The sequence below is a fragment of the Brotocaccenecus cirricatena genome (assembly GCF_020687045.1).
In the GTDB taxonomy this organism is placed as follows: domain Bacteria; phylum Bacillota; class Clostridia; order Oscillospirales; family Oscillospiraceae; genus Vescimonas; species Vescimonas cirricatena.
The window spans coordinates 1-53,519 of sequence record NZ_JAJEPW010000021.1; the positions used below are offsets into that span (position 1 = coordinate 1).

Below are 53,519 nucleotides of genomic sequence, written 5' to 3' on the forward strand. Positions count from 1 at the left end.
GGTATGAGTCAGCTCATGGGGCTTGCGCTGACCGAGCATCTTGGTGAGATCACCCTGCGGGTCAACATCCACAAGCAGGACCTTCCTGCCGTCCATAGCCAGCCCCGCACCGATGCAATAGACACTGGTGCTTTTGCCGACGCCGCCCTTTTGGTTGGCGACAGCGATCACTTTGCAATTTGCCATTTGGGATTCCTCCTTTTCGTAAATTTAGCCGCCCGAAAAATTGGACGGCTATGTAATGCGTTTGGGCAAAAAGCCACACAGTTTTGAACGTAAAAACTGTGTGGCTTCTCCTATGTAGTTTTCAGACACGGACCCGTTTGATTTTTGCATCTACCAGAAGCAAGATAACCTCGTCCACGATGTCGGCATAGCGTCCTTGGCGAATCAACTCATTTTTAAGGCGGATGAGACTCCGCAGAATAATCTTCGCCTCGCTCTCTGTATAGTATAATTTGATTTTTCTCATCATCGCTGCATTTTCCTCCCTTCCAGCTTCATTGTATTTTACATGCCATAGTTCTGCAAACGTGCAAATCACCGCCAACGAAGCAATTACGGGCTTGGTCAAAATGTGGATACATTCCGACGCAGATGATAGCAAGAAAAGGTTTCTCATGCATGGTGTCCTTTAATTCTCAAAATAAAAGCATCTCCCATTACAAATAGGAAGTGCTTTATTTGCTAAATTCACTTTTCTTCCGCAGTTCCAAATAAGACCCGCAGATAATCCTGCCGTCCGTCCAAAACGCGGGAAACCTGTATCGCCTCATTCTCAATGCGGTAGAACAGAAAATAATTTCCGCTGAGCAGTGCCCGCAGGTTAGTTTCTTTACCAATTTTGGCCGAGACGGAAAATCCTAAATGCGGATTCTGCTGTAGAAGCCGCAAATCATGTGTGATGTTCTTCGCAATGCGTCGCGCCGCCTGTGGGTTATGCAGCTGCATCGAAATATACGCACTGATCTCTGCCAAATCACTGGCTGCTGCCGGTGTAATTTTCAGTTTATACATCCGTCAGCCCAAGCTGGGACTCCACTTCCTCCAGCGTGAGCCAGCCCCCTTCTTCCGCAGATTTCCAGCCCTTGTCGATCTCCGCCATAAGCTGAGCCGCAGCCTTTGACTTCATGTACTCTGCGTTTTCGGGGGACAGCAGAAATGGAAAGCCGTTGCTGTTCAGCGATTGCTGTAAAAAAATATTAAACGCATCCGTCAAGCTCAGTCCATAGGCAGAAAAAACATCCTCAGCCTCTCGCTTGATCTCCGGGTTAATACGCATCTGAAACATCGCCGTTTTGGGCGCAGAAGCTACATTGATACTTGAACCTTGCATAGCTCAGACCTCCTTTTTCTTTAGTATACCCACAGCAGCAGAAAATGTCAACACATTGTTAGTACAAACCGCCGTATGTGAAGACTACCTTTTGATTGTCTGCGATGTAAATGAGTGATTCCGACCAAATATCCATTTTATCTCATAATTCGTCTCTTATTCGCATTTTGTGTTTCTAAGTAGTGAAAAACACCAATTCTTTGAGGTGAATACACACCGCAAGAGGTGGGCGTCAACCTGAAGGAAGGCTACAACGGCGACCTGACCTCCCGCGAGGCCGGTTCCGTGGGCGGCCAGATGGTCAAGAAGATGATCGAGTCCTACGAGAAGAACCTGTAACCATATACGCATAATAAAACTGACGCTGCTGCCGCAGCGTCAGTTTTATTATGGAGCTCTGAGGGGGGTGGCTGCGGCTTTCTTGGTCAGTCCACAATCGTCCGGGCCATTTCCTCCGGCGTGATGCGGTACACGGCCCCGCCAAGGGGCTCAAGCGCCGCCAGCACAGCGCCGCGCTCATAACGGCAGCCTGGCAGCACGGAGCAAATTGCTTCCGCGTCCAGAGTGGAAAAAAAGTCGCCGTAAACCGAGGCGCTGCGGATGATACCCTTCCGGACCTCGATTTTAAATTGAATTTTTCCCCCTGCAAAGCGGCCGGTGCGCTCAATGTTGAATTGGGGGTCCGCGCCGAAGATACGGTCCCAGCTGTTGAATTTTTCCCGGGCCAGCTCCCGGATGCGGGCGTCGTCCTCCGGCGTGACGGTGTAGACGGCGGTGCTGCCGTTCATGATATGGCGCACCATGGTCTCCTTGAAGGTCTCCGGGTCCATGGGCTGGGGCAGATGGTCGGAGATGTTGGTGACCCGGTCCCGGACGGATTTGATGCTCTTGGAGGTGATCTTGTAGCTGTCCGGCGTGGTGGCCTCCGCCATCTGCCGGATATCCGTGTCAAACAGCAGGGAGCCGTGGTGCACGATGCAGTCTCCCAGCCGGTACTGGGCGTTGCCGGAAAACTTCCGGCCGTCGATGGTCAGGTCGTTGCGGCCGTTGAAGGCGGCGGTGACTCCCATCTCTTCCAGTGCGCCGATCACCGGGGCGATGTATTGGCCGAACTCGATCTCCCCGGCCTCCCGGTGCTGGATGAAGGAAAACTGCCAGCCGCCCAGGTCCGTATAGATGGTGCCGCCGCCGCTCATCCGCCGCACCAGGTGGATGCCGTGGGCGTCGGCATAGGGCTTGTTGATCTCCTCCAGCACGTTCTGGTATTTGCCCACCATCAGCGTGGGCGTGGTGCGCCAGAACAGAAACACCGTGTCCGGCAGGCGCTTTTCCACCGTGAAGTAGTTCTCAAGGCCGAAGTTGTAGTAAACATCCGTGGAGCCGGTCTCAATATAGATCATGCACGTCCTCCAGGGCCTCCCAGGCCTTATAGGAGCTGCGGGCCAGAGGCGCGGAGGCCACATGGCGGAAGCCCTTAGCCAACGCCAGCTCCTTCCACCGGGCGAAATCCTCCGGCGTGGCATACCGGGCCAGGGGGTAATGCTGCGGCGTGGGCTGAAGATACTGGCCGATGGTGAGAATGTCGCAGCCTGTCTCCAGAATGTCGTCCATGAGACGGCTGATCTGCTCCTCCGTCTCCCCCAGCCCCACCATGAAGCCGGTTTTGGTCAGCAGGGTGGGATCCTGCTCCTTGCAGTACCGCAGCACCTCCAGGGACCGCTCATACCGGGCCTGGGGCCGCACGGCGCTTTGCAGCTCCCGCACCGTCTCCACATTGTGGTTCAGCACCTCCGGATGGGCGGCAATCACCGTGTCCAGGGCATCCGTGTTTCCCTTCATATCGGAAATCAGCGCCTCCACGGTGGTGCCGGGACATGCGGCCCGGATGGCCCGGATGCATTTGGCAAACTGCTCCGCCCCGCCGTCCGGCAGGTCGTCCCGGGTGGAACAGGTGAGGACCACATGCCGCAGATTCAGCCGCCGGGCCGCCCGGGCGATGTTCTCGGGCTCCTCCGGGTCCGGCGGCAGGGGCCGTCCGGTGGTGACGTTGCAGAACCGGCAGTTCCGGGTGCAGATGCTTCCCAGGATCATAAACGTGGCGGTGCGCTTCCGGTAGCACTCCCCCAGGTTGGGACAGTTGGCCTCCTTGCACACGGTGTTGAGCTTCAGGTCCCGCATCAGCTCCGCCACTTCATCCACGGCCTCCTGGTTATAGCGGACCTTCAGCCAATCGGGTTTTCTCTCCATGCCGGCCCTCACTCCGTTTCCAGAATGGCCACCGGCGTTTCCACGTCCACCGTGTCGCCCTCCTCGATCAGCTGCTTTTTCAGCACGCCGTCCTGGGTGGCCTCGATCTGGTTGACCACCTTGTCCGTCTCGATTTCGAACAGGGGCTCACCGGCGGAAACGGGCTCGCCCTCCTCCTTCAGCCAGGCGCACAGAACGCCCTTTTCCATCTCCGGCCGCAGCCGGGGCATGACAATATTTTTCTCCATGATAAAAATCTCCCTTTCTCGCAGAATATCCGGCTACATCAGCCAGTCCATCAGTTCATCGGCCCGATCCGGGGCCACCCGGAGACAGACCGAGGAAAAGCGCTCCGGGTCCAGCCGTCCGCCCTCCAGCAGTGCGGCAGCCAGGCCTCCGTCCAGCAGGGGACAGTCCACCGTTACACCGGATACAATGCCGCGTTTGGCCTGGTAGGCCACCCGGATGGGCGCCCCTGCGAACACGCCGGTTTTTTCATAGGCAAAGGCCGGGGTCTTGCCCCAGGTCCACTCCCAGGAACGGTATTTCTCGTCCCGCAGGCGGCAGACCTCCGCCTCCTGTTCCGGCGTCAGCGTCAGGCGCGGGCTGCCGGGGGGCACCATCCGGTCCAGAAGCCGCTCCCGGAACTCCTCAATGGTCATGGGCCGGGCCAGGTGCTCCCGGATATTGGTGACGGTGCAGATGGCGGATTGGGTCCCCTTGCTCTGGAAGCAGTCGTTTTTCCGGTGGGTGGTGATCCGGTCCAGCACGCCGAGGTCGGAGGAAAACAGCAGGGTGCCGTGGTGCAGCAGCCGCCCCTTTGTCATCCGCTGGGCGCTGCCGGAGATCTTTCCGCCGCCGATGGCAATGTCACAGGTCCGGTTTTTCCGGGCCGGAACGCCGATGTCGTTCAGCGCCGCCAGGATAGGTCCCAGGCACTGGTCGTAGTCTATCGCGGCCCCGCCGTCGGAAATGTATGTATAGTTCAGATTCCCAAGGTCGTGGTATACCGTGCCGCCGCCGGTGATGCGCCGGATCACCGGGATCCCCAGCTGCCGCAGACGCTCCACGTGAACCTCCCGGCAGATGTTCTGATAACTGCCCACGATCACGGCGGGGTCGTTCTGCCACAGCAGGAATATCTCACCCTCGCGGAAATGCTCGAACACATACTCCTCAAACGCCTGGTTGTAAAACGGGTCGTGGGAGGAATTCAGCACCGTCAGCATAGCGGCACCTCCTTTCAGCGCTGTGTCGATATGGCATTCTCATTTTATCGGACCCTGTCCCTGATGTCAATAGTGTGAGGGCACTACGTTTTTGCGAAGAAATGGGAGGGGCCGGAGGAATTCCTGTGTATGGGAAGCACCGGAGAATAAAAAACTGACGCCGCGGCAGCAGCGTCAGTTTTGTTATGGGTTCGGTTTATTCGGCTTTGGCTTCCTTTTTCTGGGGCATGGGAAGCTGGGCCAGGACCACCGCCGCGAACATCAGCACGCAGCCCAGATATTCCCGGCCGGTCATCTGCTGGTGCAGGACAACGGCACCGGCGATGACGGCGAACACGCTCTCCAGGCTCAGCAGAATGGTGACCACCGTGGGATTGGAGCCCTTCTGAGCCAGGATCTGCAGGGTGTAGCCCACGCCGCAGGAGAACACGCCCACATACAGCAGGGGCCAGATGCAGTCCAGCAGCACCTGGAGGCTGATGGTGTCGAAAAACAGGGCCAGAATGGTGGACCAGGTGCCGGCAAACAGGAATTGCAGGCAGCTGAGCTTCACACCGTCACAGGTGGCGGTGAAATGGTCGATCACCAGGATATGTACGGAAAAGCATATGGCACATACCAGCACCAGCAGGTCGCCGGGGGCCAGGGAGAAGCTGCCCTTGATACACAGCAGGTACAGAGCGCCCACGGACAGGGCCACGGCGATCCACACCGGCAGGCTGACCCTCCGCCGGAAGAACAGGCCGAACACCGGCACCAGCACCACATACAGAGCGGTGATGAACCCGGCCTTGCCGCCGTCGGTACCGGCCACAAGGCCTGCCTGCTGGAAGTTGGAGGCAATGGCCAGCACTGTGCCGCAGCAGAAGCCGCCCAGCCACAGCTGCCTGCGCTGGGCCTTCTTCTCCGCAGGGGAGATCTGGGGCCGGTCCTTCCTGAAGCCGCTTGAGACGGCCAGAACCACCAGCAGGGACAGCACGGCGATGTAATACCGGGTGCCGTTGAAGGTAAACGCGCCCATGGCGTCGGCGCAGACGTCCTGGGCCACAAAGGCCGTGCCCCAGATAAAGGCCGCCAGAATGGGAAATACCACCTGGCGAAGCTGATTGTTTTTCATACGAATGCTCTCTCTCTTTCTTCTTATGCTTGCGGGCCGTCCTCGCCCCCGGCCGGGGCGTCGACGTGCCAATGAAACTTCTTTTCGGTGCCGGACAGCAGCCGCTGGATGTTGCCCCGGTGGCACCAGATCACAAGAGCCGCCACCGCCGCCGACAGGGCGGTATACAGCCAGTTATGGCCCATCAGAAGGAACACCGACACCGGCATGCTGGCCGTGGCGGCGATGGAGCCCAGGGACACATACCGGGTGGTCAGCCACAGCACCGCAAACAGGCCCCAGGCGATCAGGGCCACCCGCCAGTCCAGCAGCAGCACCAGCACGCCGCCGGAGAGGATGCCCTTGCCGCCCCGCAGGCCGAAGAACACCGGGAACATATGGCCCAGCTCGCAGCCGATGCCTGCGATCAGCAGGCCCAGGGTCCAGTCGCCCACCACCCAGTGCATCAGGTATCCGCCGATGAGACAGGCCAGAACGGTTTTCCCCATGTCGCAGACGATGACGCACAGGGCGTACCGTGCGCCGTAGGTCCGGTAGAAATTGGTCAGGCCCGCGTTGCCGCTGCCGTGCTGGCGTACATCGTCCCGGATGATGAAGTGGGAGGTCATCACCGACCCGTTGAAGCAGCCCAGCAGATACGACACCAGCAGCGTCAGGGCCACAGTAAATACCACAGACAACTCAGCTATCCTCCTCGCCCTTCTGGCGCACGGTCATGATGATGGGGGTGCCCTCTAGGCCGAACACACTGCGGATCTGGTTTTCCAGATACCGGCGATAGGAGAAGTGGAAGAGCTTCTTGTCGTTGCAGAACACCACGAAGTGGGGCGGCCGGATGCCCACCTGGGTCATGTAGTAGATCTTCAGCCGGCGGCCCTTGTCCGTGGGGGGCTGGACCCGGGTCTGGGCATCGGCCAGAACAGAGTTGAGCATACCGGTGGTGATGCGCATGGAGGCCTGCTCCCGGACGTAGTTGATCAGCTCAAACAGGCGGCTGACCCGCTGGCCGGTCATGGCGGAGATGAACACGATGGGGGCGTAGGGCATATAGCTCAGGTCCCGGCGGATGTCCTCCCGCATACGGTCCATGGTCTTGCCGTCCTTTTCCACCAGGTCCCACTTGTTCACCACGATGATGCAGGCCTTTCCGGCCTCGTGGGCCAGGCCCGCCACCTTGGTGTCCTGCTCGGTAACGCCGTCCTGGGCGTCGATCATAATGAGGCACACGTCGCTGCGCTCGATGGCCATGGTGGCCCGCAGGACGCTGTATTTCTCGATGGCGTCGTCCACCTTGGACTTTTTGCGCATACCGGCGGTGTCGATGAAGTTATACTTGCCGGTAGCATTTTCAAAATAGCTGTCGATGGCGTCCCGGGTGGTGCCGGCCACATCGCTGACGATGACCCGCTGCTCCCCCAGGATCCGGTTGGTGAGGCTGGACTTGCCCACGTTGGGCTTGCCGATGATGGCCACCTGGATCACGTCGCTGTCCTCCTCCTCGTCGGTCTCCGGGGGGAAGTATTGCAGGCAGGCGTCCAGCAGGTCGCCGGTGCCGTGGCCGTGGACGGCGGACACGGCGATGGGGTCGCCCAGACCCAGGTTGTAAAACTCATAGAACTCCGGGTCGGCGGGGCCGGTGGAGTCCATCTTGTTCACTGCCAGGACAATGGGCTTCTTGGACCGCTGCAGCATTCCCGCTACCTCCTGGTCGGCGGCGGTCATGCCGGTTTTGATGTCCGTCACCAGGACGATGACCGTGGCGTTGTCGATGGCGATCTGGGCCTGCTGGCGCATGAAGGCCAGGATCTGGTTGTCGGTGTTGGGCTCGATGCCGCCGGTGTCCACCAGGGTGAACTTGCGGCCGTTCCAGTCGGATTCACCGTAAATGCGGTCCCGGGTGACGCCGGGGGTGTCCTCCACAATGGAAAGACGCCGCCCGATGATCTTGTTGAACAGCATGGACTTGCCCACGTTGGGCCGGCCCACGATAGCAATCAGGGGCTTGGACATAGGGGTTTACCTCCTTCTATTTGGATGCGGCGGTCATTCCGCCGCGAACATGGCGTCCACCAGGGCGAAGCCGTCCTCGTCCACCACCTGGACGGGAACGCCCAGCTCCCGGCTCAGACGCTCCACGGTGTAGTCGTCCAGAAACACGGTTTCGCCATGGCGCATCATGTGGATGGGGATCAGCACCCGGTCCCCCAGGTCCCGGCCCCGCAGCTGGGCGGAGATATCCTGCCCGGTAAGCAGGCCCGCCACGTCGATGGTGTGGCCGAAGAAGTCGTTTTCCACGGCGATGACCTGGCCCCGCAGGCCGGGATAGTCCCCCATGGCCCGCTGCACCAGGCCCCGGAGAAACGGGGCCGCCGCCGTGCCGGTGGCAATGGTGAAAGGGGAGAAGCGCGCAGGCACGTCCACCGTGGCCAGTCCCGCCAGGAAATCGTCCTCCAGGGAGCGCATCAGGCCCACGCCGTTTTCCAGCTGACGGTAGCCCTCGTAATACTCTGCCTGGGGCAGGGGACGGCCCGCCCGCAGATACAGCTCGTCGGCGCAGAAGAAGCGCCGGGTGCCGAAGCGGCGGAGGTTCTCCCGGCCGTATTCGTCGGCGATGTCGATGATCTCGGCGGCGGTGGCCGCGTCCACCGGCCGGAGCTTAGCCAGGCCCTGGCGGTATTTGGTGATGCCCACCGGCACCAGAGAGCAGCTGGAAAACTGCATCTCCGTCAGGTCCCGGAGGGTCCGGCGCAGCTGGTCCCCGTCGTTCCAGCCGGGGCACACCACGATCTGCCCGTTCATCACGATTCCCGCCTTGCAGAAGGCCCGGATGTAGTCCAGGGACCGCAGGGCGTTCTTATTCCCCAGCATGGTGCAGTGGAGCTGGGGGTCCGTGGTGTGGACGGAGACGTTGATGGGGCTGATGCGCAGGTCGATGATCCGCTGGGCCTCCCGGTCCGTCAGGTTGGTCAGGGTGATATAGTTGCCCTGCAGAAAGCTCAGCCGGGCGTCGTCGTCCTTGAAATACAGGGTCTTGCGCATACCGGGGGGCATCTGGTCCACGAAGCAGAAGATGCAGTGGTTGGCGCAGGAGCGCATTTCGTCCATCAGAACGGTGTCGAAATTCAGGCCCAGGTCCCGGCCCTCGGGCTTGCGCAGGGACACGGTCCGCACGGCGCCGGAGGGCTCCCGCAGCTCCAGGCGGCAGTCGGTATCGTAGCCGTAAAAGCGATAGTCCAGCACGTCGATGATCTCGTGGCCGTTGATGGTCAGCAGCTGCTCCCCGGCGGCGATTCCGGCCCGCTCCGCCGGGCTGTGCCGGTCCACGGAGGTGATGATGGTGCTCATTTGTTGTTCCTCTTTAGCTCTGGCGGCATAATACCGCAGTTTATCCAAACTATTATACCCAAGTTTTCCCGGTTTTGCAAGACCGATTCCGGTCATTTCTGCCGGGAAAAAATCACCCCTTTTCTTTTGACAAAATATACGCTATAATATGATTTTAGATTGACTTACACCGGGAGGGAATCATATGTCCTCACAGCTGCTTGAGATATTGAACGGCGTGAAAACCATGTCCATTGTGGGCATGTGCAAAAACGCGGGAAAAACCACCATGCTCAACTGGATGCTGCACCATGACCGGCTCCGGGGGACCCTGGGGCTGACGTCCATCGGCCGGGACGGCGAGTCCACCGACGTGGTGACGGGCACGGAGAAGCCCGGCATCTTCGTCCGGGAGGGAACGCTGATCGCCACGGCCCGGGATATGCTGCGGCTGGGCGATGTGACCACGGAGATCCTGGCCACCACCGGCATCCCCACGCCTCTGGGCGAGGTGGTGATCCTCCGGGCCCGCAGCGCCGGAAACGTCCAGCTGGCGGGGCCGTCCATCACCAGCCAGCTGCGGGAGGTGTCCCGGATGTTTTTTGAGCTGGGGGCGGACAAGTCCATCATCGACGGGGCACTGGGCCGGAAATCCCTGGGAGCCCGGGCGGTGGCCGAGGGCGTGGTGCTGTGCACCGGCGCGTCCTATCACATGAGCATGGAAAAGGTGGTGGCGGACACCGCCAACATCTATCGCATCATGAACCTGCCCAAGGCGGAGACTCTGCCGCCGGAGGCGGAGGAGGGCCTGGAAAAGTGCCTGAAGGAGCACGGCGAGGCCCTGGCCCCCGGGGCGCTGACGGACTCCATGGTGGTGCCCCTGCTGCGCAGCGGCGTGCTGCGGGGCGGCCGCCTGGTGGTCAAGGACCCCAGCCGGGTGCTGCTGACGCCGGATACCCTGGATAAGCTCCGGACCCGCCAGGTGCGGCTGGAAACCGCCGAGGCCGCCCGGACCCTGTGCGTCACCATCAACCCCGTGTCCGCCTACGGGTGGAAATTCGACAAGGACGAGTTCATGGCCCGGATGAAGGAGGCCGTGGACGTACCGGTGATCAATGTAAAGGAGGAGCTGGCATGATCGAGATCCGTTTCGAGGAAAGAGAAAAAATCGGCCTGCAGTATATTCTGGAGAGTCTCCATGGGTGCAGCCCCTTTGGCCAGGAGCGCATCCGCCGCCTGCGGTACTATACCCCGGACGAGCGGGAGGAGCTGGAGCAGGAGCTGCGCAACGTGGAGCGGGCCGCCGCCCACGCCGGGGACCTGAAGGACCTGTATGACCAGATCTGCGTGGTGCTGTGCCAGATGAAGGACATCCGGGGCTCCCTGCGCCGGTGCCGGGAGCTGGAGGTGCCGGACCATGTGGAGCTGTTCGAGCTGAAGGGCTATCTCCAGCGGCTGGAGACCCTGCGCCCCCTGTTTGAAAAGCTGCGGGACACGGCGGGCCTGACGGGCCTTGCCTTCCACGATCCGGCGGCGGCCCTGGCCATCCTGGACCCGGAAAACACCCGCAGCCGGGGCTTTTACATTCCCGATGCCGCCACCCCCAGACTCCGGGAGATCCGCTCCGCCAAAAAGCAGGTGGAGGAGCAGCTGTACCGGGCCCAGACCGATGCGGAGAAGGACGACCTGCGGCAGAAGCGGGTACGCATCTGCGCCGAGGAGGACAGCGAGGAGATGAAGGTCCGCCGCTCCATGGGCGCGGCTCTGGCCCCCATGGCCGACGACCTGATGGCCGATGCCGACACCGCCGGACGGCTGGACTTCCTGATCCAGAAGGCCTTGTTTGCCCACCGGTTCGGCGGCGTCCGGCCGGAACTGACCGACACCGCCCTGGAGCTGACGGATATGATCAACCCGGAGCTGTGCGACCTGCTGCAGGAGCAGGGCCGGGCCTTTGTGCCGGTGTCCATCTCCCTGGACCGGGGAGCGGCGGTGATCACCGGCGCCAACATGGGCGGCAAGTCCGTGGCCATGAAAACCGTGGCCCTGAATGTGCTGCTGCTGCAGGCGGGCTTCCTGGTCTGCGCCAAAAGCGCCCGGATGCCCCTGTTCTGGAGCGTGCATATGCTGTTTGACGATCTGCAGTCCATCCAGTCGGGCCTGTCCGGCTTCGGCAGCGAGATCGTCCAGTTCCAGAAGGCCCTGGCGGAGGTGGAGCAGGGCTATTCCCTGTTCCTGCTGGACGAGTTCGCCCGGGGCACCAACCCCGACGAGGGCGCCATCATTGTCCAGGCGGTGACCCGGTATCTCAACGACGTCAACGCCATCTCCCTGCTGACCACCCACTATGACAAGGTGGCCGAGCACGCCCGCATCCACTACCAGATCATCGGCCTGCGGGACGTGGACCCCGAGCAGATCCGCCGGGAGCTGGCCGCCACCAACGAGGACGGCGTGGCCGTTATCGCCCGGCACATGAACTATGGCCTGTACCGGGTGGAGGGCCGGTCCGACTGCCCCCGGGACGCCCTGAACATCTGCCGGATGCTGTCGCTGAAGCCGGAGATTCTGGAGAAAATCGAACAGAGCTATTGATGCCTTCACAGGGGGAAATGTCCGCGCACGGCGGACATTTCCCCCTGTGCGTTCTGTCGCCCCCGGCGTTTATTCAGGAGAAACGGAGTGCGAAATTTTGTCAGATGTGCAAAAAAGTTATTGTGATTTCTGTCACAAATTCTATTGACAAATTCGAGGCCATCGCGATATAATGGGTGCAACAGAAGTTCATACTACAATCAATAGAGGCGCGGGAGACAGGGTACTGCTTCGCAGGGGACAGACATCCGGTATAACCGGAGCAGGAAGGGGCCGCCCGCCGAAAGGACAATGCCGGTCTGTGACCTTGCCCTTGGGGACGTCTGCGTAAGCGGCGTTACTGTCATGTTATCGTGTTTGTAACATGGAGCGCTATTGGTCAATGACCTTGACCGATAGCGCTCTTTTTATGCCCGAAGGAGCGCCGGAGAGAAGGAAGGCCTGTTTGCAGCACGGCTTCTGTTGAAGGCGATCCCAAAAATCTGAAGGAGGAAAATACTTATGGAAAAGATGACTTCTCTGCTGCGTCTGCGTATGAGCGCCAAGGATGCTCATTACGGCGGAAACCTGGTGGACGGCGCACACATGGTGCACCTGTTCGGCGACGTGGCCACCGAGCTGCTGATCAAGTGCGACGGCGACGAGGGCCTGTTCTGTGCCTATGATAACGTGGAGTTCCTGGCTCCCGTGTACGCCGGCGACTACATCGAGGCTTATGGCGAGATCGAGAAGGTCGGCAACACCTCCCGCACCATGAAGTTCGAGGCCCGCAAGGTCATCGTGTCCCGTCCCGACATCAGCGCTTCCGCTGCCGACGTTCTGGAAGAGCCCATCGTGGTCTGCCGCGCCCACGGCACCTGCGTGACTCCCAAGGACTGCCAGCGCAAGAAGATCGAGAAGTAAGGGAGCGGCAGAAATGGAAAAGCTGATCATTACCGCCGCTATCTGCGGCGCCGAGGTCACCAAGGCGCAGAATCCCGCCGTGCCCTACACCGTGGAGGAGATGGTCCGCGAGGCCAAGTCCGCCTACGAGGCCGGCGCCGCCATTCTGCACATCCATGTCCGCGAGGACGACGGCACCCCCACCCAGGACCGCGAGCGCTTCCGGGTGGTCATGGACGCCATCCGCAAGGAGCTGCCCGACGTCATCATGATCCCCTCCACCGGCGGCGCCACCGGTATGTCCCCCGAGGAGCGTCTGCAGCCCACCGAGCTGTTCCCCGAGATGGCCACGCTGGACTGCGGCACCTGCAACTTCGGCGACGAGGTGTTCGACAACACCATGCCCACCATGCGCGCCTTCGGCAAGCGCATGCTGGAAAACAACATCAAGCCCGAGTACGAGTGCTTCGAGCTGGGCCACATCGACACCATCCTTGGCATGGCCAAGAAGGGTGAGGTGCCTGCCCATCCCATGCAGTTCAACTTCGTCCTGGGCGTCCACGGCTGCACCCCCGCCACCGTGGAGAACCTGGCTTTCTTCGCCAGCAAGATCCCTGCCGGTTCCACCTGGACCGTGTCCGGCGTGGGCCGGGCCGCCTGGACCATGGCGGCCGCTGCCATCGCCATGGGCGGCAACGTCCGCGTTGGCTTCGAGGACAACATCTATCTGGGCAAGGGCCAGAAGGCCGCGTCCAACGGCGAGCTGGTGGCCAAGGTGGTCCGCATCGCCAAGGAGCTGGGCCGCGAGATCGCCAACCCCGCCGAGGCCCGCGAGATCCTGAGCCTCAAGCCCCTGCAGTAACCCGACAAACAATTAAGAGAAATATATTAGGAGGATTTTTACAATGGCTGAACTGAAAGGCAACAAGTACGGTACCCATCGCGTTATCGAGCCCAAGGGCGTTCTGACCCAGGCTGCTTGGAAGGTCGACAACGACATGTCCAAGGTCTATTCCAACGAGATCGTCTGCGACGTCACCTCCCTGAACATCGACTCCGCTTCTTTCACCCAGATCTCCGACGCCTGCGGCGGCGACGAGAAGAAGATCGGCGAAATGATCCTGGGCATCGTCGCTGAGCGCGGCAAGCAGCAGAATCCCGTCACCGGTTCCGGCGGTATGTTCAAGGGCGTCGTCGCTCACATCGGCGAGGACCTGAAGAACAAGCCCGGCTTCGACCTGAAGGAAGGCGACAAGATCGTCTCCCTGGTGTCCCTGTCCATGACCCCCCTGAAGATCGAGAAGATCCTGGCTATCCACAAGGATATCGACCGCGTGGACATCGTGGGTAAGGCTATCCTGTTCGAGTCCGCCCTGTATGCCAAGATGCCCGAGGATATGTCCGAGCCTCTGGCCCTGGCCGCCCTGGACGTGGCCGGTGCTCCCGCCCAGGCCCGCAAGCTGCCCAAGGAGGGCGACAGCGTCCTGATCCTGGGCGCCAACGGCAAGTCCGGCGTTCTGTGCGGCTGGGAAGCTATGAAGAAGGTCGGCCCCAACGGCAAGGTCGTGGGCGTGGTCCGCAATCCCAAGCAGGTTCCCGGTCTGCTGGAGCTGGGCGTTTACACCGATGTGATCGTGGCCGACTGCACCAAGCCCGTTGAGGTTATGGAGGCTGCTCTGGCTGCCAACGACGGCAAGGAGTACGATCTGTCCATCTGCTGCGTGAACATTGAGTCCTGCGAGATGTCCGCCATCCTGCCCGTCCACGATGACGGCCTGGTGTACTTCTTCTCCATGGCTACCTCCTTCACCAAGGCTGCCCTGGGCGCCGAGGGTATCGGCAAGGACGTCACCATGATCATCGGCAATGGCTACACCAAGAACCATGCCCAGATCACCCTGGACGTGCTGCGTGAGAACCCCAAGCTGCGCAAGCTGTTCGACGAGAAGTACTGCTAAACGAAGTTACGCGAGTGCAGGGCGGCCGGGTCTCTGGCCTCCCTGCCCTCGCCCTATCCATCTTTTGGAATCCATTTTTATTAAGGAGACTTAAATATGAAGACTCGCAATGGTCTGTTCGCCGATGTCCCCGAAAATCTGTGGAATGACTGGCATTGGCAGGTTGCCAACCGCGCCGAGACGGTTGAGGATCTGAAGAAGTACATGAACCTGACCCCCGACGAGGAGGAGGGTGTCCGCAAGACCCTGGGCAAGCTGCGCATGGCCGTGACCCCCTACTATCTGTCCCTGATCGATCTGGACGATCCCTTTGATCCCATCCGCAAGATGGCCATCCCCCGGGCCGAGGAGCTGGAGTATGCCGACTATGAGGACGCCGATCCCCTGCACGAGGATACCGACTCCCCCACCCCCGGCCTGACCCACCGCTATCCTGACCGGGTGCTGCTGCTGATCACCGACCAGTGCTCCATGTACTGCCGTCACTGCACCCGCCGCCGTTTCGCCGGTCAGAACGACTGCGAAGTGCCCATGGCCCAGATCGACAAGTGCATCGACTATGTGGCCGCTCATCCCGAGGTCCGCGACGTCCTGCTGTCCGGCGGTGACTGTCTGATGGTCTCCGATGAGAACCTGGAGTACATCATCAAGCGCCTGCGGGCCATCCCCCACGTGGAGATCGTCCGTCTGGGCTCCCGCACCCCCGTGGTGTGCCCCCAGCGTATCACCCCGGAGCTGTGCGCCATGCTGCGTAAGTATCATCCCATCTGGCTGAACACCCACTTCAACACCCCCAAGGAGTTCACCGATGAGGCCGCCAAGGCCTGCGCCATGCTGGCTGATGCCGGTATTCCTCTGGGCAACCAGTCCGTGCTGCTGGCCGGCGTCAACGACTGCTCCCACGTGATGATGGAGCTGGTCCATGGCCTGGTGAAGATGCGCGTGCGTCCTTACTACATCTATGCCTGCGATCCCTCCCTGGGCCTGAGCCACTTCCGCACCCCCGTGTCCAAGGGCATCGAGATCATGGAAGCCCTGCGCGGCCACACCTCCGGCTACTGCATCCCCACCTTCGTGGTGGACGCCCCCGGCGGCGGCGGCAAGACCCCCGTTATGCCCAACTACCTGATCTCCGAGACCCCCCGCAAGGTCATCCTGCGCAACTTCGAGGGCGTCATCACCTCCTATACTCAGCCTGAGCACTATGTCCAGAACTGCCACTGCGACGTCTGCACCGGCAAGAAGAAGGCGGAGAAGACCGGCGTGGCCTGGGTCGCTGAGGGCACCAAGCAGCGCTATCTGGAGCCCACCAAGCTGCTGCGCAACGAGCGTCACGTGAAGAAATAAGAGGTAAAACTATGGAAAGCAAACTCGGCTTGAACTTAGAGCTGGTCAACCAGGCCCGCCAGTCCGCTGCCCATGTGGCAGAGGACACCCAGCGGTTCATTGACCAGCACACCACGGTCACCGTGGAGCGCGCGGTTTGCCGCCTGCTGGGCATCGACGGCGTCAACGAGATGGACGTCCCCCTGCCCAACGTGGTGGTGGACCACATGATGGCAACGTCCTTCCTGCCTGTGGGCGCGGCGTGGGCCATCGGCAACGCCATGATCGAAACCGGCAAGGATCCCCAGGCCGTGGCTGAGGCCATCGACAAGGGTGAGCTGGACCTGTCCAAGGTTCCCGCCCACTCCGACGAGGAGATCCGCGCCGCCATCACTCCCGTGGTCAACGCCACCGTGGAGCGCATCAACAAGAACGTTGCCAAGCGCAATTCCTATCTGAAGGAATGGGGCGACAAGGAAGGCCCCTACCTGTATATCATCGTGGCCACCGGCAATATCTATGAGGATATTATCCAGGCCAAGGCCGGCGCCAAGCAGGGCGCCGACATCATCGCCGTCATCCGCACCACCGGCCAGTCCCTGCTGGACTATGTGCCTTACGGCGCCACCACCGAGGGCTTCGGCGGCACCTATGCCACCCAGGAGAACTTCCGCCTGATGCGCGCGGCTCTGGACGAGGTGGGCGAGGAGCAGCACCGCTATATCCGGCTGTGCAACTACTGCTCCGGCCTGTGCATGCCCGAGATCGCCGCCATGGGCGCTCTGGAGCGCCTGGACGTGATGCTCAACGATGCTCTGTACGGCATCCTGTTCCGCGACATCAACATGCAGCGCACCATCGTGGACCAGTACTTCTCCCGCGTGATCAACGGCTATGCCGGCGTCATCATCAACACCGGTGAGGACAACTATCTGACCACCGACGATGCCATCACCGCCGCCCACACCGTTCTGGCCTCCCAGTTCCTGAACGAGGCCTTTGCCAAGGACGCCGGTATGCGCGAGGAGCAGATGGGTCTGGGCCACGCCTTCGAAATGGACCCCGCCGTGGAGAACACCTTCCTCTATGAGCTGGCCCAGGCGCAGATGGCCCGCGAGATCTTCCCCAACGCCCCGCTGAAGTATATGCCCCCCACGAAGTTCATGACCGGCAACATCTTCCGCGGTCACATCCAGGATGCCCTGTTCAACATGGTGACCATCCTCACCAACCAGCGGCTGTGCCTGCTGGGCATGATGACCGAGGCCATCCACACCCCGTTCATGTCCGACCGCGCCCTGTCCATCGAGAATGCGCAGTACATCTTCCGCACCATGAAGGACCTGGGCAGCGAGCTGACCTATAAAGAGAACGGCATCATCCGCAACCGTGCCAACGAGGTGCTGACCAAGGCCACCGATCTGCTGAAGGAGATCGAGAAGCTGGGCCTGTTCACCACCATCGAGAAGGGCATCTTCGCCGACGTGAAGCGTCCCAAGGACGGCGGCAAGGGCCTGGCCGGCGTGGTTGTGAAGGACGACAAATACTTCAATCCCTTTATTGAAGTCATGAAAGGGAAGGTGGCAGCAGAATGAGCAGCGGACTGTATAATACCCACAAGATCGATTTCGATACCACGCTGGACCTGACCCGTCTGAAGCCCTACGGCGACACCATGAACGACGGCAAGGTGCAGACCAGCTTCACTCTGCCCGTCAAGGACGATGAGCGGGGCGAAGAAGCTGCCCGCCAGATCGCCAAGAAGATGGGCCTGGAAGAGCCCAACGTGGCCTATCACGCCGCCCTGGACAAGGAGTTCACCTTCTATGTGGTCTACGGCAGCTGCGTCCACTCCGTGAACTATGAGGACATCCACGTCATCACCGTGGAGTCCGATGTCATGAGCATGGAGGACACCAACGACTATATCCGCGAGCATATCGGCCGGAAGGTCGTTATGGTGGGCGCATCCACCGGCACCGATGCCCACACCGTGGGCATCGACGCCATCATGAACCGCAAGGGCTTCGCCGGTCACTACGGCCTGGAGCGCTACGAGATGATCGAGGCTTACAACCTGGGTTCCCAGGTGCCCAATGAGGAGTTCATCAAGAAGGCCCTGGAGCTGCACGCCGACGTGCTGCTGGTGTCCCAGACGGTGACCCAGAAGGACGTGCACATCCAGAACCTAACCAACCTCATCGAGTTGCTGGAGGCCGAGGGCCTGCGCGACAAGTTCGTTGTCTGCTGCGGCGGTCCCCGTATCACACACGAGCTGGCCAAGGAGCTGGGCTACGACGCTGGCTTCGGCGCCGGCAAGTATGCCGACGACGTGGCTTCCTTCGCCGTGACCGAGATGGTCAAGCGGGGCATGAAGTAAAATAAACCATCACGCCAGACGGTCACTTTTTCCGGTGGCCGTCTGGTCGTGTTGCCAAACAGACAATTCGCCACATATCGGACACTGTCCAAGTTATTTGACGGCGAACCTGTCTGCTTGTGAAAAAATCGACCAATCATCTCTTGTATTTTCCACACAGGAGTGTTATGATTACAGGTGAGAAAATAGAAGGGATTCTATTTTTTGGGAGAACGACAAATAACAAGGAGGAACTGAAATGGCAAAGAAACCTGTTATCACTGCCAAAGAGGCAGCGGCTATGATCCCCAATGGCGCCACCATTATGTGCGGCGGCTTCCTGGCCTGCGGCCAGGCCAGAGCGATCGTCAAGGAGCTGGTGGCTCTGGGCACCAAGGACCTGACCCTGATCGCCAACGATATGGGCCGCGCGGTGGGCCCCAAGGGTGAGGAGTTCTTCGGCATCGCTGAGCTGATCCACAATCATCAGGTCAAGCGCGTCATCGCCACCCACGTCGGCATGACTCCCGAAGTCGGCCAGCAGAACACCGAGGGCACCCTGGAAGTGAACCTGCTGCCCCAGGGCACCCTGGCCGAGTGCGTCCGCGCCGGCGGCGCTGGCCTTGGCGGCGTGCTGACCCCCGTGGGCATCGACACCCTGGTGGAGGAGAGCCCCTTCTGCCTGGGCCGCAAGACCGTCGAGGGCAAGGATTACCTGCTGATGAAGCCCATCCACGCTGACTTCGCCCTGCTGGGCACCTATAAGTGCGACGAGTTCGGCAACTGCTGGTACAAGGGCACCATGCGCAACTTCAACGTTGTCATGGCCACCGCCGCTGACACCGTCATCGCCGAGACCGAGTATCTGGTTCCCGTGGGCGAGATCGAGCCCGAGAACATCCACACCTATGGTATGTGTGTTGACTACATCGTGGAAGGAGAAAGAAAGTAATGGAAAAGAGCGAGATCAAAGGCTTTATCGCCAAGCGCTGCGCCAAAGAGCTGAAGAACGGCGACGTCGTGAACCTGGGCATCGGCCTGCCCACCCTGATCCCCAACTATCTGCCCAAGGACGTGGAGCTGATCATCCACGCTGAGCTGGGTATCGTCTCCGCCGGCAAGTCCCCCAAGGAAGGCGATGACAATTACGATCCTTACCACGTGGTGGATGCCGGTGGTTCTCCCTCCTCCGTGGCTTTCGGCGGCGGCTTCATCGACTCCGCCTCCAACTTCGGCCTGATCCGCGGCGGCCATGTGGACGCCTGCTTCCTGGGCGCTCTGGAGGTCGACGCTGATGGCAACCTGGCCAACTGGATCATCCCCGGCAAGAAGATGCCCGGCATGGGCGGCGCTATGGACCTGTGCGTCGGCGCCCGCAAGTGCATCGTCTGCATGGAGCACACCGCCAAGGGCAACCCCAAGATCTTCGAGAAGTGCCGCCTGCCCCTGACCGCTTCCCACTGCGTCAACAAGATTATCACCGAGATGTGCGTGCTGGAAGTCACCGAGAACGGCCTGGTCATGACCGAGATTAACCCCGAGTTCACCGTCGAGCAGGTGAAGGCCGCCACCGCTGCCCCCATCACTGTCGCCGAGAACCTGAAGTCCATGGTCGACTGATTGATAGAATCCCTGCAAACAGAGGGGCTGCCGGAAGGCAGCCCCTTTTGCCGTTTATTTCAGACTTGTCAAAAAAGCCTTTTTTGACAAGCTGAACCGGACTCCGGCAGGCGCCGGAGTCCGGTTTTTTATACTCCGGCGTACCGGGAAAGGAACTGGCGGGTGCGCTCCATCCGGGGATGGTTGATCACCTGCCGGGGGTCCCCCTGCTCCACGATGACGCCGCCGTCCATGAAGATCAGCCGGTCCGCCACGTCCCGGGCGAAGGCCATCTCGTGGGTCACCACGATCATGGTGGTGCGGCGGTCGGCCAGCTGGCGGATGACCCGCAGCACCTCGCCGGTAAGCTCCGGATCCAGGGCGGAGGTGGGCTCGTCGAAGCACAGCACGTCCGGCTCCATGCACAAAGCCCGGGCGATGGCCACCCGCTGCTTCTGGCCGCCGGAGAGCTGGTGGGGATAGTGGCCCGCCCGGTCGGACAGGCCCATCTGCTCCAGCAGAGCCAGCCCCCGGTCCCGGATGTCCGCCTCCGATTCGCCGGGCAACTTGGCAAGACGCCTGGCCAGGGTCACGTTTTCCAGGGCGGTGTATTGTGGAAACAGGTTGAAATCCTGGAACACCAGACCGAAATGCAGGCGCTTTTCCCGCAACTCCCGCTCCCGCACCGGGGGGCGGGACCCGTCCAGCAGGGTCTGGTCCCGCAGGGAGATCACCCCGGCGTCCGGCCGCTCCAGGAAGTTCAGGCACCGCAGCAGGGTGGTTTTCCCGCTGCCGGAGGAGCCGATGACGGACAGCGTCTCCCCTTCCGGCAGGTCGAAGCTCACATCCCGCAGCACCCGGGTGCTGCCGAAGGATTTTTCCAGGTGCGCAACGCTCAGATAGGACATATGCTCCCCCCTTTCAGCGGAAATAGCTCAGACGGCGCTCCAGATACCGGAACAGCAGCGTCAGAAGCCCCACAAACAGCAGATAGTATACCCCGGTATAGAACAGGGGCCAGGTGATCCCGGCGAACTTCACATAGTCCTCACCGGCCTTGGTCAGCTCCACAATGGCGATGATTCGGGCCAGGGACGTGTCCTTCACCAGGGTGATGATCTCGTTGGACATGGGAGGCAGGATCCGCTTCACCACCTGAAGCAGGGTGATTTTGAAGAAGATCTGGCGGCGGGTGAGGCCCAGCACCTGACCGGCCTCCCGCTGACCCGCCGGGACGGCCTGGATGCCGCCCCGGTAGATCACGGAGAAATAGCAGGCGTAGTTCAGTACAAAGGCCACGGTGCACGCCAGCATCCGGTTGCTGCCCCAGATGTTGTGACCGAACCACAGGCCGGGGCCGTAGAAAATGATGATCAGCTGCAGCACCAGAGGCGTGCCCCGGATCACCCACACCAGGGCGTCGAACAACGCCCGCACCGGGCGGCAGCGGCTCATGGAGCCCAGGGCCACCAGCAGGCCCAGCGGCAGGGAGAACGCCAACGTCAGCCCAAACAGGACGGCGGCCTGGCGCATCCCCTGGAGCAGGGAAAGGGTTACGGTCCAGAACATGGCCTTATGCGGCGGGGACCACGATGACCTGGGCGTTGCGGCAGTAGGCGGGGGTGCAGGTCATGGCGGTCTGCACGCCGTCGGTGAGGGTCATGCCGTTCCACACCACGTCGATGGCCTTGCTGTTGAGCTCATTGACCTTCTGGCCCCACTCAATGATGACGAACTCCACGTCCACCCCCAGGCGCTGGGCCACCAGCCGGGCCAGCTCCGCGTCAAAGCCGGTCCACTGGCCGTTGTCGTCCTTATAGTCCATGGGGGCAAACTCCGTGATGCCCACCACCAGGGTGCCCTTGCCTTGGATATAGGCCACGTCGCCGCCGGCGTCCTCGGTATAGCCGGTCTGGGGCATCTCCGCCAGCAGGTCCTCCCGGATGCCGAAATGCCGGGCCAGGGTCTGGGTGGTGCCGTCCTGATAGGCCTCGGCCAGAACGGAGGTGATGAAGTCGGCCAGGTCAGAGCCCTGGCGGCAGCCGATGCCGTACTCCTCCTGGGTGAGGCTGTCGGTATAGGTCAGGTCGGGATAGCTGGTGTCTGGCCCGATCATGGCCCCGGCCATCAGCAGGTCGATGACGGCGGCGTCGGAGGTACCGGCGGCCACCTCCATCAGGGCGGCGGCCTGATCCTGGACACTGTTGACGGTCCAGCCCTTCTCCTTGGCCACCTCCTCACCGGCGGACCCGGCCTCCACGGCGTAGACCATGGTTTTCTCGTCGGCGTCGGTGTTGGTGTTCTTCGGGCCGCAGGCGGCCATGGCGGCGGTCATAGCCAGCAGCAGGAGCAGGCACAGCCCGCGGCGGATGGTATTTTTCATGATTTCCTCCATTCCCCGGCCCCTATCACCGGGCGATTTAGTATGCTAATACGTTACCACACTACCGAGATAAAGTAAAGATGGGAAAAGCCACAAATTTGTCCGGCGGCGGCTGCGTAATTTGCACGAACGACACAAAATGGCAAAAAGTACGCGCGACACGGACAAATGCCTGCGATTTGGACGGACGGCAGCGGGGCATGCTAAAGGGGAGAGGAGGCGCGCATGGACATTTTTGACGGATTGACCGCCCTGGGCGGACTGTGCCTGTTTCTGTTCGGCATGCAGATCATGGCGGAGGCGCTGCAGCGCCGGGCCGGGGGACGGCTGGAGGGCCTGCTGCGGCGGATGACTCGCAGCCGCTGGGCGGGGTTTTTCACGGGCCTGGCGGTGACGGCGGCGGTGCAGAGCTCATCGGCGGCCATGGTGATGGTGGTGGGCTTCGTGAACTCCGGTATGCTGACCCTCCGCCAGGCGGTGGGGGTCATCATGGGCACCAACGTGGGCACCACGGTGACGCCCTGGCTGCTGAGCCTGGGAGGTCTGGAGGGCGGCGGCGTCCTGGGGCGGCTGCTGCGCCCGGCGGGCTTTGTGCCGCTGCTGAGTCTGTGGGGCATTGCGGCGTATCTGGCCGGAAAGGGCAGCCGCCGGGACACCGGCCAGGCCCTGCTGGGCTTTGCCGTTCTGATGCAGGGCATGGAGATCATGACCGCCGCTGTATCGGGCCTGGCCCGGGCGGAGGGGTTCCGGCAGCTGTTCACGGCCTTCGGCAGCCCCCTGCTGGGGGTGCTGGCCGGGGCGGTGCTGACGGCGGTGATCCAGTCCAGCTCCGCCTCGGTGGGGATATTGCAGGCCCTGGCCGCCAGCGGACAGGTGACGGTGGGGGCCGCCATCCCTATTGTCATGGGCCAGAACATCGGCACCTGCGTGACGGCGATGCTGTCCTCCGTGGGGGCCAGCCGCAGCGCCCGGCGGGCGGCTCTGGTGCATCTGCTGTTCAACCTGGCCGGGGCGGGCATCTGGCTGGGGGTGTTCTGGCTGGTGAAGGCGCTGGCGGCTCCGGCCATTCTGGACCGGGCCGTGACCCTGCCGGGGGTGGCCGTTATCCACACGGCCTTCAACCTGCTGTGTACGGCGGCGCTGTTTCCGGCGGCGGGCCTGCTGGAGCGGGCGGTGCTGCGGCTGTTGCCCGGAGAGGAGACACCCTCCGCGGAGCCGGATCCCCGTCTGCTGGCGGCTCCGGCGGCGGCCCTGGAAAGGTGCCGGGAGCTGACCCTGGAAATGGCGGACCTGGCCCGGGACAACCTGCGCCGGGGGATTCAGGCCCTGACGGAGGTGCACCCCGACTCGGCCCGGGAGCTGCGGCGGCAGGAGGAGCGCATCGACGGCCTGGAGGACGCCCTGGGCACGTTTCTGGTGCGGCTGGGCGGACGGACCCTGACCCGCCGGGACAGCGCCCGGGCGGCGGAGCTGCTGATGCTCATGGGCGACCTGGAGCGGCTGGGGGATCACGCCATGAACCTGCTGGAAAGCGGGGAGGAGCTGCGGGACCGGAAAATTGAGCTGCCGCCGGAGGACCGGCGGCAGCTCCGGGTGCTGACGGAGGCGGTGGAGGAGATCGCGGACCTGGCGTTGGCGGCCTTCCGCCGGGAGGACGCCGCCGCCCTGGGGCAGGTGGAGGCCCTGGAACAGGTCATCGACGGCCTGCGGCAGCGGCTGCGGGCCCGGCGCATCCGGGAAACGCAGCCGGGGGAGGGGGCCATGGAGCTGAGCTTCGTGTGGTCGGACGTGCTGACGGACCTGGAGCGGGCGGCGGACCACTGCTGCAACATCATGGAGTGCGTGGCGGATCTGTCCGCCGGGAACCGGAATCTCCATGCCGCCCAGCTGGCGGTCCGGCAGCGGGATCCGGCCTTCGACAGCCGGGTCCGGGCCTATGAGCAGAAGTATCGAATATAAAAAGCCTGTGTATTCGGTGCAATTGCACCGAATACACAGGCTTTTTTTATCCGTTCAGCAGGGCCAGCTGGTAAAAGGCCACGGCGCTGGCGGCGGCCACGTTCAGGGAATCCACCCCGTGGGACATGGGAATTTTCACGGTATAGTCGCAGGCGGCGATGGTGGAGGAGGCCAGGCCGTCCCCCTCGGTGCCCAGCACCATGGCCAGCTTCGGCTCCGCCAGCAGGCGGGGATCGTTCAGGGCCAGGGAGTCGTCCCGCAGAGCCAGGGCCACGGTTTTGAAGCCCAGCTCATGCAGCAGCTCCGGCCAGCTCTCCCCCTCCGGCAGATATGTCCAGGGCACCAGGAACACGTTGCCCATGCTGACCCGGGCGGCCCGGCGGTACAGGGGGTCGCTGCCGGCGGCGGTCAGCAGCACCGCGTCCACGTTCAGAGCGGCGGCGGACCGGAAAATGGCCCCGATGTTGGTGGGATTCATGATGTTTTCCAGCACGGCAATGCGCCGGGCATTGGCGCAGACCTCCGCCACGGAGGGGAGCCGGGGCCGTCGCATGGCGCACAGCATCCCCCGGGTCAGGTGGAAGCCCGTCAGCTGGGTCAGCACCGGCAGGTCCGCCGTGTATACCGGAATGTCCGCCGGGCAGCGGGCCAGCACCTCCGCGCCTTTTCCCTCGATGTGCTTGCGCTCCATCAGGAAGGACACCGGCGTGCACCCGGCGTCCAGAGCCCGGCCGATGACCAGGGGACTCTCCGCCACGAACAGGGCGTTTTCCGGGTCGGCCCGGTTCACCAGCTGGTTTTCCGTCAGCCGGGCGTAGATATCCAGCTCCGGGGCGGAAAAATCGGTGATTTCGATGATATGGGCCATGTTACTTGGCTTCTCTTGCCCGGCGGGCGGCTTCCTCCCGCTGGCGGCAGATGTCGGCCCAGCTGGGGATCTTCTTCAGCACCTCGTTCAGGTCCGCCAGGGCGGCGGGAATGTCGATGTTCTGGGGACAGACCCGGGCGCACTGGCCGCAGCCCACGCAGGCGGCGGGGCGCTTGTCCTCCGGCAAAGCCTCCACCCGCATGCCGATGTTGAAGTTGGGGGAGAACTTGGCCTCGTTATACAGCTTCAGCAGCATGGGAATGTCCAGGCCCATGGGGCAGCCGTCGCAGCAGTAGCGGCAGGCGGTGCAGGGCACGGCGCCGTACATGCCCTTGGCGATGTCCAGCAGGACCTTCTCCTCCTGGTCCGTCAGGGGGCGGCGTTCTTCGAAGGTGCGGACGTTGTCCTCCATCTGGGCGGGGGTGGTCATGCCGCTGAGGATCATCTGGACCCCCTCCACCCCCTGGAGGAAGCGGAAGGCCCAGGCAGCGGTGGACTCCTCCGGCCGCAGGGCGTGGAGCTCGGACTCCGCCTCCGGCGTCAGGGAGGCCAGGCGGCCGCCCCGGACGGGCTCCATGACCCAGATGGGGATGCTGTATCGGCGCAGCAGCTCGCACTTGGCCTTGGCATCCTGCATGGTCCAGTCCAGATAGTTCAGCTGGATCTGACAGAACTCCATGTCCTTGCCGCAGCGGGACAGGAAGCTCTCCAGCAGCTCCACGCCGCCGTGGGAGGAGAAGCCCAGGTGACGGATGCGGCCGTTCTTCTTCTGCTCCAGAAAATAGTCGATGATGCCCCAGCGGGGATCGGTATACGTCTCGATGGACTTCTCGTACACATTGTGCAGCAGGTAGAAGTCGAAATACTCCACGCCGCACTTCTGGAGCTGCTCCTCAAAGATGGCAGCGGGGTCGTAGCTGTCGCTGATCTGGTGGCCGGGGTATTTGGTGGCCAGATAGAAGCTCTGGCGGTCAAAGTCCTTCAGCACCCGGCCGATGACCCGCTCGGACATGCCGCCGTGGTAGGGATAGGCGGTGTCGAAATAGTTGACGCCGTGGTCCATGGCATAGCGGACCATGTCCGCCGTGGTCTTTTCGTCGATGTCCGCCGGGCCGCCGCCGGGAACCAGCGGCAGACGCATGGTGCCGAAGCCCAGCAGGGACAGCTTCTCTCCGTGAAAATCGGTGTAGATCATGTAAGGTTCCTCCTTGGTTGGGATGTTTCCCCCATTATAGCACGGAGGGAAAGGACCCTGCAAGGCGGATTTTCACCCCGGGGGGCGGTCTTACAGGAAAAATTCCTCCGGCTCCGCCGGGCGCATGATGGACACCTCATAGGCGGTGCGCTCCTGTCCCACGCCGTCCACGGTTTTCGTGTAGCCCCGACTCTGGACCCGGCCCTCCACCGTCAGCCGGGAGCCCACCGGCAGGATGGCCGTCTGCTGGGCGATGGCGCCCCAGGCAATGCAGGGCAGATAGTCCGCCCGGCCGTACCGGCGGTTCACCGCCAGGATCAGGTCGCAAATTTCCCGGCCCAGAGGCGTCCGGCGCAGGGAGGGAGCCTTGCACAGCACGCCGGAGAGCTGAATCTGGTTAAAGGGGGCCGCGCCGCCGGGGACCAGCTCCCGGACGAACACGGAGATCACCAGCCGGGGACCCTGGCCGCTGCGGTTGTTGAAGGAGCGCAGCTGGCCGGTAAGGGTCAGCACGTCCCCGGTATGTACGGGGTGGGCCTCCAGCAGCGGCCGGGGCAAAATCACCGGCAGCCGATCCTCCTGGCCGGAAAGCCGCTCCACCGACAGGGGAAAGCGGTAAAAGCTCTCGCCGTGGTTTATGTGGGACAGCTCCGGCTCCCCGGCGGCCCGCCCGCACAGGCGCACGCGGTTGAAGTTGTTGTCCATAGTCATCCTCCTCGTTTGTTGAAGCTGGTCCAGCTTATGCCGGAGCGGCACAAAATAGACCCTTTTCAAACCGGGAAAAGTATGCGATAATAGCGGGGAAAAGGAGGAATTGCCCATGCGATACAAGGGAAAGGTCTATCGGCCCCCCAGCGAGGCCTACAGCCTCATCATCCAGGTGACCTACGGGTGCAGCCACAACCGCTGCGCCTTCTGCGATATGTATGACGATAAGCGGTTTGCCCTGCGGCCCATGGAGGAGATCCGGGAGGATTTCCGCCTGGCCCGGCAGGTATACCGCCGGGTGGAGCGGGTGTTTCTGGCCGACGGCGACGCCCTGATGCGGAAAACCGATGAGCTGCTGGAAATTCTGACCATGGTGTACAGCCTGTTTCCGGAGTGCCAGCGGGTGACGTGCTACGCCTCGCCCCGGAGTCTCCAGGTCAAGACGGAGGAGGAGCTGCGGCGGCTGCGGGAAAACGGACTGAAAATGGTGTATATGGGCCTGGAATCTGGCTGTGACGCGGTGCTGGAGCGGATGCGCAAGGGCCACACCGCCGCGGCCATTGTGGCGGCGGGGCAGAAGGCCCGGCAGGCGGGCCTGGCCCTGTCGGTGACGGCCATTTCCGGGCTTGGCAGCCGGGAGCTGCTCCGGGACCACGCCGTGGACACCGCCCGGGCCCTCAGTGCCATGAAGCCGGAATATATCGGCCTGCTGACGCTGATGGTGGAGCCGGGAACGCCGCTGGAGCAGTGGGTCCGGGAGGGCAGCTTCCGGGTGCTGGGCCCGGCGGAGATTCTGCAGGAGACGGCCCTGCTGCTGGACCACATCGACAGCGAGGGCAGCGTATTCCGGATGAACCACGCCTCCAACTACCTGACCCTGAAGGGGACCCTGAACCGGGACCTGCCCGCCCTGCGGCAGCAGGTGCAGGAGGGCCTCATGGGTCACGGCCTGCGGCCGGAGAGCTGGCGGGCCCTGTAAAAAACGAACGCACCCCCTGTATCCCACGGGATACAGGGGGTGGGCGTTTATTCTTCTGAAGATTCTTCCGGCACCTCCGGTGCTTCCGGCGCCTCCGCCGGTTCGGCGGTTTCCGGGGCTTCGGCGGGCTCCTCCGCCTGGGCGGCTTCCCGGGCGGCCACGATGTTCACATACAGCTCCTCCGGCTTGTGGGGGTGGAGCCTGATGTTGTAAAACAGCACCGCCAGGGCGGCGATCATCAGCACCAGGCTCAGCACCTGGGACACCCGGATGGGCTGGCCGGCGATGGCCCAGTCGAACAGATACAGGCTGTCGGTGCGCAGACCCTCGATCCAGAAGCGGCCCGCGCCGTACCACAGGAAGTAGAAGCAGGTGTTCTCACCGTCGAACCGCCGGGCCTTGGATACCACAAAAACGATCAGCAGCAGGCCGATAAGGTTCCACAGGCTCTCATACAGGAAGGTGGGGTGGACCTCCACCAGTTCCCCGGCAGTGGTGGTCAGCTGCATGCGCCAGGGCAGGGCGGTCTCCGCGCCGAAGGCCTCCCGGTTCAGGAAGTTGCCCCAGCGGCCGATGGCCTGGCCGATGAGCAGGCCCATGACCACCAGGTCCATCATGGCCCCAAGCTTGATGTGGCGGCTGCGGCAGAGAATGATGGCCACGATCACCACGGCGATGACGCCGCCGTAAATGGCCAGGCCGCCGTCCCAGATGGCGATGGCCTTGGACCAGCTGAAGTGGCCCTCATGGTCCTTGAACTCGCTGAGATAGAACAGAACATAGTATAGCCGGGCCCCCACGATGGCTGAGGGGATGCCCCACAGCAGCCCGTCGATGAGGTCATCCTCCCGGATGCCGTATTTGGTGCGCTGGCGCATGCACCACCACAGGGCCAGCAGCATGCCCAGGGCAATGAGGATGCCATACCAATAGATGCCGTTGCCGATGTCGATGGCCTTGGAACTGATGGTGATGGCCCAGTCGCCAAAAAGCCCCGGGAAGCGGATGGGGCTGTCGGTCATGATCTTCATAATGTCACTCCTTGCTCAGAAAACTCCCTCTATTATACCGCAGAGCGGGGCCGTTGAAAAGCCCTATTTTTCGGAGGAAGGGGAGCAATCAGGCGGTCCGGTATTTCCGCCGAAGCCACCGGGCCAGCAGGAAGCCGCCTGCCGTCAGGGCGGCGCAGAGCAGGAAGTCCGGGATCTGGGACAGGATCAGCGCCTGTCTGTACCGGGAGGAGAGATCGGTGAAGATCGGACTTGTGCTGAGCCCCTCCAGCCACTGGGGATCGACGGATCCGAAGTCCGCGATGCCGCCCAGCCGGAAGCCCGCAGCCAGAGTGGCGGCGATCCGGACCAGGCCCAGGATCCCGATCAGCGACATCAGGTATCCGGAGACGAAGCCGTATGTACGCCAGAAGCGGGCAAAACCGCTTTTCCTCGGCCCGGCGGAGGTGGGAGCAGGGTCCGTCTGTTCATCGTCCAGCAGATAGTCCACCGTGACGCCCAGCAGACGGCCGATGGCCAGGAGCTTATTGGTGTCGGGCAGGGACTCGCCCGTTTCCCTAAATTAAAGATATTGGTTATGTATGAGTGCCTACGCCTACTTGCATAGGTACTCATATTCGTTGTTTTACTCAATTTTGCCGATAAATCGGTAGTAGATGTCAATATCCTGCTCACGCATACCGTCCACGATGGCTGCTTCGTGAATGACGATTTCCTCAATCAGCGTATTCAGAAGCTCCGCTGTCAGTTCGGTGGGATTAGCGTATCATAGTCTGCTACACTAAATTCAATCTCATAAATACATATCCATCTTCAACGGAATCTGAATAGGCAAATCCCAACTTTGTCCAAAACTTCTGCGCAGCTGTATGGCGCTGATTTACAGGAGCTGAAACTCGTCTTGCTTTGTATTCCTTATAAAGGAAATCAATACAGAGTTTGGCAGCAGCAGTTCCATACCCCTTTTTTTGATAGGCATCATCAATAAGAAAATTGATTATTTGATAGTTTTCTTCACCAACATACATTGAAACAAAGCCAATCATTGTTTCATCAGCATAAATTGCAAATGGCTTGGTGTCTTTATAATGAACCCATGCTTCTGCCAGAGAATACGCCACAGAATCCACAAAATTTTCATTTGCAACGCTGGCTTTAAGATTAAGACAGTCTGTGTAGTTATTCTCGTTGATTGTTCGTAGCTCTATCATTTTATCTTTCTCCCAATTTTCATATCCTGTCGCCACTTGGGAGCTTCGCCATCGTCTGCCCAATGCTCATCCATAGAGGCGATCTTACCGTCTTTCAGCTTGATACGACAAACCACATAGCCTGCGTATTTGTCATCCACAAGGGCGGCATACACCGGAAACTTGGCAAAAAGATATTCTTCCATTTCTTCTCGTCCTGCTTTAATGTTCGGCCTGGATGCAATGCCTTTATATGAACGCAGCTCTACACGAAATAGGGCAACCATTTCTGCAAGTGCATCATTTGCTTGTTTTATCTCTAATATCTCCATCATAATTGCCCTCCTTTGGCTGCATACAAAATCTCATAATAATTATAGCATAAATATGTGAAAAAATCTATCATATACATGGAAATCCCGCCCTTCCCGATTGTAGGAGGAAGGGGAGCGGTCAAGCGGTCCGGTATTTCCGCCGGAGCCACCGGGCCAGCAGGAAGCCGCCTGCCGTCAGGGCGGCGCAGAGCAGGAAGTCCGGGATCTGGGACAGGATCAGCGCCTGTCTGTACCGGGAGGAGAGATCGGTGAAGATCGGACTTGTGCTGAGTCCCTCCAGCCACTGGGGATCGACGGATCCGAAGTCCGCGATGCTGCCCAGCCGGAAGCCTGCAGCCAGAGTGGCGGCGATCCGGACCAGGCCCAGGATCCCCACCAGCGACATCAGGTATCCGGAGACGAAGCCGTATGTACGCCAGAAGCGGGCAAAACCGCTTTTCTTCGGCCCGGCGGAGGTGGGAGCAGGGTCCGTCTGTTCATCGTCCAGCAGATAGTCCACCGTGACGCCCAGCAGACGGCCGATGGCCAGGAGCTTGTTGGTGTCGGGCAGGGACTCGCCCGTTTCCCACTTGCTGACGGCCTGACGGGACACGTCCAGCTGCTGGGCCATCTGTTCCTGAGACAGGCCGGCTTTGCGGCGCAGGTCGATGAGCTTTTCACACAGGGTCATAGAGAATGCCTCCTTTGATATTGATGGCGTCAGCATATCGAAAAAGGCCGCAACTGTCCACCAAGTGGGGCTGGAAGTTCCGCAACCGACGGTTGCGGGCCGTTTTTTTCAGCCCCAGAGCTGGCGGGAGAGGTCCTGGGCCAGCTTTTCCACTACGCCGGGGGCGTAGGGCAGAGGCAGTCCGGCGGCGGCCAGGGTCTCGGCGTAGGTCCTGCTGCCGCCGGAGGCACACAGGGCGTGATACCGGGCCCAGCCGTCTGCGGGGTCGGCGTCATAGGCAGCCTTCAGCTGCTGGGCGCAGACGATGGACAGGGCGTAGCTGATGACATACCGGGGGAACATATACAGGGCCATGTTGGTGAACAGGTCGCAGCCGGAGAGCACCTGCTGCCGCCAGGGCTCATTGTTCTGCGCCCGGCCGAAGGACTTCTCAATGCGGTCGAACTCCTCTGCCCACTGGGCCAAAGAGGCGTCTGGATGCTCATACAGCCAGGTCTCAAAGGTGTGGATGGAGCAGAAGGCACACAGCTCCTTGATGAAGTCATAGCGGTGCTCCGTCAGGAACTGTCCGGCGTGGTCGCCGAAAAAGTCCCGGGCGTAGGGCTGGGCCAACAGCTCCATGGTCTTGGAGTGGACCTCCGCCAGGTCCGGACTCAGGCCCGCATAGTCCGCCACCGGCTGGCTGCGGATGGACAGATACCCCTGGAGCCCGTGGCCCAGCTCGTGGGTGTATACGGTGACGTCACCGGCGGTGCCGTCGCAGTTGGCAAAGACAAAGGGCATATCATAGGGCGCGCCCAGCATGTCGCAGAAGCCCATACCGGAAATTTTATTGGGAGAGCCGGTCACGTCCAGCAGGTCGTGGCGGACCATCTCGTCAAAGAAGGCCCCGGCCTCGGGGCTGAGGCTGTGATACATCCGGTGGGCGGCCCGGGGCAGCTCCTCCGCCGCCACCGGCACGGCGTTGCCCTCCGGGAACACCAGGGCCCGGTCATAGGGCATCAGCGTGTCCACCCCCAGGCGCCGGCGCTGCTCCTCCTGCAGCCGCAGGTACAGGGGGGTGATATGGGTCTGCACCTGGCGGCAGAACGCGTCCAGCTCCGCCCGGCCATAGCCCAGGCGCTGCTGGGCCAGGTCACCGTAATCGGCGAAGCTGTCGAAGCCGTTGGCCCGGGCCAGGTCGATGCGGGCATGGACCAGCTGCCGCAGGATGTCCTCCAGCTGTCCGGCGTTTTCCAGCACCGTCTGCTGCTGGGCGTCATAGGCGGCCTTGCGGCGCGCCCGGTCCCGGCTGGCCAGAGCGGCCCGCAGCTGTCCGCCGCTGAGCAGCTCCCCCTGGACCGGGTATTTGGCGGAGGCCGTCAGCTGCTGGTATTGGGCCGTCAGCTGGGAGATGCGGGCCTGCAGGTCCTTGCCCCCGGCGTGAATTTGGTGGTCCAGGGTCAGCAGGCGGCGCAGCTGGGGGCCGAAGGTCTCGTCCACCGCCGGGGCATAGGGGCTTTCGGCAATGGCGGCGGCCAGGGACTGACTGTCCAGGCTGCCCTCCAGCCGGGGCAGGGTCTCCTGCAGCTCCGTCTGGTAAAATTCGTCGGTGACGTCGTGGAAGGCCCGGATGAAGGCCACCGCCTGGCACAGGCCCACCTCCTGCTGGAGGGCGTCCCGCTGGCGGACGATCTCCACCAGCTCCTCCGGGCTTTGGGCCTCCCTGGCCCGGCGGGTCAGGGCGTCGTACCGGGTCTGAAGGGCCTCCACGTCGGGACGGTGATAGGGGATATCGGAAAATTTCCAGTTTTCGTTCATAGAATTGCTCCCATCTTACTCTTTCGGATAGATCACGGACAGGGCCATGCGCTCCGGGCGGATGTTGTCCCGGATGAAGTCCAGCAGATCCTGCTGGGTAATGGAGTCGTACACCTCTGGGAAGCGGAAGGGATCGTATCCCTGGAAGCAGCCCTCGGACACGGTGGAGGCGATGGCCTCGAAGGAGTTCAGGCTCTTGATGGACGCGCCGAAGCTGGCCCGGCGGAGCCGCTGGACATAGGCCGGGTCCACCCCCTCCCGGACCACCCGGCGTGCCTCGTCCAGAACGGCCTGCTGCACGGCCTCGGGATCGTTGCTGTCGCCGCCGCAGAACACATAGGCGGCTCCCGGCAGCAGGTCATAGGCGCTGTCGAAGGTGCCGTTGATCAGCCCCTGGCTGTACAGCCGGGTGAACAGGGGGCTGGACTCGCCCATGAGCACGTCACAGGCCAGATCCCCCAGAATGTCCAGGCGCATGCGGTCCGGCCCCTCCGGCACCGGGGGGCACTTGAAGCCCAGCAGGAAGGTGGGCATGGCCACCTCCATCCGGTCCTCGATGCGGGTCATGTGGGGGGTCAGGTCCTCCTCCCGGCCATAGTCCCGGGGGATCACGGGGCCGCTTTCCCGGGGCAGAATTTCCCGGGCAGCCCGGAGAACCTCCTCCGGGTCCACGTCGCCCACCACCACCAGGCACATATTGGCGGGGGTATAGAAGGCCTTGTGGCAGTCGTACAGGGTCTGGGCGGTGATCTGGCGGATGCTCTCCACGGACCCGGCCACGGACTGGCGGACGGGGCTGTGACGGTACAGGGCCTGCATCATCTGGCGATAGACCTGCCACTCGGGGTTGTCCTCGATCATGCCGATCTCCTGGGCGATGATGCCCTGCTCCTTCTCCACGCTCTCGTCGGTGAAGTAGGGGACGGACACGAAGGACAGCAGAATCCGGAGATTGTCGTAAAAATGCTCGGTGCAGTCGAAATAGTAGGCGGTAACGGCGTTGCTGGTGTAGGCGTTGGGCTCGGCCCCGCCCCGGGCCAGGTCCTGCATGGCGCTGCCGTCGGCGGTGTCGAACATCTTGTGCTCCAGATAGTGGGCGATGCCGGCAGGGGTGTCCAGCCACTGGCCGTCCAGCCGGAAGCGCATATCCATGCCGCCGTAGCGGGTGGTGAAGAAGGCGAATTTCCGGGCATAGCCGGGCTTGGGCACCACGCAGACGGGCAGGCCGTTGGGCAGGGTCTCCCAGATGGCCTTTTCCCCGATGCGGGGGTAGGTAAGGGTTTTCATCAGGCCTCCTCCTTTCCGTGCAGGAAGTATACGGTGTCCAGGGTTACGCTCTGGGCGGCGGCCCGGATGCGCTCCGGCATCACCTGGTCCAGCAGGCGCTGCATGGTCTCCGGGTCCTCGCTCTGGCCGGTGGCGGCCTGACCCAGGCAGTAATTTTCCAGGGCACCCTGGGAATCCGACAGGGAGATCAGGGCGCTGCGCATGGTGCTGCGGGCCCCCTCCAGCTCCCAGGGCTCCCAGTGACCGTCCCGGATCTCCTGCAATTGGTGAAGGATCTCGTCCAGGGCCCGCTGATAGTCGGCGGTCTCGATGCCGGAGGACACCGTGAGGATGCCCTTGGAGCGGACATAGGTGCTGGAGGCGTAGTAGCACAGGGACAGCTTCTCCCGGACGTTCATAAAGAGCTTGGAATTGCTGGTGCCGCCGAACAGCAGATTTGCCAGGATCATGGCGGGCACATCGTCGGTGGCGCAGCGGAAGCCCATGGACAGCTTTCCCTGGGTCACGTCCATGGCCTCGTGGATGATGCGGGGCTCCACCGGGGCGGCCACGGCACGGGGCGGCTCCGGGTCCTGGCCCGCGCCCCGGGGCAGGGCGGCGAAGGCCTCCAGCAGGGCGTCCTCCACCCGGGAGATAGGGGCGCTGCCGCAGTAGAACAGCTCCAGCCGGGAGGCGGCCATCATCTGCTGGCTGTAGGCATGGAGCTTCTGGTTGTTGATGGCGGCGGCGGCAGCCTCGTCGCCCAGACGGCTGACGCCGTAGGGCTCATAGCGGCACATCTCCTGCAGAAGCCGCAGGTCCGCCCAGTCCCGCTTGTCGTTGCGGATGGAGCGGATGCTGTCCAGCAGGTTGGCCCGCTCGCTGTCCACATATTCCGCCAGATACCGGCCGTTGCGGGTGACGGGGTCCAGCAGCAGCTCCCCCAGCAGGGCGGCGGTGGGCTCCAGCAGCTTTTCTCCCTGGGGGGCGAAGCTGTCGTCCATTACCGAGGCCACAAAGCCGATGCACTGGCACTCCGCCCGCTTGCGGATGGTGGGGTTGATCTGTGCGCCGTAGAGCCGGTCCATGGCGGCGGACAGCTGCTCAATGTCCGGGCAGGTCATGGTGCCCCGCTGGAGCACCAGCGGCAGCAGCGCCCCATAGGACGCCGTTTCCCGGCGCAGGGGGGCGATGAACTGGGCGGACAGGCAGCTGGTTTTGAACTTTTTGGCAGGCAGATAGGTGAGATATACCCGGTCCATGATCTCGCGGCGGGTCTTCTCCATATGCGGCACCTCCAGGATACAATAATACATTATTATATCGCAGGCGGCGGGAAATGAAAAGGGCTTTTCCATAAAATAAGGCTCCCGGCCGGTTGGCCGGGAGCCTTGATAAATTTAAGGGGAATCAGGCCACGCGCTTGCCCTTATAGCGGGACTTGACAGCCACGGCAATCAGCCCGCAGCCGCACAGACCGGCCAGGGTGGACCACAGGGCCACGCCCATGTCGCCGGTTTTGGGACTGTTGCTGCCAGCGTTGCCAGTGTTGCCAGAGTTGCCGGTGTTGCCGGTGTTGCCGGTATTGCCGGTATTGCCGGTATTGCCGGAGTCGCCGCCCTGACCGGGCTGACTGGGCTGGCCGGGCTGACCGGGCTGGCCGGGCTGACCGGGCTGGCCGGGCTGACCGGGCTGGCCGCTTCCTCCGGCGTCACCGCCGGAGCCGCTGCCGGTTTGCTGATAGCCGCAGACGGAGCAGACGCCATCCACGAAGGTGTGGGCACCAAAGCCGTCCTTCTGGGCGTTATCCGTAACGGTGCAGCCGTCAGCCAGGCAGTCATGCCAGTGATTCTCGCCGTCGGAGGACCAGGTATCGGACCACTGATGCGTATGCTCCTTCACCAGGGGCTTGTCCTCGGCGCTGTACATGCGCCACAGCTGGGTGCCGTAGTAGGGATTGGCGGTGCCCATATACACGCCGTTCTCGGTGGAGCAGATGGTGCGCAGACCGTGATTGGAGCCGTCGCCGAAGCCGTCCCGGGTGATGGCGTCGAAATTCACGCCGTCCTTGGACACCAGCAGGTCAAAGCCGTTCTCGCTCTGCTGGGCATAGTAGTTGCAGCCGAAGTAGTACACAAAGTTGTGGATCGTGTCGTCATACACAGCCTTGTCCAGGGCGGCAAAGATGGCCTTCACGGCGCTTTTCAGGTCATCCTTCAGGCCCTGGGTGTCGGCGCTGCACATAGCCACGCCGGTGACCTGGGCATACTCCCGGGCGAAGTTGGCACTGTCCAGCTTGATGCCCAGGCCATCGAACACCTTCTGCTTGAAGGCCTCATACTCCTCCAGCATGTTCCGGTAACCGGGCACGGGGTTCTTGTCGGCGGACATGTCCGTGGCAAAGCCTGCCAGCTGCTGGAACAGGGAGGCGGTGTACTTGTTAAACAGGAAGGTATCCAGGAACCAGTTCAGATACTTGTTGTCGTGCTGCTGCAGAACCTCCAGCACGGCGTCCTTCAGCATATCGGCCCGGCCGCTGATGTCGGCATAGTCCATATTGGCCACCTGGCCGTCGGTGATCTGGGTGAACTGATAGGTCAGAGTGGAGGTGTCATAGGTGCCGATGTACAGCTCACCGTTGTGCTCGCCGTAGCGCCAGACATACTGGTTGGAGTTGTTGCCCAGCCCCGCGCCCAGGTTGCCGATGGGGCCGTCGGGGAAATAGGGGTTGTCGTCCTTACCGGCCACCTGCTGGAAGTTGCCGTCGGCGTCCATGCGGTACAGATAGATGGAATGGTCCAGATCGTTGTACAGCAGCTCGAAGTTGCCGGAGGCGGGGACCTCCGCCAGGTCCAGCATGGGATCGTTGTAGGTGCCCAGGTACAGATAGCCGTTGTACACCCACATGTTGCAGCTCATGGAATAATTGATGCCCAGACCGAAGCCGTAGCCGCTGGTGCCGTGGTCGCCGATGACCTGGGTCCAGGTGAAGCTGCCGTCCTCATGCTTGTCGCCGCGATACATGGCGAAGCCCTGCTTGTTGATGTGGCCGTCGATGGACTTGTCGGTGACCACGGTGACGTACATGGAGCCGTTATACTCGATGATGTCCCAGATACCGCCGCCGTTGAGGCCGTCGGTCTTCATAACGGCGGGCAGGCCGTCAAAGTCGTCCTGATCTGCCACACGCCGCCAGGAGCTCAGACCCGCGGTGGGATCGGAGCTGGCCACGATGATGCCGCCGGGGGTACCCTTGCCGTCGTAGTTGTCGGAGGCCAGGCACATATAGATCTCGTCGTCAAACACCAGCAGGCCGTGAACGCCGTTGGACACGCCCTGGGTGTAGTTGATGTTGTGATAGGCGATGGAGCACTCGTTGGTCTCGGGGTCCACCTCGATGAGGGTGGCGGTGGGGTTGCCCATGCCGGCAAAATAGATCTTGCCCTTGAACTCAAAGGCCATGCGATAGCCGGCCAGATAGTTCACGCCCTTGAGATAAGGGGGATAGCCGGGAAGATGTCGGGGTAATCCTTCAGAATGTCCCGCTCCCGGAAGATCACCTGGGCCTCGCCGGTGTAGCGGTTCACAGCCATGATCACGGGGGTCCACTGGGACATGGGGGTTTCATCGAAGGTGTCCGTGCCGAACATGACCTTCACAAAATCCGCCGCGGCCCGGCTGGTGTCCACATTCTGGTCCAGCTTGCCCGCCTTCTTCATGGCGTCCAGGGACGTCTTGACGTTGTTGTGATAGATGTAGTAGGTGGAGTTGTAGCAGGTGCCGATGTAGACATAGTCACCGGCCTCGGCCATGGACCAGGAGTAGCTCTGGCCCCGGTCCTGAAGGTCGCCGGTCAGGATACCGTCCACCTCTCCGGCACCCAGCGTGGGGTGGGAGACCTTGTCGATGGTGTAGCCGCCCTTGGAGTAAACACCCTGCTCCAGGGGCTCGTAGCTGATGGTGTCGTCGTCATTGCGGACGACGGCTGCCAGTGCGCCGTTGACCAGGCTGACCGTCATAACCAGGGCCAGCAGAACAGCGGTGCAGGCTTTGAACGCTTTGTGCATGTTATCCCGCTCCTTTGAAATAATTTGCCTGTCCTCGAACGAAGAACACTTTATCTATAATATGTGCACCGACAGGCACACAGTAATTTAACATAGTTTCCATGCTTTTACAATAGATAAAAACTGAAAATGCAATAATTTTTTCTTATAACAGAAAAAAGAACGGGCGATGACGGCGTTTTTTGCAGAGTTTTCCAATAAAGGCAACGAAATGCGGAAAATTTTGACCAAAGGCGGTTGCCAAAGGGCGGCAAGGGGTGGTAAAATAAATGTATCCTATTCCAACCGGCGGCGGCCACTCCACTTTCTTGGCCCCCTGCCGGAAAAACAAAGGAGGAACCAGGTCCCGCTGAGACTGGCGGTGCGGCAGTGTGGAGACCTGCCGTAAGGCGCTGCGGCTTCGCCGGGCGCGAGACCGTTCCATGCGGAGGCAGAACGGTTACAGTCTGTATATTATGGCAGAGGTCATTCTGAAAAACCTCAAGAAGGTGTACCCCAACGCGGAGAGCAAGAAGACCAAAAAGGGCGAGCCCCAGAAAAAGGGCAATCTGCAGATCACCGACGAGGGCGTGGTGGCGGTGCAGGATTTCAACCTGCACATTGCGGACAAGGAGTTCATCGTGCTGGTGGGCCCCTCCGGCTGCGGCAAGTCCACCACCCTGCGGATGATCGCCGGTCTGGAGGACATCTCCGGCGGCGAGCTGACCATCGGCGGCAAGCTGATGAACGACGTGGAGCCCAAGGACCGGGACATCGCCATGGTGTTCCAGAGCTATGCCCTGTATCCCCACATGACCGTGTATGAAAACATGGCCTTCTCCCTGAAGCTGAAGAAGCTGCCCAAGGACGAGATCGACAAGAAGGTCCGTGAGGCCGCCGAAATTCTGGACATCACCCAGTATCTGGACCGCAAGCCCAAGGCTCTGTCCGGCGGCCAGCGGCAGCGCGTGGCCATTGGCCGGGCCATCGTCCGGGACCCCGCCGTGTTCCTGATGGACGAGCCCCTGTCCAACCTGGACGCCAAGCTCCGCAACCAGATGCGGGCCGAGATCATCAAGCTGCGGGAGCGCATCGACACCACGTTTATCTACGTCACCCATGACCAGACCGAGGCCATGACCCTGGGCGACCGGATCGTCATCATGAAGGACGGCTTCATCCAGCAGATCGGCACCCCCCAGGAGGTGTTCGACCACCCGGCCAACCTGTTTGTGGCGGGCTTCATCGGCATGCCCCAGATGAACTTCTTCGACGCGAAGCTGACCCGGCAGAACGGCAGGTATGCCGTCACCGTAGGCGGCGTCACCGTGGAGCTGTCCGACGAGAAGCAGCAGCGCCTGGCCGAGCACAACGTGGCGGAGCAGGACGTGACCCTGGGCGTGCGCCCGGACCACCTGATGCTCTGCGCCGACGGCATCAAGGGCACCGTGGACGTGTCCGAGATGATGGGCTCCTCCGTGCACCTGCATGTGGCGGCCGAGGGCAAGGATGTGATCGTCATCGTTCCCACCAACGGCGCCGCCGCCCACTTCCCCATGGGCAGCGAGGTCAACATGATCTTCGGCGGCAACGTGGCCCACGTTTTCGACAAGGAGACCGGAAAGAATCTGGAGTGGTAAGTAAATAAGGCTATAGAACAGGCATCCCCCGGCGCAATGCGCCGGGGGATATATTTATACGATGAGCGGATGCTCAGGCCCGGCGCTCCTCGTGGATGAACATGACCAGGAAGCTGACGGTCAGCAGGGCGCAGGACACCCAGATTCCCCGGACGGCGGATGCGCCGGTCAGCAGGGCTCCCAGACCGGCACCCAGGGCGAACAGGCCGATGACGCCGAAATATGTCAGGGCATTGCGCAGGGCCTCCGGCTCATGGGTGTGGAAATAGGCGCACAGGGCCTCTGTGCCGCTGCGCATGTTGCCGATGCACATGGTGCTGGCGTAGGCATGGCCACGGACCTTGCGGAAGGTCTGCAGCTGCATGGCGCAGGAGAAGGACACCAGGGAGTTGGCCACAGTGTTCAGTGACTGGGGCATAAAGCCCACCGCAAACAGCACGGCGATCTCCGCCAGGATAATCAGCTGACGCCAGTGGACCTTTTCCATGTGCTTGAAGCGGCGGTGGATGCATTCCGCCGCGAAAATTCCCGCTATAAAGGACAGAACGGGGATCAGATACCGCAGGCAGTGGTCCCAGGCCCCCTCAAACAGATAGGCGCTGAACAGCACAATGTTGCCGGTCTGGGCGTTGGCAAAAACGCCGCCCCGGCAGAGATAGGTATAGGCGTCCTGAAGGCCGCCGGATACGATGATGAAGGAGGCTGTCAGCATGGATTCGGACATCTGGCCCCGCAGTCGATGGATAAACACAGCTTGCACCAGGCTTTCTGAAAATTGACCGCCCTTCGGCGGCCCACTGATTATACGACAGGGGAGGGGATCCGTCAAGAGTCCGCCGGGGGAGGGGTTTGGAGGGAACGGAGAGGTGAATTTGCGGCCATATGGTGAGAGAACAGGAGGATTTTTTCGGTTTTTCCGCGTAAAATCTATGTAATAATTCGAAATTTTTATCAAATGACAATTTTCAGCAGTTGACAGGTATGGTACAATGGTTTTTATTATGGAATAGAATGTTTTCTCATCCATGCCGCGATCGGTGCGGCGCATACACCAGTAACAGAGAAAGGAAGGTGCCCTGTCTATGAACAAAGACAACCAGCCGAAAAAGACAGAGCAGAGCGCCAAAACAGGGAAAAAGTCCGGAAAGGGCCGCCGTGTGGGGCGGACCATCGGCATCGTCCTTGGTACCATCCTCCTGGTCACCGTGCTGACCTCCGCCATCTTCGTGGGGATCTTCATGACCTACGTCAACACGTCCCTGAAGGGGCATGTGGAGGTGGACATGTCCGAGTACGACCAGAAGGTGTCCACGGAGCTGTACTATCAGGATCCGGATACCAAGGAGCTGGTCATGTACCAGACCCTGTTCGGCGACGAAAACCGCATCTGGGTGGATTTTGATTCCATCCCCAAGAACCTCCGCAATGCCACCATCGCCATCGAGGACAAGCGCTTCGAGAGCCACCACGGCGTGGACTGGCACGGCACTGTCCGGGCCGTGTTCCGTACCCTCACCAACGGCAATACCCAGGGCGGCTCCACCATCACCCAGCAGCTCATCAAGAACGTCACCGGCAACAACGAGAACACCGTCAAGCGCAAGGTGACGGAGGTGTACCGGGCTCTGGCCCTGGAAAAGGACTATTCCAAGGACGAGATTCTGGAGATGTACCTGAACACCATCTACCTGGGCAACCAGTGCTACGGTGTGCAGACCGCCTCCCGGACATACTTCCACAAGGACGTGTCCGAGCTGACCCTGGCTGAGTGCGCGTGTCTCATCAGCATCACCAACAACCCCTCCCAGTATGACCCCCTGCGCAGCGACTGGACCCGGGAGCAGAACCGCAACCGGCAGCTGGACGTGCTGGACGCCATGCTGGCCCAGGAAAAGATCGACCAGGCCACCTATGACGCCGCCAAAGCCGAGGAGGTGGTATTCACCAACGGCTACACCAACCTGGGCAACTATGTGGGGCCCCAGGAGGAGGACGAAAAGCCCGCCGTGGTCAGCACCGCCAACAACTCCTACTTCACCGACGAGGTCATCACCGATGTGGCCGAGAAGTTTGTGGAGGTCTTTGGCCTGACCGACGACCCCGCAGACGCCGACGGCTATGTCCGCACCGCCTTTGAAAAGGCCGTCAGCAAGGTCTATAACGGCGGCTACAAGATCTATACCACCCAGAACCCCAAGATCCAGGATATTGCGGAGTCCGTGTTTGAAAACACCAACTATGCGAACTACACCGACTCCAAGGGCGAGCCGCTCCAGGCGGCCATCACCATTGTGGACCCCTACACCGGGGATGTGGTGGCCATGGTGGGCGGCACCGGCGCCAAGGAGGTGGACCGGGGCTGGAACTGGGCCACGTCGGCCCGGCAGCCGGGTTCTGCCACCAAGCCCGTGTCCGTGTACGCCCCGGCTCTGGATAACGGCACCATCACCGCCGCCTCCGCCATCGACGACTATCCCGTCCGGGACCTGCCCGGCTACGGCGCATGGCCCTCCAACTCCGGCAGCGGCTTCCGGGGCCTGACCTCCTTCTATACCGCCCTGGTCCGCTCTCTGAACACCTGCGCCGTGCGCACGGTGGAGGAGCTGGGCACCTATCAGTCCTACACCTTCATGGTGGAGAAGCTGGGCTTCACCACCCTGACCCAGGCCGACAGCCAGCAGTCCGGCAACATGGGCCTGGGCGGCTATGAATACGGCGTCACCACCGAGGAGATGGCGGCGGCCTACGGCGCCTTCGTCAACGACGGCGTGTACACCCCGCCCCGGACCTTCTATCGGGTGGAGGACTCCCAGGGCAACCTGGTCTGCGAGAACAACAAGGAATCCAACGTGGCCATGAAGGCCACCACCGCCTATATCATCCGCCAGACCCTCAAGAGCGTCATCACCAGCGGCACCGGCGGCGAGGCCCGGTTTTCCGGCATGACCATCGCCGGCAAGACCGGTACCACCGACGAAAACCGCGACCGTTACTTCGCGGGCTTCTCCCCCTATTACAGCGCCGCCGTGTGGACGGGCTATAAGTCCAACGAGCGGTTCTCCGAGTCCCTGGGCAACCCCTCCGCCGTGCTGTGGCGCGAGGTCATGCGCCGCATCCACGACGGCCTGGAGAACAAGGACTTCAACAGCTGCTCCGGCCTGGTCCAGGTCACCGTCTGCCAGGACAGCGGCCTGCTGGCCACCGACGCCTGCACCCACGATCTGCGGGGCAATCGCGTCACCACCGTCACCGTGGCGGCAGACACCGCCCCCACCCAAAGCTGCAACGTCCACAAGATGGTGCGCTACTGCAAGGACGGCAAGCACCTGGCCACGGAATACTGCCCTGCCAGCAGCGTGGTGGAGATTGCCGCCCTGGATTGGAACCGCGAGATCATCAAGAACATCAAGGCCCAGGACGACGAGTACCTGCTCCAGACCCTCACCGGCAAGGAGGAGGGCGAGTTGTGCCCGGTGCACAACAAGAAGCCCTCTATCTTCCCCATCATCCCTGGCGATGACGACGATGACGACGACACCCGCTTCGGCTCCTGGTCGGATTGGTGGGACAAGCTCCTGCCGTAAGCCCAAGATTTTTCCCAAAATCCCCGCCCCAGTAGATGAGGCGGGGATTTTGCAAGGACTTTCACTGAAGTCTCTTTTTACATTTCTAATAAAAAATTAAAAATTAAATTGTAAGCTTTGTGTATTGCTTTTTACAGAAAAAGGCTGTATGATAGGCATGTAAAGCGGAGAGACAAAAAACAAGGATGAATGGTGAATTATATGGCACTGAAGAAGAACCTGGACGTGACGATCCACGAGGCATTTCTGGAGGAGATCCTGCGGGGAAACTGGTTACCGGGCCAGGCCCTGAACCTGGACGAGCTGGCCGAGCGCTACGGCGTCAGCCGGACGCCGGTGCAGCAGGCTCTGAAGCGGATGCATACCCAGGGCATGGTGGTGTTTTCCAGCAAGGGACATTTCTCCGTGCCGGCCTTCAGCGAGAAGGAAGTGTGCGACATCATTGAGATTCGCCTTCTGCTGGAGCGTCAGGCTCTGACGGACATTCAGCGCAAGGCGCTGCCGGTGGACTATCAGACGCTGGACCGTCTGGCCAGGGAGTGCATCCTCTCCAACGAAACGGACGATGTGGTCAGTGCCCGCCGCACGGACCTGGACTTCCACCGGGTGCTGGTGGAGCAGGCCGGGAACCGGTGTCTCAGCGAGGTCTATGACCGGATCCAGGGCCAGTTCATTGTGGCCAACTATCTGCTGGCCAGCCACACCCGGGTGCAGCAGGAGAGTGCCTCCGGCGACCATGAGATGATGCTCGATGCCCTGCGGGCGGGGGATTTCTCCCGGGCCCACGGCATCATTGAGGAGCATATCCAGGGCGCCTGCCAGAAAATCCTGATCAAAATGCACGCATAAACGAAACGATATCCCCAAGCATGAGTTGACGGCGGTCCGGAACAAGCTCCGGACCGCCGCGCCGTTATCCGCTCCACTGCACAATGGGATAACCTTGAGCCATCGGAAAGGGATATCTTTTTTCAGACCATAAAAAATTAAAAATTAAAAATTTTTCTTATCCCTTCCTGAGAAGCAGGTTACATAAAAATCCAACAGATAAAAATGGGAAAGGAAGAATCATCATGAAAGTGAAAGAAACCGCCAAGAAGCCTTATGGTATCTGCCCTGCGTCCATGACCATCTGGAACGCCGACCAGACCTATAACAAGAAGGGCATGGAGAAGTATCTGACCTGGCTGCTGGACAACGGCGCACAGTCCATCTCCATCTGCGGCAGCACCGGCGAGAACGTCGCCATGAACATGGAGGAGCAGCGCGAGATCATCGGCCACGTGGCGTCCTTCCTGAATGGTCAGGTGCCCCTGATCTGCGGTACCGGCCGGTACGACACCCTGAACACCATCAAGATGAGCAAGTATGCCCAGGACTGCGGCGCCGACGGCGTGATGGTGATCCTGCCCTACTACCTCAATCCCCACAAGAAGGCCGTTATGCAGCACTTCCGCGACATCCGCGCCGCGCTGGATATCCGCATGATGATCTATAACAACCCCTGGTTCTTGCCTCTGTGATCATTCTTACGCTGGTGGCCTGCGGCAGCAAGCCCAGCGATAACAACAACAATACGGATTCCACCGCCTTCCCCACCAAAACCATGACCATTGTCTGCCCCTACGGCGCAGGCGGCGGTACGGACCTGGCCCTGCGGATCCTGGCCGAGTGCGGCAAGGACACCTTCGGCCAGACCATCAATGTGGAGAATAAGACCGGCGGCTCCGGCACCGTGGGCCTGACCGAGGCTCTGAACGCCGCCGCTGACGGCTACACCCTGGGCACCTGCTCCGTGGACCTGATCACGCTGCCTCTGCTGGGCCTGGCTCCCGCCGAGACCACCCGCGACGCCTTTGATCCCATCTGCGTCATCAACGGCGAGCCTGCCGCCATCATCATCCGCGCTGACTCCCGCTGGAACACCATCCAGGACTTCCTGGCTGAGGCCAAGGAGAAGCCCGGCACCGTCCAGCTGGCCAACTCCGGCATGGGCAACATCTGGCACCTGGCTGCCATCGGCATCGAGCTGGAAACCGGCGCCAGCTTCAACCACGTCCCCTTTGACGGCGCTGCTTCCGCCCTCACCGCCGTTCTGGGCGGCCATGTGGACGCCGTGACCTGCTCCGCCGCCGAGGCTGCCTCCAACATCGCCAGCGGCGAGCTGAAGGTCCTGGCTGTGGCCAACACCGAGCGCCTGGAGGCCTATCCTGACGTGCCCACCTTCCAGGAGGTCGGCGTGGATCTGACCATCGTGGCTCTGCGCGGCCTGTGCGTCAACAAGGCCCCCCGACGACGTGAAGAAGGCTCTGTGCGACGGCTTTGAGAAGGTCATCAACAGCGATGCCTGCCGCGAGAAGATCGAGGCTGCCAACATGACCTACATGCCCCTGAACGCTCAGGAGACCAACGACATTCTGGACAGCATGTCCGGCAACTTTGAGAAGATCATCAACGCTTATCTGAATTCTGCGAACTGATCGTCTTAACCGACTCAAGTGGGCGGTACGCACAGGGGTGTGTACCGCCCACACTCGAAAGGAGAACTTATGAAAAAGCTGAATATTGTATTCTCCGTGGTTCTGATAGCGGTTGCCGCATTTTTCTTCTTTTACGCCGATACCTTCAAGATGCTGCCGGGTCAGACGGAGATCGGCCCCGGCGCTTTCCCCAAGGCCGTTTGTGTGGGCCTGGCAGTGTGCGGCATCCTTCTGATTATCCAGGAGCTCCGCAAGGACGGCAGTGAAAAGGCGGAGCTGTTCAGCAAGAAGCTGCTGATCGGCATTGCCGCCGCCGTGGCCTATTTTGTTCTGCTGAAAATTCTTGGCTTCGTGCTGGACAGCATCTGGGTCGTGTTTGTGATGATGGCCCTGCTGCTCAACGAGCCGTTCAAAAAGGCGTGGCCGCTGATGCTGGCCGTGTCGATCCTGGCGCCTGTGGTGCTGTATGCCATCTTCGGTATGTTCCTGAAGGTCCCTCTGCCCAACGGAATCCTTTCCGGCCTGTTGGGCTGATATGAGTTAGAACGGAGGTTTATATGGGAGTAATTACAGCGCTGGGTGAGCTGCTGTCTCCTCAGTATCTTCTGATGATGATCGCCGGTACTATGGGCGGCATCATGATCGGCGCAATGCCGGGCCTGACCTCGGTGATGGGCGTGACGCTGCTGCTGCCCTTTACCTATGGCATGGACCCCGCGGCCGGTATTTCCATGCTGCTGGCCATCTCCTTCGGCGCGATTTACGGCGGCTCCATCACCGCCATCCTGATCGGCACACCCGGCACGCCGGCCTCGGCCGCCACCATCCCTCTGCTCCGAATTCCTGAAATTTTATCCCCCCGGGAGGCTTCCGCACCGGGACGGAAGCCGCTACAATAGAGAAAAATGCGGCGCACCATAGCCGCAAACGGAAATCGGAAAAGGAAGCATGGCCATGATTTCGGAATTGGAAAAGAGAGTGCAGCGCTACTGGACCCAGCGGTCCCACGACTTCGGAACCGTCCGGAGAAACGAATTGGAGGACGAGATGGGCCGGAAGTGGTTCCGGGAATTGGAAAAGCACTTACCGGAAAACGGAAAACTAAAAATTCTGGATGTCGGAACGGGGACGGGCTTTTTCGCGGTGCTGCTGGCCCAGGCCGGACACCGGGTGGAGGGGGTGGACCTGACCCCGGCCATGCTGGAGGAGGCCCGGGCCCTGGCGGCCCAGCGGGGGCTGGACATCACGTTCCGGGAGATGGACGCCCAGACCCTGGACTATGAGGACGGATGCTTCGATGCCGTTATCAGCCGGAACCTCACCTGGACGCTGCCGGACCCGGAGCGGGCCTATGGCCAGTGGTTCCGGGTGCTGAAGCCCGGCGGGGTGCTGCTGAACTTTGACGCGGACTACGCCGCCAACGTCCGCAGCCGCAGCACCCAGAACCGCCGGGTGCCGGCGGACAGCCCCTATGGCCATGTGGGCATGACCGACCGGCTGCAGCGGGAAAACGACGAGATCACCCTGACCATGGACGTGGGCCGGGCCCGCCCGGCCGGGGACCGGGAGGTGCTGGAGGGCATCGGCTTTGCGGACTGCCGGGTGGACACCCGGGTGGGGCGGCGGATCCTGGGGCCCCTGGACCTGGAGCACGCGCCCATGTTCGGCATTGCGGCCCGGAAGCCCTGACGGAAAGAGAGGAGCACATTATGCGTACATTTGCTACCTATGAGGAAGAAAATATCCACTACTGGACCCATCGGGCCTCCGGCTACTCCGCCGTCAACCAGGAGGAGCTGGCCACCGATCAGAAGGCCGTGTGGCGGGGCGTGATCGCCGGGAAAATCGCCGGAAACCACCCCGGGAAGCGCCCGGATGAGATCCGGGTGCTGGACGTGGGCACCGGGCCGGGCTTTTTTGCCATCATTCTGGCGGAGCTGGGCTATCAGGTGACGGCGGTGGACTACACGGCCTCCATGCTGGAGGAGGCCCGGCGCAACGCCGGGGCTTTGGCCGGGTGCATCCGCTTCCGGCAGATGAACGCCGAGGAGCTGACCTTTCCGGCGGACTCCTTCGACGTGGTGGTCACCCGGAACGTGACCTGGAACCTCCGGGACCCGGAGCGGGCCTATGGCCAGTGGTCCCGGGTGCTGAAGCCCGGCGGGGTGCTGCTTAACTTCGACGCCAACTGGTACCGCTATCTGTGGGACCGGGGGGCGGAGCAGGCCCATGCCCGGGACCGGGAGAACCTGTGGGCCTCCGACGTCCGGGACGAGACGGCGGGAACGGATGTGTCCGCCATGGAGGCCATCGCCCGGCAGGCGCCGCTGTCGGCCCGTATGCGGCCGGGCTGGGACCTGGGGGTCCTGCGGGGCCTGGGGCTGCAGGCGGCGGCGGACACCGAGATCTGGCGGCAGGTCTGGACCCGGGAGGAGCGGATCAACAACGCTTCCACCCCCATGTTCCTGGTGGAGGCCCGGAAGTGTCCCCTGCCGCAGTAAGGTGACGGCATGAGGCGATACATTCTCAAGCGGCTGCTGCAGCTGATCCCGGTGCTGCTGGGCGTCACGTTTCTGTCCTTCGCCATGATGCGCCTGGCCGGAAGCGATGCCATCACCGAGCTGTACGGCGACAAGGGGGCGGTGTCCCAGGAGATCATCGACGCCAAGCGGGCGGAGCTGGGACTGGACCGGCCGTTTCTGAGCCAGTATTTCTCCTGGCTGGGGGGGCTGCTGACCAGCGACATGGGCACAAGCTATGTGTCCGGCCGGGACGTGTTCGGCACCTTCGTGTCCAAGCTGCCGGCCACCCTGCTGCTGACGGCCCTGTCCGTGGCGGCCACGGTGCTGCTGTCGGTGCCGCTGGGCATCCTGGCCGCCGTGCGCCATGACCGGTTCACGGACTATTTCCTGCGATTCTGCAGCTTCATCGGCAACGCCCTGCCCAATTTCTTCGTGGCTCTGCTGTTGATGCAGGTGTTTTCCATCCGGTGGAGGCTGCTGCCGGTGCTGTCGGAGGGGATTTCCCTGCGCAGCGCCGTTCTGCCCACCCTGACGCTGGCCATCGCCATGTCCGCCAAGTATATGCGCCAGGTCCGGGCCGCCGTGCTGGAGGAGCTGAACCGGGACTACGTCACCGGCGCCCGGGCCCGGGGCGTCCGGGAGGGGGTCATCCTGGGCGGAAGCGTGCTCCGGTGCGCCATGCTGACCATCCTCACCCTGCTGGCCCTGTCCGTAGGGAGTCTGCTGGGGGGCACGGCCATCATCGAGAGCATTTTTCAGTGGGACGGCGTGGGCAAGCTGGCGGTGGAAGCCATCACCATGCGGGATTATCCCATGATCCAGGCCTATGTGGTGTGGATGGCCGTGATCTATGTGGCGGTGAACCTGGTCACGGACCTTTTATACCACGCGCTGGATCCGCGGATCCGACTGGGGGTGAGCCGGGAATGAGACAGCCATCCATCCGGCGCGGCGTCAGGACCCGGCTGGTGATTTTCGGGATCCTGGCCCTGCTGCTGATTCTGTTTTCGGCGTTTTCCGCGTATCTGACCCCCTATGACCCCTATTTGCAGGACCTGAGCCAGGCCAAGGCCCCTCCCTCGGCGGAGCATCTGCTGGGGACGGACCGCTATGGCCGGGATATGCTGTCCCGGGTCATCGTGGGGAGCCGCACCAGCATTTTCTCCACGCTGCTGCTGGTGGCGGCGGTCACCGTGCTCGGCACCGCCGTGGGCCTTTGCGGCGGTTTTTTCGGCGGATGGGCGGATGCGGTGCTCATGCGCGTATCCGATATATTCCTGGCCTTTCCCGGGCTGGTGTTCGCCCTGGCGGTGGCCGGGGCCCTGGGGGGCGGGCTGCACAACGCCATTCTGGCGCTGGCCGCCGTGTCCTGGCCCAAATATGCCCGGCTGGCCCGCAGCCAGACCCTGGCCCGGAGGGAGGCCCCCTGGATGCGGGCGGCGCGGCTCTCCGGCAGCGGCACGGCGGGGCTTCTGCTGCGGCATATGCTGCCCAATATCCTGGGCCCCATTCTGGTGACGGCCGTGCTGGATATCGGCACCATGATGATGGAGCTGGCGGCCCTGAGCTTTCTGGGCCTGGGGGCCAGGCCGCCTATCGCCGAGTGGGGCAGCATGATGAGCGATGCCCGCAGCCTGATGACCACCTCGCCGTGGATCACCTTTTCCCCGGGAATCGCCATTTTCGTGTCGGTGATGATCTTCAATCTGCTGGGGGACGCCGTCCGGGACTATGCGGACCCCAAAAACCGGGGGAGGTGAGGCTATGGAGGCGCTTCTGGAATACCGGCAGACGGACGTGTGCTACGGCGGCGTCCGGGCGGTGCGCGGCGTGAGCTTTACCCTCCATGCCGGGGAAATCCTGGGCGTGGTAGGGGAGAGCGGCTGCGGCAAATCCACCCTGCTCCGGGCCGCCATGGGCCTGCTGGGCCCCGGGGGCCTGGTGACCGGGGGAAAGATCCTCTATCGGGGGGAAAATCTTCCGGACCTGTCCGCCCGGGCCCGGCGGCGGCTGAACGGCCCGGAGCTGGGCATGATCTTCCAGAGCGCGGGCAGCGCCTTCTGCCCGGTCCGCAGGGTGGGAGATCAGCTATACGAAATGATGCGGGCCCACGGCCCGATGGATAAGAGGGCCTTCCGGCAGCAGGCCGGAGCGCTGTTGGACCGGCTGGGCCTGGAGGACGGCCCCCGTATCCTGAATAGCTATCCCTTTGAGCTGTCTGGCGGGATGCAGCAGCGGGTGGGCATTGCGGCGGCCATGCTGCTGCGGCCCCGGGTGCTGCTGGCGGATGAGCCTACCGCTGCCCTGGACGTGTCCGCCCAGAAGCAGGTCCTGGAGGAGCTGCTTCTGGTGCGGGAGAGCTTCGGAACGGCCGTGGTGCTGGTGTCTCACAATCTGGGGCTGGTGGCTGCCATGGCGGACCGGGTGCTGGTGATGCACCGCGGTGAGATCGTGGAAGCCGGAGAGACCCGGCAGGTGCTGCGGCAGCCCCGGGCGGACTATACCCGGCGGCTGCTGGAGGCCGTGCCGAAACTGAGGAGGGCGTGAAATGGAACCGATCCTGTCTGTTCGGGAGCTGACCAAAACCTTTTCCCGCCCGGGGCAGGGGAAGCTGACGGCCGTAAACGGCGTCAGCTTCGACCTGCGGCCCGGGGAGCGCCTGGGGATCATCGGCGAAAGCGGCAGCGGGAAAACCACCGTGGCAAACCTCATCACCCGGCTGCTGGACGCCGACGGAGGGCGCATCCTCCTGGACGGGGAGGACATCACCTCCGTCACCGGCCGGGACCTGCGCCGGGTGTACCGGAAGATACAGATGGTGTTCCAGACCCCGGCGGAGTCCTTCGACCCCCGCCGCACCTTAGGGGACGGGGTGGGGGAGAGCCTGCGCGGCCTGTCCCGCCGGGAGGCCCGGCAGGAGGCGGTGCGCCTTATGGAGCGCTGCGGCCTGCCGGGGGAGTTTGCCCGGCGCTATCCCCATGAGGTCAGCGGCGGGCAGTGCCAGCGGGCGGCCATCGCCCGGGCCCTGGCCATGGGGCCGAAGGTGCTGATCTGCGACGAGGCCACCTCGGCCCTGGACGTCACCGTTCAGAAGGAGATCCTGGACCTGCTGCGCGGCCTGGAGGGAGACCTGGCCATCCTGTTTATCTGCCACGACATCTCCCTGGTGCAGCAGTTCTGCCACCGGGTGCTGGTGATGCACCGGGGCGAAATCGTGGAGCAGGGGACGCCGGATGAGGTGATCTGCCGCCCGCAGCATGCGTATACCCGGCACCTGATCGACAGCGTGCTGTGATATAGAAAAACAGAAAGGAAACAAGAGAGATGAGAGAAAAAAGAGCGCTTCTGCTGCTGACGGCCCTGAGCCTGGTGCTGACGCTTCTGGCCGGCTGCGGGAATACCGCGCCGGATACCGGGGAGAAAACCATGGTCATCGGCGACACCACCTTCAACTCCGAAAACTGGGAGGAGACCGTGGACCCCCATCGGACCTATAACGGCTGGGCCTGCATCCGCTACGGCATCGGCGAGACCCTGGTGCGGTATACGGACTCCATGGAGCTGGAGCCGTGGCTGGCCAGGTCCTGGAGCAACGACGGCGACCGGACCTGGACCATCGTTCTGCAGGACAATGTTACCTTCTCCAGCGGCCGGAAGATGGATGCGGCGGCGGTGAAGCAGTGCCTGGAGCACCTGCTGGAAAACCACGACCGTGCCCCCGGCGATACCAAGATCGCCGATATGCAGGCGGAGGGCCAGACCCTGACCATCGTCACCAGTCAGCCCAATCCTGCCCTGATGAACTATCTGGGGGACCCCTACGGCTGCATCATCGACGTGGACGCCAGCGATTTTGAGAAGGGCATCGTGGCCGGTACCGGCCCCTATGTGGTGCAGGAGCTGGTCACGGACGACCACCTGACCCTCACCAAAAACGAAAACTACTGGAACGGCAGTCCCAAGCTGGACAAGCTGACCATCCGCACCATCTCCGACGGCGACACCCTGTCGGCGGCCCTGCAGGCCGGGAACATCGACGCGGCCTACGGCATGGCCTATGAGGCGTATCCCAACTTTGAAAACGACGACTATCAGTTCTCGGCCATCCAGACCTCCCGGGCTTTCTTTGCCTCCATGAACATGGCCAGCCCCGTGATGCAGGACCCCGCCGTTCGCAAGGCCATCGCCATGGGCATTGACAAGCAGGGCTTTGTGACGGCTCTGCTGGACGGCCACGGGGTCGTGGGCACCGGCGCTTTCCCGGACGGCTTTTCCGGCTTCGGCGGCGAAAACGTGACCACCGAGAGCTATGACCCGGAGGGCGCGCGGCAGGTGCTGGAGGCCGCCGGGTGGCGGGATACCGACGGCGACGGCATCCGGGAGAAGGACGGCGTGAAGCTGACCGTCCGCTGGCTGACCTATCCCAGCCGCCAGGAGCTTCCCCTGCTGGCGGAGTCCGCCCAGGCCACCCTGAAGGACATCGGCATGGAGGTGGACATCAACTGCACGGCCAACCGCCGGGAGTTCCTGGCGGACATGAACAGCTGGGACGTGTACGCCTCCGCCATGGTCACCGCCCCCTCCGGGGACCCCCAGTATTTCTTCACCTCCTGCTGTGTGCCGGGGATGAGCTATAACTTCGGCGGGTATGACAATGCGGAGGTGACCGAAATGGTCAGCCGGCTGGCCGGGGAGTTCGATACCGCCCGCCGGAGTGAGCTGGCCATCCGGCTGCAGCAGGCCATTCTGGACGACAACGCCTATGTGTTCTGCTCCTTCCTGGAGATGAACATGATCTCCCGCAGCTATGTCACCGGCTATACCGCCCACGCCTGCGACTATTACCAGGTGACGGCGGACCTGGATATTCAGCGATAAGAAGAACAGCGCAGCGGCGGCACGAAAGTGCCGC

56 protein-coding genes, 2 pseudogenes and 1 riboswitch are annotated in these 53,519 nt (G+C 62.1%); of the genes and pseudogenes, 28 read left to right on the top strand and 30 right to left on the bottom strand.

The window, feature by feature from the left end:
* The 4 genes from LKD37_RS08340 to LKD37_RS08355 form a co-directional block, all read right to left on the bottom strand.
* Nucleotides 1-186 (bottom strand): ParA family protein (locus tag LKD37_RS08340; RefSeq protein ID WP_302928796.1); only part of this gene is annotated, 186 nt, incomplete at its 3' end.
* 121 nt (nt 187-307) lie between these two features.
* The gene (locus tag LKD37_RS08345; RefSeq protein ID WP_302928797.1) at nt 308-622 is read right to left on the bottom strand and encodes a hypothetical protein; all 315 of its coding nucleotides are present in this window, start codon (nt 620-622) and stop codon (nt 308-310) included.
* Between the two features lie 71 nt (nt 623-693).
* Nucleotides 694-1,017: a type II toxin-antitoxin system RelE/ParE family toxin gene (locus tag LKD37_RS08350; RefSeq protein ID WP_302928798.1), complete on the bottom strand. Its 324-nt coding sequence runs from the start codon at nt 1,015-1,017 to the stop codon at nt 694-696.
* The gene (locus LKD37_RS08355) at nt 1,010-1,336 is read right to left on the bottom strand and encodes a type II toxin-antitoxin system RelB/DinJ family antitoxin (RefSeq protein ID WP_212820294.1); all 327 of its coding nucleotides are present in this window, start codon (nt 1,334-1,336) and stop codon (nt 1,010-1,012) included. The genes LKD37_RS08350 and LKD37_RS08355 overlap by 8 nt, the downstream gene beginning before the upstream one ends.
* Nucleotides 1,337-1,555: 219 nt before the next feature.
* Here LKD37_RS08355 and LKD37_RS08360 point away from each other — a divergent pair.
* Nucleotides 1,556-1,675: pseudogene (locus LKD37_RS08360) on the top strand (alpha/beta-type small acid-soluble spore protein); the annotation flags it as partial.
* Nucleotides 1,676-1,761: 86 nt separating this feature from the next.
* Here LKD37_RS08360 and lplA read toward each other — a convergent pair.
* The 8 genes from lplA to LKD37_RS08400 all read right to left on the bottom strand — a co-directional run bounded on the left by lplA (nt 1,762) and on the right by LKD37_RS08400 (nt 9,274).
* Entirely contained in the window at nt 1,762-2,736 is a 975-nt protein-coding gene (gene lplA, locus LKD37_RS08365; RefSeq protein ID WP_302928799.1) for a lipoate--protein ligase, read from the bottom strand.
* Nucleotides 2,723-3,583 (bottom strand): lipoyl synthase, encoded by an 861-nt coding sequence (gene lipA, locus LKD37_RS08370; RefSeq protein ID WP_302928800.1) that lies wholly within the window; start codon nt 3,581-3,583, stop codon nt 2,723-2,725. Before lipA ends, lplA begins: the two co-directional genes overlap by 14 nt.
* An 8-nt stretch (nt 3,584-3,591) precedes the next feature.
* Nucleotides 3,592-3,831 (bottom strand): biotin/lipoyl-containing protein, encoded by a 240-nt coding sequence (locus LKD37_RS08375; protein WP_302928801.1) that lies wholly within the window; start codon nt 3,829-3,831, stop codon nt 3,592-3,594.
* A 33-nt stretch (nt 3,832-3,864) separates the two neighbouring features.
* Complete coding sequence (locus LKD37_RS08380) at nt 3,865-4,812, bottom strand: lipoate--protein ligase family protein (RefSeq protein ID WP_302928802.1); 948 nt, start codon at nt 4,810-4,812, stop codon at nt 3,865-3,867.
* Between the two features lie 196 nt (nt 4,813-5,008).
* Nucleotides 5,009-5,929 carry a DMT family transporter gene (locus tag LKD37_RS08385; protein ID WP_302928803.1) on the bottom strand — a complete coding sequence of 307 codons (921 nt, stop codon included), beginning with the start codon at nt 5,927-5,929 and terminating at the stop codon, nt 5,009-5,011.
* A 23-nt stretch (nt 5,930-5,952) separates the two neighbouring features.
* Nucleotides 5,953-6,603 (bottom strand): glycerol-3-phosphate acyltransferase, encoded by a 651-nt coding sequence (locus LKD37_RS08390; RefSeq protein WP_302928848.1) that lies wholly within the window; start codon nt 6,601-6,603, stop codon nt 5,953-5,955.
* 7 nt (nt 6,604-6,610) lie between these two features.
* Complete coding sequence (der, locus tag LKD37_RS08395; protein ID WP_302928804.1) at nt 6,611-7,939, bottom strand: ribosome biogenesis GTPase Der; 1,329 nt, start codon at nt 7,937-7,939, stop codon at nt 6,611-6,613.
* Nucleotides 7,940-7,972: 33 nt separating this feature from the next.
* Nucleotides 7,973-9,274 (bottom strand): DUF512 domain-containing protein, encoded by a 1,302-nt coding sequence (locus LKD37_RS08400; protein WP_302928805.1) that lies wholly within the window; start codon nt 9,272-9,274, stop codon nt 7,973-7,975.
* Between the two features lie 184 nt (nt 9,275-9,458).
* On the opposite strand from LKD37_RS08400, the gene kamB reads away from it, so the two are divergent.
* The 10 genes from kamB to LKD37_RS08450 all read left to right on the top strand — a co-directional run bounded on the left by kamB (nt 9,459) and on the right by LKD37_RS08450 (nt 19,993).
* The gene (gene kamB / locus LKD37_RS08405) at nt 9,459-10,391 is read left to right on the top strand and encodes a lysine 5,6-aminomutase reactivase subunit KamB (RefSeq protein ID WP_302928806.1); all 933 of its coding nucleotides are present in this window, start codon (nt 9,459-9,461) and stop codon (nt 10,389-10,391) included.
* A complete protein-coding gene (gene kamC, locus LKD37_RS08410; protein ID WP_302928807.1) occupies nt 10,388-11,848 on the top strand; it encodes a lysine 5,6-aminomutase reactivase ATPase KamC in 1,461 nt (486 codons plus the stop codon). Before kamB ends, kamC begins: the two co-directional genes overlap by 4 nt.
* Nucleotides 11,849-12,044: 196 nt before the next feature.
* Nucleotides 12,045-12,231: riboswitch (Lysine riboswitch) on the top strand.
* Between the two features lie 127 nt (nt 12,232-12,358).
* A complete protein-coding gene (gene kal, locus LKD37_RS08415; protein WP_302928849.1) occupies nt 12,359-12,751 on the top strand; it encodes a 3-aminobutyryl-CoA ammonia lyase in 393 nt (130 codons plus the stop codon).
* Between the two features lie 13 nt (nt 12,752-12,764).
* Complete coding sequence (gene kce / locus LKD37_RS08420) at nt 12,765-13,592, top strand: 3-keto-5-aminohexanoate cleavage enzyme (protein ID WP_302928808.1); 828 nt, start codon at nt 12,765-12,767, stop codon at nt 13,590-13,592.
* Between the two features lie 43 nt (nt 13,593-13,635).
* Nucleotides 13,636-14,688 (top strand): L-erythro-3,5-diaminohexanoate dehydrogenase, encoded by a 1,053-nt coding sequence (gene kdd / locus LKD37_RS08425; RefSeq protein WP_302928809.1) that lies wholly within the window; start codon nt 13,636-13,638, stop codon nt 14,686-14,688.
* Between the two features lie 96 nt (nt 14,689-14,784).
* Nucleotides 14,785-16,035, top strand: a complete 1,251-nt coding sequence (gene kamA / locus LKD37_RS08430; protein ID WP_302928810.1) for a lysine 2,3-aminomutase — start codon at nt 14,785-14,787, stop codon at nt 16,033-16,035.
* Nucleotides 16,036-16,046: 11 nt separating this feature from the next.
* Nucleotides 16,047-17,609, top strand: coding sequence for a lysine 5,6-aminomutase subunit alpha (gene kamD, locus LKD37_RS08435; protein ID WP_302928811.1), 1,563 nt, complete (start codon nt 16,047-16,049; stop codon nt 17,607-17,609).
* A complete protein-coding gene (kamE, locus tag LKD37_RS08440; RefSeq protein ID WP_302928812.1) occupies nt 17,606-18,394 on the top strand; it encodes a lysine 5,6-aminomutase subunit beta in 789 nt (262 codons plus the stop codon). Before kamD ends, kamE begins: the two co-directional genes overlap by 4 nt.
* Nucleotides 18,395-18,632: 238 nt before the next feature.
* Nucleotides 18,633-19,325: a CoA transferase subunit A gene (locus LKD37_RS08445; protein WP_302928813.1), complete on the top strand. Its 693-nt coding sequence runs from the start codon at nt 18,633-18,635 to the stop codon at nt 19,323-19,325.
* Entirely contained in the window at nt 19,325-19,993 is a 669-nt protein-coding gene (locus tag LKD37_RS08450) for a 3-oxoacid CoA-transferase subunit B (protein WP_302928814.1), read from the top strand. The genes LKD37_RS08445 and LKD37_RS08450 overlap by 1 nt, the downstream gene beginning before the upstream one ends.
* A gap of 128 nt (nt 19,994-20,121) precedes the next feature.
* Here the strand turns inward: LKD37_RS08450 and LKD37_RS08455 are convergent, their stop codons facing one another.
* Genes LKD37_RS08455 through LKD37_RS08465 form a run of 3 tightly spaced genes read right to left on the bottom strand, consistent with a single transcriptional unit; the run spans nt 20,122 to nt 22,355 of the window.
* Nucleotides 20,122-20,880, bottom strand: coding sequence for an amino acid ABC transporter ATP-binding protein (locus tag LKD37_RS08455; RefSeq protein WP_302928815.1), 759 nt, complete (start codon nt 20,878-20,880; stop codon nt 20,122-20,124).
* A 13-nt stretch (nt 20,881-20,893) separates the two neighbouring features.
* Complete coding sequence (locus tag LKD37_RS08460) at nt 20,894-21,541, bottom strand: amino acid ABC transporter permease (RefSeq protein WP_302928816.1); 648 nt, start codon at nt 21,539-21,541, stop codon at nt 20,894-20,896.
* A gap of 4 nt (nt 21,542-21,545) precedes the next feature.
* On the bottom strand, nt 21,546-22,355 hold the full coding sequence (locus LKD37_RS08465; RefSeq protein WP_302928817.1) for a transporter substrate-binding domain-containing protein: 810 nt from the start codon (nt 22,353-22,355) through the stop codon (nt 21,546-21,548).
* Between the two features lie 225 nt (nt 22,356-22,580).
* Between LKD37_RS08465 and LKD37_RS08470 the strand changes: the two genes are divergently transcribed.
* The gene (locus LKD37_RS08470) at nt 22,581-24,314 is read left to right on the top strand and encodes a Na/Pi cotransporter family protein (protein ID WP_302928818.1); all 1,734 of its coding nucleotides are present in this window, start codon (nt 22,581-22,583) and stop codon (nt 24,312-24,314) included.
* A gap of 46 nt (nt 24,315-24,360) precedes the next feature.
* Here LKD37_RS08470 and LKD37_RS08475 read toward each other — a convergent pair whose 3' ends face one another.
* The 3 genes from LKD37_RS08475 to LKD37_RS08485 all read right to left on the bottom strand — a co-directional run bounded on the left by LKD37_RS08475 (nt 24,361) and on the right by LKD37_RS08485 (nt 27,082).
* Nucleotides 24,361-25,182 (bottom strand): TrmH family RNA methyltransferase, encoded by an 822-nt coding sequence (locus LKD37_RS08475; protein WP_302928819.1) that lies wholly within the window; start codon nt 25,180-25,182, stop codon nt 24,361-24,363.
* A gap of 1 nt (nt 25,183) precedes the next feature.
* Nucleotides 25,184-26,377 (bottom strand): aldo/keto reductase, encoded by a 1,194-nt coding sequence (locus LKD37_RS08480; protein ID WP_302928820.1) that lies wholly within the window; start codon nt 26,375-26,377, stop codon nt 25,184-25,186.
* 90 nt (nt 26,378-26,467) lie between these two features.
* Complete coding sequence (locus tag LKD37_RS08485) at nt 26,468-27,082, bottom strand: single-stranded DNA-binding protein (RefSeq protein WP_302928821.1); 615 nt, start codon at nt 27,080-27,082, stop codon at nt 26,468-26,470.
* Nucleotides 27,083-27,197: 115 nt separating this feature from the next.
* On the opposite strand from LKD37_RS08485, the gene LKD37_RS08490 reads away from it, so the two are divergent.
* Nucleotides 27,198-28,064 carry a radical SAM protein gene (locus tag LKD37_RS08490; RefSeq protein WP_302928822.1) on the top strand — a complete coding sequence of 289 codons (867 nt, stop codon included), beginning with the start codon at nt 27,198-27,200 and terminating at the stop codon, nt 28,062-28,064.
* A gap of 47 nt (nt 28,065-28,111) precedes the next feature.
* Here LKD37_RS08490 and lgt read toward each other — a convergent pair whose 3' ends face one another.
* From lgt to LKD37_RS08545, 11 genes and pseudogenes are all read right to left on the bottom strand, one after another.
* Nucleotides 28,112-29,095, bottom strand: a complete 984-nt coding sequence (gene lgt, locus LKD37_RS08495) for a prolipoprotein diacylglyceryl transferase (RefSeq protein WP_302928823.1) — start codon at nt 29,093-29,095, stop codon at nt 28,112-28,114.
* A gap of 88 nt (nt 29,096-29,183) precedes the next feature.
* A complete protein-coding gene (locus LKD37_RS08500) occupies nt 29,184-29,564 on the bottom strand; it encodes a hypothetical protein (protein ID WP_302928824.1) in 381 nt (126 codons plus the stop codon).
* Nucleotides 29,565-29,699: 135 nt separating this feature from the next.
* A pseudogene (locus LKD37_RS08505) lies at nt 29,700-29,828 on the bottom strand (DUF4368 domain-containing protein); the annotation flags it as partial.
* A gap of 22 nt (nt 29,829-29,850) precedes the next feature.
* Nucleotides 29,851-30,285: a GNAT family N-acetyltransferase gene (locus LKD37_RS08510; protein ID WP_302928825.1), complete on the bottom strand. Its 435-nt coding sequence runs from the start codon at nt 30,283-30,285 to the stop codon at nt 29,851-29,853.
* The gene (locus LKD37_RS08515; RefSeq protein WP_022178115.1) at nt 30,282-30,599 is read right to left on the bottom strand and encodes a hypothetical protein; all 318 of its coding nucleotides are present in this window, start codon (nt 30,597-30,599) and stop codon (nt 30,282-30,284) included. The genes LKD37_RS08510 and LKD37_RS08515 overlap by 4 nt, the downstream gene beginning before the upstream one ends.
* Before the next feature lie 118 nt (nt 30,600-30,717).
* Nucleotides 30,718-31,269: a helix-turn-helix domain-containing protein gene (locus tag LKD37_RS08520; protein WP_302928826.1), complete on the bottom strand. Its 552-nt coding sequence runs from the start codon at nt 31,267-31,269 to the stop codon at nt 30,718-30,720.
* A 108-nt stretch (nt 31,270-31,377) separates the two neighbouring features.
* Entirely contained in the window at nt 31,378-33,069 is a 1,692-nt protein-coding gene (locus LKD37_RS08525; RefSeq protein WP_302928827.1) for a M3 family oligoendopeptidase, read from the bottom strand.
* Nucleotides 33,070-33,084: 15 nt separating this feature from the next.
* A complete protein-coding gene (yfmH, locus tag LKD37_RS08530) occupies nt 33,085-34,356 on the bottom strand; it encodes an EF-P 5-aminopentanol modification-associated protein YfmH (RefSeq protein WP_302928828.1) in 1,272 nt (423 codons plus the stop codon).
* On the bottom strand, nt 34,356-35,621 hold the full coding sequence (yfmF, locus tag LKD37_RS08535) for an EF-P 5-aminopentanol modification-associated protein YfmF (protein WP_302928829.1): 1,266 nt from the start codon (nt 35,619-35,621) through the stop codon (nt 34,356-34,358). The genes yfmH and yfmF overlap by 1 nt, the downstream gene beginning before the upstream one ends.
* Nucleotides 35,622-35,745: 124 nt before the next feature.
* On the bottom strand, nt 35,746-37,821 hold the full coding sequence (locus LKD37_RS08540; protein WP_302928830.1) for a hypothetical protein: 2,076 nt from the start codon (nt 37,819-37,821) through the stop codon (nt 35,746-35,748).
* Nucleotides 37,818-38,402 (bottom strand): hypothetical protein, encoded by a 585-nt coding sequence (locus tag LKD37_RS08545; RefSeq protein ID WP_302928831.1) that lies wholly within the window; start codon nt 38,400-38,402, stop codon nt 37,818-37,820. The genes LKD37_RS08540 and LKD37_RS08545 overlap by 4 nt, the downstream gene beginning before the upstream one ends.
* A gap of 455 nt (nt 38,403-38,857) precedes the next feature.
* On the opposite strand from LKD37_RS08545, the gene LKD37_RS08550 reads away from it, so the two are divergent.
* A complete protein-coding gene (locus LKD37_RS08550; RefSeq protein WP_302928832.1) occupies nt 38,858-40,021 on the top strand; it encodes an ABC transporter ATP-binding protein in 1,164 nt (387 codons plus the stop codon).
* A gap of 73 nt (nt 40,022-40,094) precedes the next feature.
* On the opposite strand, the gene LKD37_RS08555 is transcribed toward LKD37_RS08550, so the two are convergent.
* On the bottom strand, nt 40,095-40,745 hold the full coding sequence (locus LKD37_RS08555) for a YoaK family protein (RefSeq protein ID WP_302928833.1): 651 nt from the start codon (nt 40,743-40,745) through the stop codon (nt 40,095-40,097).
* 358 nt (nt 40,746-41,103) lie between these two features.
* Between LKD37_RS08555 and LKD37_RS08560 the strand changes: the two genes are divergently transcribed.
* The 14 genes from LKD37_RS08560 (at nt 41,104) to LKD37_RS08625 (ending at nt 53,485) form a co-directional block, all read left to right on the top strand.
* Entirely contained in the window at nt 41,104-43,605 is a 2,502-nt protein-coding gene (locus tag LKD37_RS08560) for a transglycosylase domain-containing protein (RefSeq protein WP_302928834.1), read from the top strand.
* Between the two features lie 201 nt (nt 43,606-43,806).
* Entirely contained in the window at nt 43,807-44,454 is a 648-nt protein-coding gene (locus LKD37_RS08565; RefSeq protein WP_302928835.1) for a GntR family transcriptional regulator, read from the top strand.
* 224 nt (nt 44,455-44,678) lie between these two features.
* Nucleotides 44,679-45,128: a dihydrodipicolinate synthase family protein gene (locus LKD37_RS08570; protein ID WP_302928836.1), complete on the top strand. Its 450-nt coding sequence runs from the start codon at nt 44,679-44,681 to the stop codon at nt 45,126-45,128.
* Nucleotides 45,125-45,931 (top strand): tripartite tricarboxylate transporter substrate binding protein, encoded by an 807-nt coding sequence (locus tag LKD37_RS08575; RefSeq protein WP_302928837.1) that lies wholly within the window; start codon nt 45,125-45,127, stop codon nt 45,929-45,931. Before LKD37_RS08570 ends, LKD37_RS08575 begins: the two co-directional genes overlap by 4 nt.
* Nucleotides 45,903-46,085, top strand: coding sequence for a hypothetical protein (locus LKD37_RS08580; protein ID WP_302928838.1), 183 nt, complete (start codon nt 45,903-45,905; stop codon nt 46,083-46,085). The genes LKD37_RS08575 and LKD37_RS08580 overlap by 29 nt, the downstream gene beginning before the upstream one ends.
* 69 nt (nt 46,086-46,154) lie before the next feature.
* A complete protein-coding gene (locus tag LKD37_RS08585) occupies nt 46,155-46,619 on the top strand; it encodes a tripartite tricarboxylate transporter TctB family protein (RefSeq protein ID WP_302928839.1) in 465 nt (154 codons plus the stop codon).
* A 23-nt stretch (nt 46,620-46,642) separates the two neighbouring features.
* Nucleotides 46,643-46,984, top strand: a complete 342-nt coding sequence (locus LKD37_RS08590; protein WP_302928840.1) for a tripartite tricarboxylate transporter permease — start codon at nt 46,643-46,645, stop codon at nt 46,982-46,984.
* A 55-nt stretch (nt 46,985-47,039) separates the two neighbouring features.
* Entirely contained in the window at nt 47,040-47,774 is a 735-nt protein-coding gene (locus LKD37_RS08595; protein WP_302928841.1) for a class I SAM-dependent methyltransferase, read from the top strand.
* Nucleotides 47,775-47,794: 20 nt separating this feature from the next.
* On the top strand, nt 47,795-48,586 hold the full coding sequence (locus tag LKD37_RS08600; protein ID WP_302928842.1) for a class I SAM-dependent methyltransferase: 792 nt from the start codon (nt 47,795-47,797) through the stop codon (nt 48,584-48,586).
* A 9-nt stretch (nt 48,587-48,595) separates the two neighbouring features.
* Nucleotides 48,596-49,537: an ABC transporter permease gene (locus LKD37_RS08605; RefSeq protein ID WP_302928843.1), complete on the top strand. Its 942-nt coding sequence runs from the start codon at nt 48,596-48,598 to the stop codon at nt 49,535-49,537.
* Nucleotides 49,534-50,367 carry a nickel transporter permease gene (gene nikC, locus LKD37_RS08610; protein WP_302928844.1) on the top strand — a complete coding sequence of 278 codons (834 nt, stop codon included), beginning with the start codon at nt 49,534-49,536 and terminating at the stop codon, nt 50,365-50,367. Before LKD37_RS08605 ends, nikC begins: the two co-directional genes overlap by 4 nt.
* 4 nt (nt 50,368-50,371) lie before the next feature.
* Nucleotides 50,372-51,154 (top strand): ABC transporter ATP-binding protein, encoded by a 783-nt coding sequence (locus LKD37_RS08615; protein WP_302928845.1) that lies wholly within the window; start codon nt 50,372-50,374, stop codon nt 51,152-51,154.
* A gap of 1 nt (nt 51,155) precedes the next feature.
* Nucleotides 51,156-51,902, top strand: coding sequence for an ABC transporter ATP-binding protein (locus LKD37_RS08620; protein ID WP_302928846.1), 747 nt, complete (start codon nt 51,156-51,158; stop codon nt 51,900-51,902).
* A 29-nt stretch (nt 51,903-51,931) separates the two neighbouring features.
* Nucleotides 51,932-53,485, top strand: a complete 1,554-nt coding sequence (locus LKD37_RS08625; protein WP_302928847.1) for an ABC transporter substrate-binding protein — start codon at nt 51,932-51,934, stop codon at nt 53,483-53,485.
* Nucleotides 53,486-53,519: the final 34 nt, after the last annotated feature.

What these genes read in the sequence shown, in the direction of transcription:
- LKD37_RS08490 (WP_302928822.1), top strand. Translation starts at nt 27,198, where the DNA reads ATGCGATACAAGGGAAAGGTCTATCGGCCCCCCAGCGAGGCCTACAGC.
- yfmF (WP_302928829.1), bottom strand. Translation starts at nt 35,621, where the DNA reads ATGGAGAAGACCCGCCGCGAGATCATGGACCGGGTATATCTCACCTAT.
- kce (WP_302928808.1), top strand. Translation starts at nt 12,765, where the DNA reads ATGGAAAAGCTGATCATTACCGCCGCTATCTGCGGCGCCGAGGTCACC.
- LKD37_RS08620 (WP_302928846.1), top strand. Translation starts at nt 51,156, where the DNA reads ATGGAACCGATCCTGTCTGTTCGGGAGCTGACCAAAACCTTTTCCCGC.
- kdd (WP_302928809.1), top strand. Translation starts at nt 13,636, where the DNA reads ATGGCTGAACTGAAAGGCAACAAGTACGGTACCCATCGCGTTATCGAG.
- LKD37_RS08625 (WP_302928847.1), top strand. Translation starts at nt 51,932, where the DNA reads ATGAGAGAAAAAAGAGCGCTTCTGCTGCTGACGGCCCTGAGCCTGGTG.
- kal (WP_302928849.1), top strand. Translation starts at nt 12,359, where the DNA reads ATGACTTCTCTGCTGCGTCTGCGTATGAGCGCCAAGGATGCTCATTAC.
- LKD37_RS08380 (WP_302928802.1), bottom strand. Translation starts at nt 4,812, where the DNA reads ATGCTGACGGTGCTGAATTCCTCCCACGACCCGTTTTACAACCAGGCG.
- LKD37_RS08570 (WP_302928836.1), top strand. Translation starts at nt 44,679, where the DNA reads ATGAAAGTGAAAGAAACCGCCAAGAAGCCTTATGGTATCTGCCCTGCG.
- LKD37_RS08585 (WP_302928839.1), top strand. Translation starts at nt 46,155, where the DNA reads ATGAAAAAGCTGAATATTGTATTCTCCGTGGTTCTGATAGCGGTTGCC.
- LKD37_RS08590 (WP_302928840.1), top strand. Translation starts at nt 46,643, where the DNA reads ATGGGAGTAATTACAGCGCTGGGTGAGCTGCTGTCTCCTCAGTATCTT.
- kamC (WP_302928807.1), top strand. Translation starts at nt 10,388, where the DNA reads ATGATCGAGATCCGTTTCGAGGAAAGAGAAAAAATCGGCCTGCAGTAT.
- LKD37_RS08470 (WP_302928818.1), top strand. Translation starts at nt 22,581, where the DNA reads ATGGACATTTTTGACGGATTGACCGCCCTGGGCGGACTGTGCCTGTTT.
- LKD37_RS08355 (WP_212820294.1), bottom strand. Translation starts at nt 1,336, where the DNA reads ATGCAAGGTTCAAGTATCAATGTAGCTTCTGCGCCCAAAACGGCGATG.
- LKD37_RS08520 (WP_302928826.1), bottom strand. Translation starts at nt 31,269, where the DNA reads ATGACCCTGTGTGAAAAGCTCATCGACCTGCGCCGCAAAGCCGGCCTG.
- LKD37_RS08560 (WP_302928834.1), top strand. Translation starts at nt 41,104, where the DNA reads ATGAACAAAGACAACCAGCCGAAAAAGACAGAGCAGAGCGCCAAAACA.
- nikC (WP_302928844.1), top strand. Translation starts at nt 49,534, where the DNA reads ATGAGACAGCCATCCATCCGGCGCGGCGTCAGGACCCGGCTGGTGATT.
- LKD37_RS08555 (WP_302928833.1), bottom strand. Translation starts at nt 40,745, where the DNA reads ATGTCCGAATCCATGCTGACAGCCTCCTTCATCATCGTATCCGGCGGC.
- lipA (WP_302928800.1), bottom strand. Translation starts at nt 3,583, where the DNA reads ATGGAGAGAAAACCCGATTGGCTGAAGGTCCGCTATAACCAGGAGGCC.
- LKD37_RS08450 (WP_302928814.1), top strand. Translation starts at nt 19,325, where the DNA reads ATGGAAAAGAGCGAGATCAAAGGCTTTATCGCCAAGCGCTGCGCCAAA.
- LKD37_RS08465 (WP_302928817.1), bottom strand. Translation starts at nt 22,355, where the DNA reads ATGAAAAATACCATCCGCCGCGGGCTGTGCCTGCTCCTGCTGCTGGCT.
- LKD37_RS08545 (WP_302928831.1), bottom strand. Translation starts at nt 38,402, where the DNA reads ATGCACAAAGCGTTCAAAGCCTGCACCGCTGTTCTGCTGGCCCTGGTT.
- LKD37_RS08550 (WP_302928832.1), top strand. Translation starts at nt 38,858, where the DNA reads ATGGCAGAGGTCATTCTGAAAAACCTCAAGAAGGTGTACCCCAACGCG.
- LKD37_RS08510 (WP_302928825.1), bottom strand. Translation starts at nt 30,285, where the DNA reads ATGATAGAGCTACGAACAATCAACGAGAATAACTACACAGACTGTCTT.
- LKD37_RS08400 (WP_302928805.1), bottom strand. Translation starts at nt 9,274, where the DNA reads ATGAGCACCATCATCACCTCCGTGGACCGGCACAGCCCGGCGGAGCGG.
- LKD37_RS08595 (WP_302928841.1), top strand. Translation starts at nt 47,040, where the DNA reads ATGATTTCGGAATTGGAAAAGAGAGTGCAGCGCTACTGGACCCAGCGG.
- yfmH (WP_302928828.1), bottom strand. Translation starts at nt 34,356, where the DNA reads ATGAAAACCCTTACCTACCCCCGCATCGGGGAAAAGGCCATCTGGGAG.
- LKD37_RS08600 (WP_302928842.1), top strand. Translation starts at nt 47,795, where the DNA reads ATGCGTACATTTGCTACCTATGAGGAAGAAAATATCCACTACTGGACC.
- LKD37_RS08455 (WP_302928815.1), bottom strand. Translation starts at nt 20,880, where the DNA reads ATGTCCTATCTGAGCGTTGCGCACCTGGAAAAATCCTTCGGCAGCACC.
- LKD37_RS08460 (WP_302928816.1), bottom strand. Translation starts at nt 21,541, where the DNA reads ATGTTCTGGACCGTAACCCTTTCCCTGCTCCAGGGGATGCGCCAGGCC.
- kamD (WP_302928811.1), top strand. Translation starts at nt 16,047, where the DNA reads ATGGAAAGCAAACTCGGCTTGAACTTAGAGCTGGTCAACCAGGCCCGC.
- lgt (WP_302928823.1), bottom strand. Translation starts at nt 29,095, where the DNA reads ATGAAGATCATGACCGACAGCCCCATCCGCTTCCCGGGGCTTTTTGGC.
- LKD37_RS08485 (WP_302928821.1), bottom strand. Translation starts at nt 27,082, where the DNA reads ATGGACAACAACTTCAACCGCGTGCGCCTGTGCGGGCGGGCCGCCGGG.
- LKD37_RS08480 (WP_302928820.1), bottom strand. Translation starts at nt 26,377, where the DNA reads ATGATCTACACCGATTTTCACGGAGAGAAGCTGTCCCTGCTGGGCTTC.
- lplA (WP_302928799.1), bottom strand. Translation starts at nt 2,736, where the DNA reads ATGATCTATATTGAGACCGGCTCCACGGATGTTTACTACAACTTCGGC.
- kamE (WP_302928812.1), top strand. Translation starts at nt 17,606, where the DNA reads ATGAGCAGCGGACTGTATAATACCCACAAGATCGATTTCGATACCACG.
- LKD37_RS08515 (WP_022178115.1), bottom strand. Translation starts at nt 30,599, where the DNA reads ATGATGGAGATATTAGAGATAAAACAAGCAAATGATGCACTTGCAGAA.
- LKD37_RS08565 (WP_302928835.1), top strand. Translation starts at nt 43,807, where the DNA reads ATGGCACTGAAGAAGAACCTGGACGTGACGATCCACGAGGCATTTCTG.
- LKD37_RS08345 (WP_302928797.1), bottom strand. Translation starts at nt 622, where the DNA reads ATGAGAAACCTTTTCTTGCTATCATCTGCGTCGGAATGTATCCACATT.
- kamB (WP_302928806.1), top strand. Translation starts at nt 9,459, where the DNA reads ATGTCCTCACAGCTGCTTGAGATATTGAACGGCGTGAAAACCATGTCC.
- LKD37_RS08475 (WP_302928819.1), bottom strand. Translation starts at nt 25,182, where the DNA reads ATGGCCCATATCATCGAAATCACCGATTTTTCCGCCCCGGAGCTGGAT.
- LKD37_RS08375 (WP_302928801.1), bottom strand. Translation starts at nt 3,831, where the DNA reads ATGGAGAAAAATATTGTCATGCCCCGGCTGCGGCCGGAGATGGAAAAG.
- LKD37_RS08525 (WP_302928827.1), bottom strand. Translation starts at nt 33,069, where the DNA reads ATGAACGAAAACTGGAAATTTTCCGATATCCCCTATCACCGTCCCGAC.
- kamA (WP_302928810.1), top strand. Translation starts at nt 14,785, where the DNA reads ATGAAGACTCGCAATGGTCTGTTCGCCGATGTCCCCGAAAATCTGTGG.
- LKD37_RS08445 (WP_302928813.1), top strand. Translation starts at nt 18,633, where the DNA reads ATGGCAAAGAAACCTGTTATCACTGCCAAAGAGGCAGCGGCTATGATC.
- LKD37_RS08605 (WP_302928843.1), top strand. Translation starts at nt 48,596, where the DNA reads ATGAGGCGATACATTCTCAAGCGGCTGCTGCAGCTGATCCCGGTGCTG.
- der (WP_302928804.1), bottom strand. Translation starts at nt 7,939, where the DNA reads ATGTCCAAGCCCCTGATTGCTATCGTGGGCCGGCCCAACGTGGGCAAG.
- LKD37_RS08615 (WP_302928845.1), top strand. Translation starts at nt 50,372, where the DNA reads ATGGAGGCGCTTCTGGAATACCGGCAGACGGACGTGTGCTACGGCGGC.
- LKD37_RS08385 (WP_302928803.1), bottom strand. Translation starts at nt 5,929, where the DNA reads ATGAAAAACAATCAGCTTCGCCAGGTGGTATTTCCCATTCTGGCGGCC.
- LKD37_RS08350 (WP_302928798.1), bottom strand. Translation starts at nt 1,017, where the DNA reads ATGTATAAACTGAAAATTACACCGGCAGCAGCCAGTGATTTGGCAGAG.